This is a genomic window from Salinispirillum marinum (assembly GCF_042650105.1).
Taxonomy (GTDB): Bacteria; Pseudomonadota; Gammaproteobacteria; order Pseudomonadales; family Natronospirillaceae; genus Salinispirillum; species Salinispirillum marinum.
Genome location: NZ_JBHSAL010000001.1, coordinates 111,737 through 166,544, shown reverse-complemented (window position 1 = coordinate 166,544; position 54,808 = coordinate 111,737). Strand labels below are relative to the sequence as shown.

The 54,808-nt window shown below is 54.0% G+C and carries 62 protein-coding genes (2 of these 62 cut by a window edge); 26 read left to right on the top strand and 36 right to left on the bottom strand.

Features of this window, described 5'->3' with window-relative positions:
• On the bottom strand, window positions 1-32 hold the 5' portion of the coding sequence (locus ACFOSD_RS00880; protein WP_380694585.1) for a LysR family transcriptional regulator. The gene continues 856 nt to the left of window position 1, outside the view; only the first 32 of its 888 coding nucleotides appear in the window; its start codon is at window positions 30-32; the stop codon falls past the left edge of the window.
• 139 nt (window positions 33-171) lie between these two features.
• On the opposite strand from ACFOSD_RS00880, the gene ACFOSD_RS00875 reads away from it, so the two are divergent.
• The 3 genes from ACFOSD_RS00875 to ACFOSD_RS00865 all read left to right on the top strand — a co-directional run bounded on the left by ACFOSD_RS00875 (window position 172) and on the right by ACFOSD_RS00865 (window position 1,591).
• Window positions 172-909, top strand: coding sequence for an NAD(P)-dependent oxidoreductase (locus ACFOSD_RS00875; protein ID WP_380694587.1), 738 nt, complete (start codon window positions 172-174; stop codon window positions 907-909).
• A gap of 138 nt (window positions 910-1,047) precedes the next feature.
• Window positions 1,048-1,317 (top strand): type II toxin-antitoxin system ParD family antitoxin, encoded by a 270-nt coding sequence (locus ACFOSD_RS00870; RefSeq protein WP_380694589.1) that lies wholly within the window; start codon window positions 1,048-1,050, stop codon window positions 1,315-1,317.
• The gene (locus ACFOSD_RS00865) at window positions 1,304-1,591 is read left to right on the top strand and encodes a type II toxin-antitoxin system RelE/ParE family toxin (RefSeq protein WP_380694591.1); all 288 of its coding nucleotides are present in this window, start codon (window positions 1,304-1,306) and stop codon (window positions 1,589-1,591) included. The genes ACFOSD_RS00870 and ACFOSD_RS00865 overlap by 14 nt, the downstream gene beginning before the upstream one ends.
• Window positions 1,592-1,703: 112 nt before the next feature.
• Here the strand turns inward: ACFOSD_RS00865 and ACFOSD_RS00860 are convergent, their stop codons facing one another.
• From ACFOSD_RS00860 to ectA, 7 genes are all read right to left on the bottom strand, one after another.
• Window positions 1,704-2,591 carry an FRG domain-containing protein gene (locus ACFOSD_RS00860; RefSeq protein ID WP_380694593.1) on the bottom strand — a complete coding sequence of 296 codons (888 nt, stop codon included), beginning with the start codon at window positions 2,589-2,591 and terminating at the stop codon, window positions 1,704-1,706.
• A gap of 316 nt (window positions 2,592-2,907) precedes the next feature.
• The gene (locus ACFOSD_RS00855) at window positions 2,908-3,648 is read right to left on the bottom strand and encodes a peptide arginase family protein (RefSeq protein ID WP_380694595.1); all 741 of its coding nucleotides are present in this window, start codon (window positions 3,646-3,648) and stop codon (window positions 2,908-2,910) included.
• A 327-nt stretch (window positions 3,649-3,975) separates the two neighbouring features.
• Complete coding sequence (locus ACFOSD_RS00850) at window positions 3,976-4,839, bottom strand: TPR end-of-group domain-containing protein (protein WP_380694597.1); 864 nt, start codon at window positions 4,837-4,839, stop codon at window positions 3,976-3,978.
• Window positions 4,827-6,278, bottom strand: coding sequence for an aspartate kinase (locus tag ACFOSD_RS00845; protein ID WP_380694599.1), 1,452 nt, complete (start codon window positions 6,276-6,278; stop codon window positions 4,827-4,829). Before ACFOSD_RS00845 ends, ACFOSD_RS00850 begins: the two co-directional genes overlap by 13 nt.
• A gap of 65 nt (window positions 6,279-6,343) precedes the next feature.
• On the bottom strand, window positions 6,344-6,739 hold the full coding sequence (locus ACFOSD_RS00840) for an ectoine synthase (protein ID WP_380694601.1): 396 nt from the start codon (window positions 6,737-6,739) through the stop codon (window positions 6,344-6,346).
• Between the two features lie 18 nt (window positions 6,740-6,757).
• A complete protein-coding gene (ectB, locus tag ACFOSD_RS00835) occupies window positions 6,758-8,014 on the bottom strand; it encodes a diaminobutyrate--2-oxoglutarate transaminase (protein WP_380694603.1) in 1,257 nt (418 codons plus the stop codon).
• A gap of 3 nt (window positions 8,015-8,017) precedes the next feature.
• Window positions 8,018-8,518 (bottom strand): diaminobutyrate acetyltransferase, encoded by a 501-nt coding sequence (gene ectA / locus ACFOSD_RS00830; RefSeq protein ID WP_380694605.1) that lies wholly within the window; start codon window positions 8,516-8,518, stop codon window positions 8,018-8,020.
• 307 nt (window positions 8,519-8,825) lie between these two features.
• On the opposite strand from ectA, the gene ACFOSD_RS00825 reads away from it, so the two are divergent.
• Window positions 8,826-9,377, top strand: coding sequence for a MarR family winged helix-turn-helix transcriptional regulator (locus ACFOSD_RS00825; protein WP_380694607.1), 552 nt, complete (start codon window positions 8,826-8,828; stop codon window positions 9,375-9,377).
• Between the two features lie 3 nt (window positions 9,378-9,380).
• On the opposite strand, the gene moeA is transcribed toward ACFOSD_RS00825, so the two are convergent.
• Complete coding sequence (moeA, locus tag ACFOSD_RS00820; RefSeq protein ID WP_380694609.1) at window positions 9,381-10,619, bottom strand: molybdopterin molybdotransferase MoeA; 1,239 nt, start codon at window positions 10,617-10,619, stop codon at window positions 9,381-9,383.
• A gap of 10 nt (window positions 10,620-10,629) precedes the next feature.
• Window positions 10,630-11,001: a hypothetical protein gene (locus ACFOSD_RS00815; RefSeq protein ID WP_380694611.1), complete on the bottom strand. Its 372-nt coding sequence runs from the start codon at window positions 10,999-11,001 to the stop codon at window positions 10,630-10,632.
• Between ACFOSD_RS00815 and ACFOSD_RS00810 the strand changes: the two genes are divergently transcribed.
• Window positions 11,001-11,579 carry an alpha-ketoglutarate-dependent dioxygenase AlkB family protein gene (locus tag ACFOSD_RS00810; RefSeq protein WP_380694613.1) on the top strand — a complete coding sequence of 193 codons (579 nt, stop codon included), beginning with the start codon at window positions 11,001-11,003 and terminating at the stop codon, window positions 11,577-11,579. The two genes, ACFOSD_RS00815 and ACFOSD_RS00810, sit on opposite strands and share 1 nt — an antisense overlap.
• Here the strand turns inward: ACFOSD_RS00810 and ACFOSD_RS00805 are convergent.
• Window positions 11,576-12,181 (bottom strand): hypothetical protein, encoded by a 606-nt coding sequence (locus ACFOSD_RS00805; RefSeq protein WP_380694615.1) that lies wholly within the window; start codon window positions 12,179-12,181, stop codon window positions 11,576-11,578. The two genes, ACFOSD_RS00810 and ACFOSD_RS00805, sit on opposite strands and share 4 nt — an antisense overlap.
• A gap of 157 nt (window positions 12,182-12,338) precedes the next feature.
• Here ACFOSD_RS00805 and ACFOSD_RS00800 point away from each other — a divergent pair, with 157 nt between their 5' ends.
• Both ACFOSD_RS00800 and ACFOSD_RS00795 read left to right on the top strand, forming a co-directional pair.
• Complete coding sequence (locus ACFOSD_RS00800) at window positions 12,339-13,202, top strand: acyl-CoA thioesterase domain-containing protein (protein ID WP_380694617.1); 864 nt, start codon at window positions 12,339-12,341, stop codon at window positions 13,200-13,202.
• Window positions 13,202-13,822 carry a flavin prenyltransferase UbiX gene (locus tag ACFOSD_RS00795; protein ID WP_380694619.1) on the top strand — a complete coding sequence of 207 codons (621 nt, stop codon included), beginning with the start codon at window positions 13,202-13,204 and terminating at the stop codon, window positions 13,820-13,822. The genes ACFOSD_RS00800 and ACFOSD_RS00795 overlap by 1 nt, the downstream gene beginning before the upstream one ends.
• Here the strand turns inward: ACFOSD_RS00795 and ACFOSD_RS00790 are convergent.
• Window positions 13,766-15,013, bottom strand: a complete 1,248-nt coding sequence (locus tag ACFOSD_RS00790) for a multifunctional CCA addition/repair protein (protein WP_380694621.1) — start codon at window positions 15,011-15,013, stop codon at window positions 13,766-13,768. The genes ACFOSD_RS00795 and ACFOSD_RS00790 overlap by 57 nt on opposite strands.
• A 183-nt stretch (window positions 15,014-15,196) precedes the next feature.
• On the opposite strand from ACFOSD_RS00790, the gene ACFOSD_RS00785 reads away from it, so the two are divergent.
• Window positions 15,197-15,811, top strand: coding sequence for an LPP20 family lipoprotein (locus tag ACFOSD_RS00785; protein ID WP_380694623.1), 615 nt, complete (start codon window positions 15,197-15,199; stop codon window positions 15,809-15,811).
• 30 nt (window positions 15,812-15,841) lie between these two features.
• Window positions 15,842-17,062 (top strand): flagellar assembly protein T N-terminal domain-containing protein, encoded by a 1,221-nt coding sequence (locus tag ACFOSD_RS00780; protein ID WP_380694625.1) that lies wholly within the window; start codon window positions 15,842-15,844, stop codon window positions 17,060-17,062.
• A 17-nt stretch (window positions 17,063-17,079) separates the two neighbouring features.
• On the opposite strand, the gene ACFOSD_RS00775 is transcribed toward ACFOSD_RS00780, so the two are convergent.
• Genes ACFOSD_RS00775 through ACFOSD_RS00750 form a run of 6 tightly spaced genes read right to left on the bottom strand, consistent with a single transcriptional unit; the run spans window position 17,080 to window position 23,669 of the window.
• Window positions 17,080-17,880: a symmetrical bis(5'-nucleosyl)-tetraphosphatase gene (locus ACFOSD_RS00775; RefSeq protein WP_380694627.1), complete on the bottom strand. Its 801-nt coding sequence runs from the start codon at window positions 17,878-17,880 to the stop codon at window positions 17,080-17,082.
• Window positions 17,881-17,884: 4 nt separating this feature from the next.
• Window positions 17,885-18,268 carry a Co2+/Mg2+ efflux protein ApaG gene (gene apaG / locus ACFOSD_RS00770; protein WP_380694629.1) on the bottom strand — a complete coding sequence of 128 codons (384 nt, stop codon included), beginning with the start codon at window positions 18,266-18,268 and terminating at the stop codon, window positions 17,885-17,887.
• Window positions 18,265-19,050, bottom strand: coding sequence for a 16S rRNA (adenine(1518)-N(6)/adenine(1519)-N(6))-dimethyltransferase RsmA (rsmA, locus tag ACFOSD_RS00765; protein WP_380694631.1), 786 nt, complete (start codon window positions 19,048-19,050; stop codon window positions 18,265-18,267). Before rsmA ends, apaG begins: the two co-directional genes overlap by 4 nt.
• A complete protein-coding gene (gene pdxA, locus ACFOSD_RS00760; protein ID WP_380694633.1) occupies window positions 19,034-20,023 on the bottom strand; it encodes a 4-hydroxythreonine-4-phosphate dehydrogenase PdxA in 990 nt (329 codons plus the stop codon). Before pdxA ends, rsmA begins: the two co-directional genes overlap by 17 nt.
• A complete protein-coding gene (locus ACFOSD_RS00755) occupies window positions 20,020-21,270 on the bottom strand; it encodes a peptidylprolyl isomerase (protein ID WP_380694635.1) in 1,251 nt (416 codons plus the stop codon). Before ACFOSD_RS00755 ends, pdxA begins: the two co-directional genes overlap by 4 nt.
• Before the next feature lie 5 nt (window positions 21,271-21,275).
• Window positions 21,276-23,669 (bottom strand): LPS-assembly protein LptD, encoded by a 2,394-nt coding sequence (locus ACFOSD_RS00750; RefSeq protein WP_380694637.1) that lies wholly within the window; start codon window positions 23,667-23,669, stop codon window positions 21,276-21,278.
• Between the two features lie 125 nt (window positions 23,670-23,794).
• Here ACFOSD_RS00750 and djlA point away from each other — a divergent pair, with 125 nt between their 5' ends.
• Entirely contained in the window at window positions 23,795-24,604 is an 810-nt protein-coding gene (gene djlA, locus ACFOSD_RS00745) for a co-chaperone DjlA (RefSeq protein WP_380694639.1), read from the top strand.
• Here the strand turns inward: djlA and ACFOSD_RS00740 are convergent.
• The gene (locus ACFOSD_RS00740) at window positions 24,594-25,562 is read right to left on the bottom strand and encodes a DUF3530 family protein (RefSeq protein ID WP_380694641.1); all 969 of its coding nucleotides are present in this window, start codon (window positions 25,560-25,562) and stop codon (window positions 24,594-24,596) included. The genes djlA and ACFOSD_RS00740 overlap by 11 nt on opposite strands.
• Before the next feature lie 59 nt (window positions 25,563-25,621).
• Between ACFOSD_RS00740 and rpe the strand changes: the two genes are divergently transcribed.
• The 7 genes from rpe (at window position 25,622) to ACFOSD_RS00705 (ending at window position 31,316) form a co-directional block, all read left to right on the top strand.
• Window positions 25,622-26,296, top strand: a complete 675-nt coding sequence (rpe, locus tag ACFOSD_RS00735; RefSeq protein WP_380694644.1) for a ribulose-phosphate 3-epimerase — start codon at window positions 25,622-25,624, stop codon at window positions 26,294-26,296.
• Window positions 26,297-26,310: 14 nt separating this feature from the next.
• A complete protein-coding gene (gph, locus tag ACFOSD_RS00730) occupies window positions 26,311-26,979 on the top strand; it encodes a phosphoglycolate phosphatase (RefSeq protein WP_380694646.1) in 669 nt (222 codons plus the stop codon).
• 160 nt (window positions 26,980-27,139) lie between these two features.
• Window positions 27,140-28,624 carry an anthranilate synthase component I gene (gene trpE, locus ACFOSD_RS00725; RefSeq protein ID WP_380694648.1) on the top strand — a complete coding sequence of 495 codons (1,485 nt, stop codon included), beginning with the start codon at window positions 27,140-27,142 and terminating at the stop codon, window positions 28,622-28,624.
• A gap of 9 nt (window positions 28,625-28,633) precedes the next feature.
• The gene (locus ACFOSD_RS00720; RefSeq protein ID WP_380694650.1) at window positions 28,634-29,224 is read left to right on the top strand and encodes an anthranilate synthase component II; all 591 of its coding nucleotides are present in this window, start codon (window positions 28,634-28,636) and stop codon (window positions 29,222-29,224) included.
• Between the two features lie 31 nt (window positions 29,225-29,255).
• Complete coding sequence (gene trpD / locus ACFOSD_RS00715; protein ID WP_380694652.1) at window positions 29,256-30,302, top strand: anthranilate phosphoribosyltransferase; 1,047 nt, start codon at window positions 29,256-29,258, stop codon at window positions 30,300-30,302.
• Window positions 30,299-31,102, top strand: coding sequence for an indole-3-glycerol phosphate synthase TrpC (trpC, locus tag ACFOSD_RS00710; protein ID WP_380694654.1), 804 nt, complete (start codon window positions 30,299-30,301; stop codon window positions 31,100-31,102). Before trpD ends, trpC begins: the two co-directional genes overlap by 4 nt.
• Window positions 31,103-31,133: 31 nt before the next feature.
• Window positions 31,134-31,316, top strand: coding sequence for a hypothetical protein (locus ACFOSD_RS00705; protein WP_380694656.1), 183 nt, complete (start codon window positions 31,134-31,136; stop codon window positions 31,314-31,316).
• A gap of 68 nt (window positions 31,317-31,384) precedes the next feature.
• Here ACFOSD_RS00705 and crp read toward each other — a convergent pair whose 3' ends face one another.
• Window positions 31,385-32,050, bottom strand: coding sequence for a cAMP-activated global transcriptional regulator CRP (gene crp / locus ACFOSD_RS00700; RefSeq protein WP_380694658.1), 666 nt, complete (start codon window positions 32,048-32,050; stop codon window positions 31,385-31,387).
• 232 nt (window positions 32,051-32,282) lie between these two features.
• On the bottom strand, window positions 32,283-33,068 hold the full coding sequence (locus ACFOSD_RS00695; protein WP_380694660.1) for an NF038132 family protein: 786 nt from the start codon (window positions 33,066-33,068) through the stop codon (window positions 32,283-32,285).
• A gap of 234 nt (window positions 33,069-33,302) precedes the next feature.
• Between ACFOSD_RS00695 and ACFOSD_RS00690 the strand changes: the two genes are divergently transcribed.
• Together ACFOSD_RS00690 and ACFOSD_RS00685 are read left to right on the top strand one after the other, a co-directional pair.
• Entirely contained in the window at window positions 33,303-33,728 is a 426-nt protein-coding gene (locus ACFOSD_RS00690; protein WP_380694662.1) for an OsmC family protein, read from the top strand.
• On the top strand, window positions 33,725-34,636 hold the full coding sequence (locus ACFOSD_RS00685; protein ID WP_380694665.1) for a DMT family transporter: 912 nt from the start codon (window positions 33,725-33,727) through the stop codon (window positions 34,634-34,636). Before ACFOSD_RS00690 ends, ACFOSD_RS00685 begins: the two co-directional genes overlap by 4 nt.
• A gap of 11 nt (window positions 34,637-34,647) precedes the next feature.
• Here ACFOSD_RS00685 and ACFOSD_RS00680 read toward each other — a convergent pair whose 3' ends face one another.
• The 15 genes from ACFOSD_RS00680 to ACFOSD_RS00610 all read right to left on the bottom strand — a co-directional run bounded on the left by ACFOSD_RS00680 (window position 34,648) and on the right by ACFOSD_RS00610 (window position 48,580).
• Complete coding sequence (locus ACFOSD_RS00680) at window positions 34,648-36,465, bottom strand: SLC13 family permease (protein ID WP_380694667.1); 1,818 nt, start codon at window positions 36,463-36,465, stop codon at window positions 34,648-34,650.
• A gap of 66 nt (window positions 36,466-36,531) precedes the next feature.
• Window positions 36,532-36,648: a cytochrome c oxidase subunit CcoM gene (ccoM, locus tag ACFOSD_RS00675; RefSeq protein WP_380694669.1), complete on the bottom strand. Its 117-nt coding sequence runs from the start codon at window positions 36,646-36,648 to the stop codon at window positions 36,532-36,534.
• A gap of 66 nt (window positions 36,649-36,714) precedes the next feature.
• Window positions 36,715-37,470 carry a fumarate/nitrate reduction transcriptional regulator Fnr gene (gene fnr / locus ACFOSD_RS00670; protein ID WP_380694671.1) on the bottom strand — a complete coding sequence of 252 codons (756 nt, stop codon included), beginning with the start codon at window positions 37,468-37,470 and terminating at the stop codon, window positions 36,715-36,717.
• A 36-nt stretch (window positions 37,471-37,506) separates the two neighbouring features.
• On the bottom strand, window positions 37,507-38,466 hold the full coding sequence (ttcA, locus tag ACFOSD_RS00665; RefSeq protein ID WP_380694673.1) for a tRNA 2-thiocytidine(32) synthetase TtcA: 960 nt from the start codon (window positions 38,464-38,466) through the stop codon (window positions 37,507-37,509).
• A gap of 68 nt (window positions 38,467-38,534) precedes the next feature.
• On the bottom strand, window positions 38,535-39,110 hold the full coding sequence (locus ACFOSD_RS00660; RefSeq protein ID WP_380694675.1) for a gamma-glutamylcyclotransferase family protein: 576 nt from the start codon (window positions 39,108-39,110) through the stop codon (window positions 38,535-38,537).
• 8 nt (window positions 39,111-39,118) lie between these two features.
• On the bottom strand, window positions 39,119-39,844 hold the full coding sequence (locus ACFOSD_RS00655) for a sulfite exporter TauE/SafE family protein (RefSeq protein WP_380694677.1): 726 nt from the start codon (window positions 39,842-39,844) through the stop codon (window positions 39,119-39,121).
• Entirely contained in the window at window positions 39,837-40,121 is a 285-nt protein-coding gene (ccoS, locus tag ACFOSD_RS00650) for a cbb3-type cytochrome oxidase assembly protein CcoS (RefSeq protein WP_380694679.1), read from the bottom strand. Before ccoS ends, ACFOSD_RS00655 begins: the two co-directional genes overlap by 8 nt.
• A gap of 8 nt (window positions 40,122-40,129) precedes the next feature.
• Window positions 40,130-42,544, bottom strand: coding sequence for a heavy metal translocating P-type ATPase (locus ACFOSD_RS00645; RefSeq protein WP_380694681.1), 2,415 nt, complete (start codon window positions 42,542-42,544; stop codon window positions 40,130-40,132).
• Window positions 42,545-43,066, bottom strand: coding sequence for a FixH family protein (locus ACFOSD_RS00640; RefSeq protein ID WP_380694683.1), 522 nt, complete (start codon window positions 43,064-43,066; stop codon window positions 42,545-42,547).
• Window positions 43,063-44,481 (bottom strand): cytochrome c oxidase accessory protein CcoG, encoded by a 1,419-nt coding sequence (ccoG, locus tag ACFOSD_RS00635; protein WP_380694685.1) that lies wholly within the window; start codon window positions 44,479-44,481, stop codon window positions 43,063-43,065. Before ccoG ends, ACFOSD_RS00640 begins: the two co-directional genes overlap by 4 nt.
• Before the next feature lie 39 nt (window positions 44,482-44,520).
• A complete protein-coding gene (gene ccoP, locus ACFOSD_RS00630; RefSeq protein ID WP_380694687.1) occupies window positions 44,521-45,411 on the bottom strand; it encodes a cytochrome-c oxidase, cbb3-type subunit III in 891 nt (296 codons plus the stop codon).
• Window positions 45,408-45,614: a cbb3-type cytochrome oxidase subunit 3 gene (locus ACFOSD_RS00625; RefSeq protein ID WP_380694690.1), complete on the bottom strand. Its 207-nt coding sequence runs from the start codon at window positions 45,612-45,614 to the stop codon at window positions 45,408-45,410. Before ACFOSD_RS00625 ends, ccoP begins: the two co-directional genes overlap by 4 nt.
• 13 nt (window positions 45,615-45,627) lie before the next feature.
• Window positions 45,628-46,236, bottom strand: a complete 609-nt coding sequence (ccoO, locus tag ACFOSD_RS00620) for a cytochrome-c oxidase, cbb3-type subunit II (RefSeq protein ID WP_380694692.1) — start codon at window positions 46,234-46,236, stop codon at window positions 45,628-45,630.
• 22 nt (window positions 46,237-46,258) lie between these two features.
• Entirely contained in the window at window positions 46,259-47,707 is a 1,449-nt protein-coding gene (gene ccoN / locus ACFOSD_RS00615) for a cytochrome-c oxidase, cbb3-type subunit I (RefSeq protein ID WP_380694695.1), read from the bottom strand.
• Between the two features lie 282 nt (window positions 47,708-47,989).
• Window positions 47,990-48,580, bottom strand: coding sequence for a transglycosylase SLT domain-containing protein (locus ACFOSD_RS00610; protein ID WP_380694697.1), 591 nt, complete (start codon window positions 48,578-48,580; stop codon window positions 47,990-47,992).
• 151 nt (window positions 48,581-48,731) lie between these two features.
• On the opposite strand from ACFOSD_RS00610, the gene aspS reads away from it, so the two are divergent.
• The 7 genes from aspS to tolR all read left to right on the top strand — a co-directional run.
• On the top strand, window positions 48,732-50,504 hold the full coding sequence (aspS, locus tag ACFOSD_RS00605; protein WP_380694699.1) for an aspartate--tRNA ligase: 1,773 nt from the start codon (window positions 48,732-48,734) through the stop codon (window positions 50,502-50,504).
• Between the two features lie 19 nt (window positions 50,505-50,523).
• Entirely contained in the window at window positions 50,524-51,252 is a 729-nt protein-coding gene (locus ACFOSD_RS00600) for a YebC/PmpR family DNA-binding transcriptional regulator (protein ID WP_380694701.1), read from the top strand.
• Window positions 51,253-51,267: 15 nt separating this feature from the next.
• Window positions 51,268-51,789, top strand: coding sequence for a crossover junction endodeoxyribonuclease RuvC (gene ruvC / locus ACFOSD_RS00595; protein WP_380694703.1), 522 nt, complete (start codon window positions 51,268-51,270; stop codon window positions 51,787-51,789).
• A 387-nt stretch (window positions 51,790-52,176) separates the two neighbouring features.
• A complete protein-coding gene (gene ruvA / locus ACFOSD_RS00590; RefSeq protein ID WP_380694705.1) occupies window positions 52,177-52,773 on the top strand; it encodes a Holliday junction branch migration protein RuvA in 597 nt (198 codons plus the stop codon).
• Between the two features lie 13 nt (window positions 52,774-52,786).
• Window positions 52,787-53,800 carry a Holliday junction branch migration DNA helicase RuvB gene (ruvB, locus tag ACFOSD_RS00585; protein ID WP_380694707.1) on the top strand — a complete coding sequence of 338 codons (1,014 nt, stop codon included), beginning with the start codon at window positions 52,787-52,789 and terminating at the stop codon, window positions 53,798-53,800.
• A gap of 178 nt (window positions 53,801-53,978) precedes the next feature.
• Window positions 53,979-54,734, top strand: a complete 756-nt coding sequence (gene tolQ, locus ACFOSD_RS00580; protein ID WP_380694980.1) for a protein TolQ — start codon at window positions 53,979-53,981, stop codon at window positions 54,732-54,734.
• On the top strand, window positions 54,731-54,808 hold the 5' end (the start) of the coding sequence (gene tolR, locus ACFOSD_RS00575; protein ID WP_380694709.1) for a protein TolR. 342 nt of this gene lie beyond the right edge of the window; the window shows 78 of its 420 coding nt (coding positions 1-78); it begins with the start codon at window positions 54,731-54,733; its stop codon lies off the right edge, out of view. Before tolQ ends, tolR begins: the two co-directional genes overlap by 4 nt.

The following is a 54,808-nucleotide window of genomic DNA, read 5'->3' as shown; positions in this document are numbered from 1 at the left end:
TTCCAGTCGAATTGTATCGAACGCCATTCCATACGAAAACGCATACCAAGTAGTATTTATTGGGCAATTATACTTTTTATTTGCATGGGTATACTGGCGTTCAACAGGTTTCAGGTCAACCATTTACCGGAGGCCTACCCAATCGAGCCACAGAAATAAGAGGACGACAGGATGAGATATTTTATTGCCGGTTCAACCGGCGCAACCGGACGGCACGTTACGCAACAGCTACTCGAACTCGGCCACGAAGTCATTACCGTGGCACGCAACCCAGCAGCGTTGCAGAGAGAAATCCAACACTATCCTAATCTCACTGTGAAGGAAGGCAGTTTGTTGGCGCTGACCGACAGCGAGCTGGATCAATGGGTAGCGGGCTGTGATGGCGTGATTTCCTGCCTGGGCCACAACCTGACCTTCAAAGGCATGTTTGGCGCACCCCGGATGTTGTGTCGTGATGCCGTTACACGGCTGACGCAGTCCATCCTTCGCACCCGACGCCCACTGGCCGGTATGCGACCACCCACTAAGTTCATCTTGATGAACACCAATGGCAACCGCAACCGTGACCTGAACGAAACATACAGCTTTGGCGACCGTCTGGTAATTGGCTTGGTTCGTTGCCTCTTGCCCCCGCAGCGCGACAATGAGCACGCGGCGGAATTTCTAAGAACAGCAATCGGTCAGAACCATCCCGACATTCGTTGGGTCGCTGTCCGGCCCGATGGGCTGGTGAACCGAGATGAGGTAAGCCCCTATGCATGTTACCCCTCGCCGGTTCGGGGCGTGGTGTTTAATGCAGGCCAGGTCAGCCGCATCAACGTCGCGCATTTCATGACCAAACTGGCGAGTAAAGCCAGCGAGTGGCAGGCTTGGGAGGGTAAAATGCCGGTTATCTATAACGCGGAGTAGCGGGGTTGGTTTGTTTCGGGTGAAGCGACGGCCAGGCTTATGTGTCGTAAGCTCGGGCCTTCGTTGAAGCTCGTTTTATCGGGCGGAGTATATTATCCTACCTAGGCGTATTATTTCCTGATAAGCGAGGTGGTCGGTATGGCCATGGTGAAGAAAAGTATTACCGTGACAGACCAGCAAGACAGTTGGATCAAGGCACAGATTGAAATGGGGCATTACGGCAACGAGAGTGAAGTGCTGCGTGAGCTAATTCGAGAACGTCAATTGCGCGAACAAGAGGCATCCCGAGACATTGAAACGATCCGAGCCAAACTGATCAACGCTGAACAAAACGGCTTCACCGAGCAAAGTCCGGAAGATATCCTGAAGGAAATCAAAAACGGATTGGGTCGTAATGCGGCACTATAAGCTCAGCAATGAAGCGAAATTGGATTTAGCACGCATCTACTGGCGTGGTGTCGAGGCGTTCGGTGAGCATCAGGCCGAACGTTATTATGAAGCCTTGTTCAAACGTTTTGACGACATAGCCAAAACGCCTTACAAATATCCTTCCGTTGATCACATCCGAGACGGTTATCGGCGAAGTGTTTGTGGTGTTGACCATATTTATTATCGAGTGATTGGTGAGCGTACTGACATTATGAGAATACTGGGCCGACAGGACGTTGCCCAGCGTCTTTAGTCATTTTCAATCGCCAAACGCTCGATAGCCGTTCCTCATATAAAGAATGCTGACTCCCTGGAATCAATGGCTCTGACCCTTATTGATTGTCAATGTGAGATACCCATTTGATTTAGCGTCTCCTTGTCGTTCCTGAGAACGTCAACGTGCCTTGTTTCCTAGGGTGTTCTAATGCAAAGCAGGTTTGTGCAACCGAGCCCTGTATATCGGGAAATAACGTTCTGCTGTTAACATTCATTTTGTCCAGATTAACCAAAATACTTGACCGTTGCTTTTCATCCGGAGCGAAGGTGATTTTGCGAAGAAATGGGTAATTCCAGCATTCATGGCTCACAACCGCTGCTATTCGAGTTGCCCAAGCCTCAAGGGACTCGTAAAAGACGTGCTTCGTGAAGAATCCCTGTTGATAGCCAATGCGCCGGTTGTAGCCATCGATTTCGCCAACCACTTCCAATATAGGAACCTGCTGCATTAGATATTCCTCTGGTTTGATCATCCCTTTCATTCTCGGCCAGACGTCCTCTTGAATTTGGCTATTGATAAGAGCCAATAACTCAAGATCCATGACCCACAGACAGCGTGGCTGAACCTGTCCATTTTCATTGACGGCGGCATCTTCCGCCAAAGCAAAGAACAATCCCACATATGCAGAGTGAGTCCAGTCTAGTAAAGGAGTTGGGAGTCCAAAGTGCTGTCCGTACTGCCACAAATCTACGCTATTAAGTTGTTCTGGAGTCAAATCTCGGTTCAAGAGGAGGTTCTTCCTGAACTCATTTTTTACTCGATGCTCAACTGTTTCAAAAGTAGCAGACTGATCAATTTGACCTTTTTCCTTGAGTCGCGATAAAAAACGCGCCAAGGAGGGTCGTAAATTCCAAGCTGCATTTTGTTGCCCTCTAAAGCCAAGCCGATGATGTGTGCCGACTAATTCACTCTCGATGTAGCCCAGTATCTCTGCTGCAGGTATTTGTATTTCTAGAGGTTCGTTGAAGTCATACATTTTATGCACTCGATATGTTAATTGCTGAGCAAGGTTTTAGGGTAGAGCCTGAATATGAATGGCCGCCAACATAGCAGAATCGATTCGAATTTAGTCTGGGTAAGGTTAGTCCGTACATGCCTATTACTGCGAGACTGCCAATTTGAACTAGCCGGCGTAATAACGTTGAAAACCATAATAAGTGAACCTCAATATGTGTGCGCTTTAGCCAATTGGTGCGATAGCCCATGTAGACGAAAGAAGTAGGAATGTTTGCTCATGCTTTTAATGTTAGTCACTGATGCTAAAAAACTATTATTTAATGCCCCTAGAGGTCTCATATGTGTTGGGAACTCTCTGGCAAGCGGAAGTCAATACCAATTTCCCCACACAACTGGTAGCAGATTTCTTCGGCTGGCTCCCATCCGCCACAACACTCTGGGCTCAGACAGATGGTGAGACAGCTAACCAATCCAGAATCAAGCGCCTTACGTGTCGCTGAGAATATCTCTGATATATAGTGCTCGCTTTGAAGGCGCGCTAAGTCTTTCGGCTGCCGAGAGAAAAAATAATCCAAATCTATGTTAAGAATCCATCCATCAGCACCATATCGATGCAGGAACTCACCATACATCGCAGGGAGGCTACTCATATTTATCTCCTCCCAATTTGTCGCACCGGTTGGCTCGTCGCCCTTGCCGTGTGTTGCGAAAAAGTACTCGGCAATTTGGCTGCGATACAGCCTCTCGAACAGAAATAAGTAATTGTCCCAACGGATGAGGGGGACCTTCTTTCCATCTGGACCGATTTCGCTAATGTCCAAGTAATCCTGAAATGTAATGGAGCCCAGATCTGGCAATTTCGTGATTTCATCGTCACGGATTGTCCCTGCGCAGTCATAGTGCGCATCAATATGAAAGACGCCGTATTGCGATTTTGAAGACATATGCTGAAGCCAGCACCAGAGCGCAGCTCGGTGATTGTCCATGATGTAAATATTTTCGGTTCGCCAAAGAAAGTTCTGCGAAACGGCCAGGGAGCCGTTCCTACCTTGGAATGGGAGAATCCAGTCTGCCATTTAGTCTCCTAACAATTTTAATTCTGTGCATACGCGTTAATCTGGTTGAGTGATTTTTTCATCGCGCGCATAAACATGGCGAGCGTAAACATAGCTCTTTGTTTTTTTATGGGCTTTTAAAAATCCGCCCATAAAAACGCGCATTTCATTAGGTTCAGCTTAGCAGAGAAACGCGCATGTGCCCGCGAAAGGAAAGTTTCGGTACTAGTATGATGCCTAACTATGGCAATGGACGTAGGGCTATGCCTCAAGGCGCGACTCCCGGCCTGCCGTGGAGCGCCGGAGGCATAGCCCGAAAGTCCATTGCCGGGGATTAGGCTGGTCTACCTAGGCAGTTTCGGTATTGGCAAGTCGTGGCAACAAGTGGCTGAGCACGGGCTCGGACTGCGCTTCCTCGGCGTAGCTCTCATTCAAGGAGATAGCTCTCCGCAGCGCTTGCAAGGCTTCTTCTTCACGCTCCATCATGGCGAAGGCACACGCCAATTGGAAATGCGCATGCGCGTATTCCTCGTCTTTACTCAGTGCCAAATGGCACAGGTTAATGGCCCATTGCGGCTCATCCAGTTCCAGTACAGCGTCGGCTTTGTAGGTGAGCGCTTCCGCGTCCCATGGGCGTAGGTGAAGTATCTGGTCGTAAATACCAATGCGGTTGGCCACATTTTTCTCTTGGCTAGCCCGTAACCACAACGCATGGATCTCGTTGGTCAGCTCAATTTCATCGGCGTTGTGTTCGATCATTTCGCCGGTTTTCTTGAGGTCTTTTTCCAGTTCTTCCAAACGTTTTTCATACGCAATAATGACCTTGCTCATTTCTGACTGCGCTTGCTTACGTACCGAGGCACGAATGTCGCGCAGGGAATTCCAGCCGGCAAAAATCAGCACCGAGGAGACGGCGGCGATCAGGTAGAAAAAGTAGGTCACCGTGTTGGTGGTGTACGACATGGCCCGGTCCATGGTGTCCAGTTGCCGGTCGGTCAGTGCTTCGGTGATGCGCACTTGGGTTTGCGCCATTTCCATGCGCAGGGTGCGCACTTCATCCAGCAGGTAGCGCTCTACGAAGGGGTTGTAGAGCGGTTCGTTCAGCTCGTTGATCTCTTCTCGTGCCGTTTGGTCCTGCTGGGTGGGGGCCTGTTGCGCGATGGCAACGGACCCCAACAAGCACACGCAGAGCAGACAGATTAGGCGGCGCATATGGCGTATTCGTGATTGTGCGGTTCAATCAAAGCGGCGTGCAGGGCTTGTACGGCACCTTCATACGCGTCTTCGTGCACAATGATCTGAATATCCACTTGGCGCATGCCTTGGTGAATGGCCAGGATATTGATCTTCCGGTCGGCCAGTGACTGTACAGTGCGCGCCAGTAATCCGGCCACTTCCATGTCGCTGCCCACGGCGGCCACCACCGAGACTTTTTTCGACGTCACCTGGGCAGAGGGTATGCGTTCTTCAAACGCATCGGCCAACCGCTTAGCCGCTTTGAGGCTGCAATCGGCATAAATGGTGAGGGTGTTGGCGTTTGAGTCGCGGCCCAGGATGCGCAATTTGAAGCGTTTGATCAGCTCCTGCAGGCGTTCTTCATAGCGTGTACGCTCGCCCACCATGTCCTGATCGAAGATCTCAATCGCCAACAGGTGCGGTTTACCCGCAATGATTTCTACGCAGGGCTCTTCGCTCACATAGTCGCGCGTAATCAGGGTGCCGGTGTGCTCGGGCTCGAAGGTGTTTTTCACCCGCAGCGGTATGCCTTTCTGGCGCATGCCTTTGGCGGCTCTCGGGTGAATCGCTTCCATCCCCAAGTTACTGAGCTGGTCGGCCACGTCATAGTTGGTGCGGCCAATCGGTACCACTTTGTCGGCCCCGACCACTTTCGGGTCGGCGCTGCTGAGATGGTACTCTTTGTGGATCACGGCCTCATCGACGTTCAATTGGCACGCAATGGCCGAGAAGGTGATTTCACTGTAGCCCCGGTCAAAGGTACGCATTAGACCTTCGGTACAATAGGTGTACCCGGTCACGATGGGCATTTCTTTGCTCAGGTCTATGCTTTGGAAGGCGTCGGTGATGCGCTCGTTCAACGTCAGTTCGCGGTCGTCACGCCAGCCTGTAAGGTCAACAAAACGGGCGTTCACACCTTCGGTGCGCAGCAGTTGCGTCATGTTGTAGGCGCTGTGTGCCTCGCCGAGTGACGACAGCAATTCGCGCACGGTCAATAGGTGTTCGTCCAGCCGGAAATGGCCGTAGCTGCACAGGCGTTGGAGGTCGAGCAGGCAACTGCGTACGCCTTCAACCCGTTCGCGCACAAACTGGTCGGCCTGATGCAGCAAGTGGGTATCGCTGAACAGGCTGGCATTGATGTCGCACATGGCTTGCGCGACTTGGGTGAGGGCGTCGCCCCAGCCCCAGTCGGAGTCGTCATTCGCAAACAGGGCGTATACGCCGGGTTCGCCGGTTTTTTTGTGCTCCAACAGTTGGTTGGTCATACCGCCATAGGCGGACACCACAAAGATTCGGCCATAGATATGGTCGGGGTCAAACAGTACAACGTTGTCACGGATGGCGGCATAGTCACTCATTGAGGTGCCGCCGATCTTTTCAACGCTGATCGGCAATGGGTTCTTTTTATCACTCATGGGCTTGTTTTCCCTTCCCGCTCGGGTTGGTTAATGCATTGTCCAATGGGGGTGTAAAAAGCCAATCATTCGATTGGCTCGGCCTCCAGAGGATACACGCCATTCTCGTCATGGATTTCTTTACCATGCAGTGGCGGGTTAAACACGCAGGCCAGTTGCAGTTTTTCACTGGCGCGCAGCAGGTGCTTATCGTGTTTGTCCAGGATGTACACCGTGCCGGGGACAATGGGGTAAACCTTGCCGTCGGCCACGGTTTCTACTTCACCTTTTCCGCTGATGCAGTACACGGTTTCCAGATGGTTCTGGTAGTGAATGGGCGTTTCGGTTCCGGCATAGATGGTGGTGATGTGGAACGAAAAACCCATGTTGTCGTCTTTCAGCGACAAGCGAATGCTGTTCCAGGTTTCGCTCTTAATTTGGCGCCCGGTTTTAATCGCTTCATCTACGGTACGTACAATCATGAATTCTGTGCTCCTTAGTTAAGCCGATTCAGAGGCTTTCAGGTTTTGCTTGGTAATGGCAGCGGCCAAAATATCCAAGCCTTTGTTCAGTTGCTCCATGGTGGTGGTCAGCGGTGCTAAACACTTCACCACTTCGTCGTTCGGGCCACTGGTTTCGATGATCATGCCTTGCGCAAAGCACTCTTTGGTGATGGCGCTGGCGATTTCACCGTTCGGGCAAGACAGGCCAGACATCAAGCCACGACCCTTCAGGAACAGTGGGGTGTCTTCCGCCATTTCCGTCAGGCGCGCCCGCAGATGCTTCGCTTTGGCCTGCACTTCATGGGCGAAGTCCATATCGGCCCAATAGGTTTCCAGCGCCACTTTGGCGGTGACAAAGGCCAAGTTATTACCACGGAACGTACCGTTGTGCTCGCCGGGCTCGAACTGGTCGAGTTCACGACGAATCAGCGTCAGTGCGAACGGCAAACCGTAGCCGCTCAACGACTTCGACAGAGTAATAATGTCAGGCTCGATGCCGCTTGGCTCGAAGCTGAAAAAGGTGCCTGTACGGCCACAACCGGCTTGGATGTCGTCGGCAATCAACAGAATGTCGTGCTTACGGCAGATGGATTCCAAACGCACCAACCATTGGTCGGTCGCGGCGTTCAAGCCACCTTCACCTTGCACAATTTCGACGATTACAGCGGCCGGATGGTCCAGGCCTGAGCTTGGGTCGCCCAGTAATTTTTCAAAATAGGTAAGGCTGTCCATTCCTTCCATATAGCCTTCATAGGGTAAGCGGAATACGCCGCCCAGTTGCACGCCAGCACCACCGCGATGGTGTTGGTTGCCCGTGGTCGCTAAGGCGCCCAGCGACATACCATGGAAACCGTTCGTGAACGAAACAATGGTATGACGACCAGTCACCTTACGCGCAATCTTCAAGGCGGCTTCCACCGCGTTGGTGCCTGTCGGCCCAGGGAACATCACGGCATGGTCCATGCCACGCGGTTGCAGAATGATGTCGTTAAAGGCGTGCAGGAATGCGGCTTTGGCTTCGGTGTGGAAGTCGAGGCCGTGGGTTACACCGTCGTTTTCGATGTATTCCACTAACGCTTTCTTCAAAATCGGGTTGTTATGCCCGTAGTTTAAGGTACCTGCGCCGGCCAGAAAGTCCAGATAGACCGTGCCGTTTTCATCCGTCATTTCACTGCCTTTGGCCGACGTGAAGATGGCGGGAATACCGCGGCAATATGAACGTACATTCGACTCAACGTCTTTAAAAATACCCATGGTTTAGCTCCTGGCCTGGTTTACAGGTCCGATGGTGTAAAGGAATTCGGTGTCGTGATGCCCAGCAAAGTGGTCGTCACGGGTGAAAAACGGTTCGTTATGAATGGCGGCGTTGTGACGCTCGGCCAATTTCTCAAACACCCGCTGCGATGCCGCATTGTCGGGTGTGATGGTGGTCTTCACTTGGCGCACGGCATGGCAGGCGGGCAGTTTCAATACCTCGTCCAGCATCCGTTGCGTTAAGTTCTGGCCGCGTGCTGATTCATGCACGGCGATCTGCCAGAGGAAGTAGGTGTTCGATTCCTGCGGCGGTATATAGCCGGAGATAAAGCCCACCAGCTTCTTGTTCTGCCACGCCGCCAAGCAGGTGTCGGCGAAGTGGCTGCACTGCAACAAATTGCAGTAGCGTGAGTTGGTGTCCAGCGGCGGGCAGGCCTCGACCAAGTCGAATACCTGAGCGCCGTCCGTGGGTGCCGGGTTGGAAAATGTAATGTCGTTGCTCATGTGTATGGGTTTAGATTCATAGTGTTGAAAGTAATTATATTGACTAATACTTAGATGTCAAATTAGTCTGTAAGATCTGGCGTTGCACAAAAGTGTCATAAACGCCGTTTAAGTGGTTATTATTTAATCAATGTGCTATTGTTTGATAAGAAAAACCAGTAGTGGTGTAAGTAAATAATGCTTTCTATCGCATTAATATTGATCGGGTGTGTGTAGCTTCAGAGTTTATTTGGAGCAGGTTTTACAAGAAATGCCCTGCCGCTAGATGGCAGAAATAGCACGCACTGGCGCAGAAAATGAGTAACATATGCGTTCGTCGTTGGCGCTTAATGCAACGGTGATGGAATCTGGCAGATATGAAGGTGAACAGCAGATGAATGAAGACAAGCACTATGAAGTAATTGAAGCCATCCGTCGGATCATTCGCGCCACTGATGTTCACTCGCGTCGTTTGGTCAAAGAGTCGGGTTTGACGTCAGCGCAAATCCTAATCATGCACGCCATAGGTTCGGAGCGTTTTCACAATACGTCGAAAATTGCTGAGGAGGTGTCGCTCAGCCAGGCCACGGTGACGAACATCGTTGAGCGGTTGGAATTGCGCGGCTTGATCATGCGTCAACGTGATCAAAGGGATAAACGGAAAGTAAACCTTTGGTTGAGTGATAAGGGCCGTGAGGTCATCAACAACGCCCCACGGTTATTGCAACAGCATTTTGTGGAGCGCTTTGACCGCTTGGATACGTGGGAGCAACACATGATTGTGGCGTCTTTGCAGCGCGTGGCGCTGCTGATGGATGCGCACGATTTGGACGCTTCGCCGATCCTGGATGTGGGCTTGTTAACCAGCCACCCGGAGTGATGGCTAACCGGTCAGTTCTGCACCAAAGGGAATCACCGTAACCATACTGCCAATGGGGATGTCCCCTGAGGCCGCCGGTAAAACAGCGTAGGCATTGGCTTTGGAAAAACTCAACAACATGTGCGAGCCTTGCCCGTCGGTAGGTTCTACTTCCCAATCCCCCTGATGATTGCGCGTTAATAAGGCACGTTGGAAGTCTTGCCGTCCCGGCCTTTTATAGAAATTTTTCGTGCTGACGGCTTTTATTTGGAACGGTTCTTTCCACGGCTGACCGGACATGTAACGCAAGGCGGGCAAGATGATGTGATGGGCCGTAACCAGCGCCGAGACGGGGTTGCCGGGTAGACCAAAAAACCACGCTTCGTTCAGGCGGCCAAAGGCGACCGGTTTGCCGGGTTTGATGGCCAGTTTCCAGAACGCTATTTCGCCGATTTCCTGCAAAATTTCATGGGTGTAATCGGCATCGCCCACGGAAACGCCGCCGGTTGAAATAACGATGTCGTGCGAGTCTGCTGCGGCTAAAAAGGTTTCTCTGAGCAGTGCCGGGTCATCCGCTAAAATGCCCAAGTCGGTTAATTCAATCGGTAGACTCTTCAGCAAATGCGTCAGCATGATGCGGTTCGATTCGTAGATTTGCCCCGGTTTCAACGTTGAACCGGGTTCTTTCAATTCATCGCCGGTGGAGAATAGGGCGATCCGCAACGGGCGAATGACTTCCACTTCAGCAATCCCGAGAGCGGCCAACATGCCAATATCCGCAACGCCTAAGGTTTTTCCCGCCGCCAGTACAATGGCACCTTGTTGAATGTCATCGCCCGCCGGGCGCATGTGTTCCCCTTGCACCAAGGTTTCATTGAGGATGATGCGGTCCTGCTCTAAGGTCACATCTTCCTGAATGGCTACGGTGTTGGCACCATCCGGCAACATGGCACCGGTGGTGATGCGAATGCATTCATTGGGTTGTAAGCGGCCTTGCCAGGGCGTACCAGCGAGTGCTTTACCCACGAGAGTCCAGGTGCTGCCGGGTGCGGCGGCGATGTCGACATGCACGGCATACCCGTCCATGGCTGAATTATCAGACGGTGGCACGTTGATGGGAGCGACTATGGGCGTGGCCAATGTGCGGCCTAAGACATATTCCAGCGGCAGCCAGTCGGATTCGGTGATGGGCAAAAGCGCTTCACGCAGTCGATCCAGTGCCAAGTCCAGTGAGATTAGGCTGTTGTTCGACGACGTCTCCATCGGTTCATCCTCATGTTGAGCGATTGAGTTGTGCTTTTAATTGTTCAAACAGGGCCCGTTTTTCTTCAGGCGGGCGTTCAGGTGCACTATGATCGTGGCTCACCAATGGCGTGCTGTCCAGTGGGATGTCTTCAATCGACGCATTTTTTGTGCTTTCGGCCGGTTTTGTGGGGCCGGTGGCGCTGTATGTGGTTTCTGAGCCGACGTTTAGCAGCGCGGTTTCTAGCACGTCGAGCGCTTCTATGGAGCCCTGCACGGTATCTTCTGGTATATCGTCACGTTCAATGCGGGCTTGCAGTTTGGTGATCATCTCGCGGATGGTCTGCGTAGAGGGTTGTTGTTCATTAAGCCATTGCATGGCGCTTTCGGCAGAGGTTGACATTGGTCGCTCAAGATCCTGACGTTTTATATTGGCCGCAGTATCTCACACCCGAGGATGCAGATCAGCTCTACGAGCATTGTTCGGGTGCACTGGCGTGGCGGCAGGAAACCATTCGGATGTTTGGTCGCGTGGTGTTGCAACCGCGCTTGCAAGTGTGGATGGGCGATATGGCTTATCGCTACTCCGGCAGGACGTTTGAACCTACGCCATGGGATGAACAATTGACGGCGCTGGCCCGCCGTTTTCAGGATGAATTGCAGGTGCCCTTTAACTCGGTGTTGTGCAATTGGTATCAATCGGGTGCGCACAGCATGGGCTGGCATTCGGACAATGAGCCGGAACTGGGCAATGAGCCGGTGATCGTGTCGGTATCAATCGGCGCGGCGCGCCGATTTGTCTTACGACAGCGTTCGAACCACCAACAGCGGTTGGAATATCTGTTGGGTCACGGCGATGTGTTGGTCATGCGCGGACGCACCCAACAACGCTGGGAGCATGCCTTGCCGAAAACACAAAAGCCGGTCGGCGCGCGTATCAACCTGACCTATCGCTATCTGTTGCGCTCACCCCAACCTTAAAAATTCTGAGGCAAGCGAATTTGATTCGCCTGTTTGTAGAGCAAATACAGCTTTTGATTGATGGCGCGTTTGATCGACTGTTGCTCGAACACCGATAACTTGCCGAGCTCGCCCAGTTTTATGCGGTGTAAATGCAAACAAGGGGTGCGCGAGTTGAATTCGCGCAGATCACCTTTTACCAATACGGGAAGAAACGGGTCCTCATTGGCTTGCGTCGACAAGATTTTTTTCAACGCATGCCGAAACGGAATGGGGGCTGAGTTGGCTGATTTTTGCTTCTGCCGCGAGACCAAATGTAACCCCTGTTTGCCGATGGTTTCGCCCGGAATGATGAACAAGCCGGTATCCCGGATAGCCTGTGCCGAGATACGGCTGTACGTGTCGTGAAAGGCGTAGGGGTTCGGTAGAATGACCAAGGGCGCATCGGCCCGGCTGGAAAAGTTGATGGTGTAATTGGTGTAGAGCTGTTCGACCGAGGCGCTGTACACGCACAGCTGACTTTCAAAGTGCATGACGAAGTCAATCGCGCCTTGGCGCGAGTTAAGCGCCAGATCCCATTCAAGGTCGGCGTTCTGTTGTTTAAAAGCGATGTTGGATAACATTGTGTCCTCTCCCGCATAATTTCTGCTTGATACTTACTATAGTCAGCAGGTGAAAGATAAGTAGGGTGCTTTTGCTGGAAATGTGACGGAGAGCCATTTAGGGTGAGAACTGGTTCAAGTTTTTTAGTAAAACATCATTTACAAAAGGTAAGGCATTATGGATTCCGTGGTTGCTGACCTGATCAGTTTACTCAGTCTGGAACAACAGTCAGCGTCGGTGTGGTTGGGCCGTAGTAAGGATTTGGGTTATCCCAAAGTGTATGGCGGTCAGGTTATTGGGCAGGGGTTGTCCGCCGCGTCATACAGCGTGGAAGGCCGCATTCCGCACTCGTTACACGCGTATTTTGTGCGCGCCGGTGATGTGGACTCGCCCATTCAATACGACGTAGAAAATGTACGCGACGGCGGTAGTTTCAGTGTCCGCCGAGTGGTGGCGTCGCAGCATGGTAAGCCTATTCTGGTCATGACGGTGTCGTTTCAAGCGGAGGAAGCCGGTTTGGTGCACAGCGCTACCATGCCGAGTGTGCCGGGGCCGGAAAAACTCGAGAGCGAGTTAACGCTGTATCGCAACCATGCCGACGAAATTCCAGAGCGTGTGCGCCAGCAATTTACCGCCGAAAGGCCGGTTGAATTTCGTATTGTGGAAAATCAGAACCCGTTCCGGCCACGCGTTGGCGTAGCGAAACGCCACATGTGGATTCGGTCGACGGCACCACTGCCGGATGATTTGAGTGTGCACCGTTCCATGTTGGCGTACACCTCCGACTACGGTTTTTTGGAAACCGCTTTAATGCCGCACGGTGTTTCCATCATGCAGTCGAACTTGCAGATCGCCAGCCTGGACCACAGCATTTGGTTCCATCGCCCGTTCCGGTTGGATGATTGGCTGTTGTATGTGGCGGACAGTCCGGTGGCCGATCATGGGCGCGGGTTTGTACGCGGGCAGATTTTTAATCGCGATGGTGTGCTGGTAGCTTCGACGGCACAAGAGGGCTTGATGCGTTTACGGGATATGAATTGATGAAGGCGGCGCCGATAGCTTTGGGTATTACGGGTGCTTCTGGGGCACAGTACGGCTTTCGGCTGTTGGAAGTCTTGCTAAAAGCTGATCAGCCGGTGCATTTAATGATTTCCAAGGCAGCCTTAATGGTGATTGCGTTGGAAACGGATATTCAATTGCCCGCTAAACCGTCGGCCATTCATGCGGCGTTGCAAGCACGCTGGGGGTTTGCGCCGGAATTGTTGCACGTGTGGGATCGGGAAGATTGGACGGCGCCGGTCGCAAGTGGTTCGGCGCTGTGGCGGGCCTTGGTAGTGTGCCCGTGCAGCACCGGAACGCTGTCAGCCGTGGCGACGGGTGCGAGCAATAACTTGATTGAACGCTGCGCCGATGTGGCTTTGAAGGAGCGCCGCCAGGTCATTCTGGTGTTGCGTGAATCGCCCTATTCGCGGGTGCATTTGCAAAACATGCTGGCGGTGACCGATGCCGGGGCCATTGTATTGCCCGCCAGCCCGGGGTTTTACCACAAGCCGCAAACGATTGATGATTTGGTCGACTTTATTGTGGCGCGGATTCTCAACAGCTTAGGTTTGCCGCAAACGCTGCTCGCGGAATGGGGCGAGCGCCACACGGATGGCTGAAGCCCGGGCTTTTTTCAGGGCTTCGCCTAACGCTGGTCCGCTTAAACCTTGTTCAATTAAGGGTGCGGTGCTTACCTGTGCTGCCGCGCTGCGGGCGACCAACAGCCAGTCGGCCTGTTCATAAGGAGTGCGTTGGAAGCCGCTACGACCCTGGGCGTCGGCCCGGCAGGCCAACGCAAAGCCTTCCAGTTGCTGCGGGTCTTGCCAGGCTCTGAAGGCGTCCAGTACCGAAAGCACCGTCAAAGGTTTCAGTTCTTGCAGGCGATGACAATGGCTGTGCCATTCGGAGGTTAAACGCGCCAGTTGATGCAAGCGCTTACTGACTTTTAAGCGCTTACAGGCAGCGTCGACCAGTGGCACGCCCTGACGTTCATGTCCGTGATGGCGGGGCAGTAGGTCTTCCGGCGTTTTTCCCTTGCCGAAGTCGTGGCACAACACAGCAAAACGGACATCCAAACGCTCCGTCAGTTCGGTCACTGCATCCAGGGCTTGCAAGGTGTGCATGCCGGTATCTACTTCGGGATGGAAGCGCATGGTTTGTGGTACACCAAAGAGGGCATCCAGTTCGGGCAGTAAAACCTTTAAAGCACCGACTTGGCGTAACACCTGAAAAAACACCGATGGTTTGGGCGAACATAGGGCTTTCTCTATTTCTTGCCACGCGCGCTCAGGTGTCAGATCAGCCAATTCACCTGAGTCGGTCATTTCACGCATCAAGCTAAGCGTTTCCGGTGCTATCTCAAACCCGAGAGGGGCAAAACGTGCGGCAAAGCGCGCCACTCGAAGGACACGCAGTGGGTCTTCCCGAAAGGCGGGCGAGACATGGCATAAGCGTTTTTCCTGCAGATCGTGCAGACCACCGAAGGGGTCGATGATCTGGCCTGCGTCATCCATCGCCATCGCGTTGATGGTGAGATCGCGCCGTTGCAGGTCTTCTTCCAGGGTAATGTCGGGCGAAAAATCACACACAAAACCTTGATAGCCTGTGCCGCTTTTACGTTCGGTACGCGCCAACGCATATTCTTCGTGGGTATCCGGGTGCAAAAACACCGGAAAATCGGCGCCCACCTGCCGATACCCGGCGCTGAGCAAATCCTGCGGGGTGGCACCGACGACGACCCAGTCACGGTCTTTGATCTCGCCGTGTAGAAATTGATCGCGGACCGCACCGCCCACCAAATAACATTGCATCGTCGTTTTTTCGCTCCGTCGTTTTGGTTAATGAGGTCATGGGTTGCTCCTGCTATTATGCACAAATAGCCCATGACGAGCTTGCGAAAAATCCTGCGGATATTTTGCTAAGGATTTTTGGGCTCAGGCCGACAACCTCCGTGATAGCAATGGGCAGTGAATCGCCTTTATGGAGCCCCAATTATGAAAACGACAATGAAACAAACCGTAACTCTGCTCAGCCTTGCGCTGTTCACCGCGACCGGTTGCAGTATGTTTGGCGGTCGCGCTGAAGCTGAACGTGAACAACAAATCGATGCCATCATTGAAGAAGTTCGCTTCATCAATGAGAAGCTGCCGCCTGCGGAGCCCATGGTGCTGCGGGTCAGTGGCTATGGTGCCATCAATGAAGCTTCAACGGGCGTAACCAATACGCAGAAGCGTCTAATGGCGATGCGGGCGTCAAAGTTAGATGCTTACCGGACCCTTGCGGAGCGGGTCTATGGTACAGCCATCAGCGGTAATACTACGGTAGAGAACCTCGTCGTGCAGAACGATCGGTTCCGGACCTATGTGGACACCTATATTTTTGGTGCCCGTGTCGTATCCACCGATGTGATGCCGGATGGCAGCTATGAAACTGTTTTGGAGATGGTCATTGATGAAGGCTTCCGTAACTGTTTGGTGAACGATTCCCAAACCCGCCGCAACGGGGAATGTGCGACACAAGTGGTGCACGATCTGGACTCGTTTAATCGAAACAGCCTAACCCGTCAGGGCTTAGCGCCCGGCGAAACGGGCCTGTATTTCATTCAATAATCTACTGACGACAGCATAGGTATTGGCCTCATGAAAGCGCTCACCACATTCCTACTACTGATCTTAAGTGCTTGGGCATGGGCGGATAACCATGCTTCGGTCACGGTGGGCCGGTTTGTGCAGGCGCAGGGGGAAGCGGACATCCTCTATGGCGATGAGTATGGTGCGCGTATGCGTGCCGTACGCGACGCCATTCAGAATGCGTCGATGCAGGCCAGTGCAAATGTTCGGTCGTCACAAGTCATGGAAAACGGACGTTTAACCGTTGACTATGTGCGCATCAATTCAGCGGCTCAAGTAACCGATGTTGAGGTGGTTACCGAGTCGGTGGACGGCGATACCTTCCGTGTCAGCATTGACGCACGGGTGTCGGAAAGTCAGATGTGTGCCAATCATGTGGTGAACGACTTTGCTAAAAGCGTTGCTGTTACGTCGTTCGCGCTCGAAAAGCCAACCGATACAACCTTAGGGCATTTGGGTGCCGTTGATCGGAGTTTGCCGTCGCATTTGGTGAATGAACTGAATGGCCGAGGTGGTGTGCGGGCGTTAAACGCCAGCTACCTGATGATGTATCCGTCCATACCGACGGCACCCACTCGGGTATCGACCCGTAATACGCTGACTCGTGCGGTGGATACGGCGCGTGATCTGGGGGTGCAATTTGTGGTGTCCGGTGTCGTGCGTGACCTCGGTATGCAAACGGTTGATCGCCAACGTGACAACAACGCGGGCTTATTGGCCGTATTAACGCAACCGGGTCGGGTACAACAGCGTCATCTGGTGTTGGATTTATACGTACACGACGGCTACAGCGGTGCTTTGGTAGCGCAAAGTCGGTACAGCGCCCAAGGCGTATGGGATTTTCGTTCAAACGAGCGGGTGGGCTTTGCCACGCCTAAATTCTTCGCCTCCGATTTCGGGCGTTCGGTCGACCTGTTGTTTGACCAAGTGGTGCAGGATATTTATGCCACCGTTGAATGCCAGCCGTTCATGGCGAACATTGCGCAGGTCAATGGCCAAACCATTATGATCAAAATGGGTGCGGAATCAGGCTTGCGCCCCGGAGATCATTTGAGTGTATATCGCACCAGCACATTCTTTGACCGTGAACAGCAGGACTACACACAACTCACCGATACTCAGTTGGTGGCCCGTGTGACGCAAGTACAGCCGCATTTCGCGGTGGCTGAGCTACCGATTCAGGTTGAACGCTTGAATGTTCAGCCAGATGACGTCGTCATTGCTTGGTAATTATTGTGGGTGTTGTTTTACGCGGGGTGAGTCCAGCGCTCGCCCCGATCAATGTCCATTAGCGTAAGCCAGTTCCCCCAGCCGTACCCGGTATCCAGTCCGACAATATCGCTTCTTCCTGTATTCCCCATCAGCGCCGCCCAGTGGCCAAAATAATGTTGCCAGCCATCGTTTGTACGCAGTTCGTACCAAGGTTTCCAACCGGTCGGAGGGTGGTCCGGGGTTTCTTTGTGGTCGAATTCAATGTGCCCTTCTGGGTCTAAAAAACGCATGCGGGTAAAGTAGTTGGTGATGGTGCGCCAGCGTTCTGGGCCGGTAAGGTTGTCGTGCCATCGGTCCGGGGTATTACCGTACATGGCAGGAAAAAATTCGCCAACGCTGTGGTTGTTGGTGAGCACTTGATGCAGTTCATCGGACAGCGCTTGCGCTTGCGCTACGGTCCAGAAGAACGGGATGCCCGCATGGGTCATCACTTTCTTAGTGCGTTCACAGCAATGTAATAGAGGTTGCTGGTGCAACCAATGCAACAGTTCTTCGCGGTCCGGAGCTTGTAAGACATCGTCGAAGGTGTCGCTGCGCCGGGGCGGGCGCACACCATGGGCAATGGCTAACAAATGCAAGTCATGGTTGCCGAGTACCACCCGGTGGTGCGGCAGGTTACGTACAAACCGCAGAATGGCGGCGTTATCCGGCCCACGATTCACCAGATCCCCTACCAGCCAGAGTTCATCGCTGCGTTCGTTAAATCCGGCGCGTTCGAGCACGGCCATTAGCGGCGGTAGATAACCTTGTAAATCACCCACTGCATAACGTGCCATAAGGTCAGTTCAACCGGTTCGGCACGGCTAGGGTAAATACCGGAATAGTGGCTTTGAAGGGCTCGCCATCGGCGGTGACCATTTCATAGTAGCCTTCCATAGTGGACACCTCGGTTTGGCACAGTGCACCACTGGTGTATACATAGGTGCCGCCGGGTTCTATCGTCGGTTGTTCGCCCACGACCCCTGCACCGTACACTTCTTGCGTGGCCCCGTTGCCGTCGGTAATTAACCAATAGCGATGCAGGAGTTGTACCGGCTGCGTACTCTCATTGCTGATCAGAATGGTGTAAGAGAATACATAGCGCTGCTGGTCGGCATCCGACTGTTCAGGCAAATACTGCGGACGGGCACGAACGGCGATCGCGGGCTGATGTTGTGTTGTCATGAGGTTGGCTCTGTTAGGGCGTTACTGAGGTGAACGAAGTCGTCGACGCTCAGGACTTCAGGGCGAATACCGGGGTCGATTCCGACAACCTCCAGCATGCCTAAGTCATAATCGTTCTTGAGGTTATTGCGCAGTGTTTTACGGCGTTGCGAAAATGCGGTGCGCACCAAACGCGACAGCGCGGCGGTATCGTTAGCGCGGAGTTCAGCGGCCGGGCGTGGCACCAGGCGTACAATGGCCGAATCGACTTTGGGCTGCGGCGAGAAGGCACCGGGCGGAACATTGAACAACCACGTGGGTCGGCAGTAATACTGCGTCATCACCGTCAGTTTGCTGTAGGCCTTGGTGCCAGGCTCGGCACACAGCCGGTCCACCACTTCTTTTTGCAGCATAAAATGCATATCAATGATGTGTTGGCGTTGTTCCAGCAGATGGAAGATGAGAGGTGTTGAGATGTTGTACGGTAGGTTACCCACCAGCTTTATCGGCGTTTCGGGCGTTGCCAGGGTACTAAAGTCGAACTTTAGGGCGTCGCCTTCCAACACAGTGAAATTGGGTTGATTGAAAAATTGGGTGCGCAGGATGGGCAGCAGGTCGCGGTCCAGTTCTATCGCGGTGACGCGCGCGCCGGTGGCTAACAGCACGTCGGTCAATGCGCCCCGGCCTGGGCCGATTTCAACCACATGGTCTTTCGCGGTGACGCCGGTGGACTGGCCGATTTTTTGAATGATATGCGCGTCATGCAGAAAATTCTGCCCGAAGCGTTTACGTGCGACGTGCAAGGCGAGCCTCCACCATGTTAAGGGCGTAATGTAGAGCGATGCGTAAACTGCCCGCGTCCGCGCCGCCGGTACCCGCGAGATCGAGCGCGGTGCCATGATCAACCGAGGTGCGGACATAGGGCAAACCTAAGGTGATATTGGCCGCCTGACCAAACCCCCGATGCTTCAGCACCGGTAGACCTTGGTCATGATACATGGCGAGCACCGCATCGCCTTGGGCGAGCACCTTTGGCGTGAACAATGTGTCGGCGGGCAGTGGCCCAACGACTTGAATGCCTTCGCTGCGCAGTTGCTCCAAGGCAGGTATGATGGTGTCAATTTCTTCACGACCCAGATGACCCCCTTCCCCGGCGTGCGGATTCAAACCGCAGACCAGAATGCGCGGCTGCGCTAACCCGAAGCTGTTCTGCAAGTCCTGATGCATGATGCGCACGATGCGCAGGACTTTTTCACGCGTAATGGCGGCAGCAACGTCTTTCAGCGGTAAGTGGGTGGTGACCAGGGCGACCTTTAAGTCGGTGGTGGCCAGTAACATCACCACATCGTCGACCCCGGCCCGTTGTTGCAGAAATTCGGTATGGCCGGTAAAGGCTATGCCCGCTTCGTTGATAATGCTTTTTTGCACCGGCGCGGTGACCATGGCGCTGAATTCATTGCGGGCTATACCCTGCAGTGCCTCATCCAGCAGGGTGAGCACATAGGGCGCATTCGCGGCGTTCAATTCGCCAGGTACCACAACGGCCGGGGCCTGAATCGGTAAAATCGACATCTCGTGGCCGCCGAGCTGGCCTTCGTCGCCGGGTTGCCAAGCATGGAAGTTGACGACCAGACCGAGCGTATCGGCCCGTTCGGACAGAGCAATGGGGTCACCCAATACCACCGCGGGCCATTGGTCTGGCGCGGCGGCCAGTTGCAAACAGATGTCGAAACCAATTCCGGCCGGTTCACCCGAAGTAATGACTAAGGGTTTCACGGTTCAACTCGCACGTTTACATAAGCGCTATTGCGCACTTCCTGCTGCCAGCGCGGCAGTGCCTCGGAGTATTTTTGTTCAAACAGAATATCGCGTGCTTTTTCTCGCAGGGCAGTGAGCGTTTGATCGGTTTCACGCGTGTCTTGCACTTGCAGTATGTGCCAGCCGAATGCCGTGCGGAACGGGCGGCTGTAGGCATTTATCGGGGTGTCGCGTAAGGTTTGCGCAAACTCGGCAACATACACATTCGCCGCGTTCCAGCCCAAATCACCGCCTTGTTCGGCGCTGCCGTCCACCGAATACAGGCGTGCCAGTTCGGCAAAATCGGCATTTTCTTCGGTCAATTGGGTATACAGATCGCTTGCCAGTGCTTGCGCTGCCGCGTCGGTCAGACCACGGGATTCGTTCAGGAGTATATGGCGGGCACGGTATTCAACGACCGTTTGGGTCGCGTTGCCGCGTTGGTCTTGCAGGTAAACCACATGCCAACCATTAGGGCTGCTGAATACGCGCGCTGCACCGACCGTCAGGCCGCGTACGGGTTCACTGAGTAAGCTCGGCAAAGCTTCAGGCCGACGCCAGCCGAGATTCTGCAAGGTACGGCCTGCGGCGGCAACATCCAGTGTCCGACCATCATTATTGATGGCGGCGGCAATACGGCGCGCAGTGGCCTCGGCATCGGCTTCACTGGCGGGAATCAACAGGTGTTGCAGTTGGTATTCGATGTCTTGCAGCGCGGCGCTGATTTGCGTTTGCAAATACTGATTGATCTCTGCGGTTGATACGTCGATCTGCCGTGCGACATACCGTTGTTGGGCCTGTCGAATCATTAAATCCTGCCGGACTTGGGCGCGCACGGCGTCGTAACTCATGCCCTGTTGTGTGAGCGCTTGGCGAAACGCCAATAAGTCCAAGCCCTGGCGGCTGGCTATGTCGGTCAAGGCGCTGTTCAAGGCGGCATCTGTGATGGTAATACCCGCCTCTTGCGCTTTTTGCACCTGAACTTTTTCCAGAATCAGCGCATCCAGTATTTGGGCGCGCAAGTCTGCCTCGGGGGGCAATACGTTGGGGTTCGCACGGTAGCGCGCTTGCACTTCCGCGTAACGGCTTTCCACTTCACTGTGCAGAACAACATCTTGATTCACCACCGCGATAATGCGGTCGACCAAAACGTTTTGCGCCACGGCGCTGGGCGCGATAACACATACCATTAACATCGCGAGACAAAGAACGCTGATTCGTTTCATAAACCTTACTTAGTGTTGTACAGCGGTGAACCGTAACTGGGAATCTTTTCTTCAATGACTTCTTGCAGCATGCCTGTATTCAAGCTGCCCAAGCCTTTAAAGGTTAAGTTGAGCTGTATGGTATCGAACAACGATGACCGTTGCGACTGCTCCGCCTCATCTTTGACGGTCCGTTGACCTGCCAATTGCAAATGCCAACAGCAACCATCGTATTCGAGGCCAATCAAGGTGTCGGACAATACAAGCGGATCATCGACGGTTTCCTGTATCCATTGCCCGTAGCCAACCACGCCAAAGACTCGTGTGATGGGCAAGGTTGCCGATGCCACGACGGTGTAATAATTCTGGTCGGTTTCGAGCTCGCCCAAGCGCCATGTGGTGGATACGTCCGCGCCTCGACGGTCGGCGCGATAACGATAGGCTGTGGTCAGCAGTGTTAACGGGTATTCTCGGTCATACAGTGCTCGCTCGGGCGCGGCTTCTGGTGTCCACGTTGTGGAAGCTGAAAAACGATGTCGGGTTTGATATTGGGTGCCCACACTGACCGTCACCGGGCCGGGTTGTGGACCTGCATCCAAAGGGTCGTTGATAACCACACTGGCTCCCAGTTTTTCCAGCCGGGTGTTGGTGAGGTCTATTCGTTGTTGCACGTTGGCGCTATGGGTCCAATCCCCGACATTGATGCGGTAGTCACTACCAACAGTTAGGTGGTTCAAGTCGACCAGCAAATCCGCGTCACTCATTTGTGGCAACAGAGTCTGATCTACAAGGGGGCGGAACTCGTGCATGGCAAAGGGAGTAAGTCGTTGACCTGCACTGAGATCCCACGCATAAGACAGCCTTAGGCGGGTGTCATAGAGCCAACGCTGCTCGCCATGCGCCGGATGATCGTCAAACGCGGGTAGCTGGTAGAGTGTATGGTCGCCGGTATAGGTTTGCTGAAGCGTCCACTGCCGCCAAGTATCGCTGCGGCTTACCTGCCCGCGTTGACGTAAACGGACACCCTCATAAGGATTGAATTCGGTGGGGTTGATAAGCCCTTGGTCGGCCAGATAATCGGGCTGTGTTTTGACCCGACGTTCCCAGTCGTAGAGCCCGGTAACGGACCACTGTCGCCAGTTAGCGATCGGGTGGCGAATGTGTACGCCGGGTTGTTGGACGTAGACCAAGTCACCGACAGCCGCCGCTTCGTCAAAGATGTTTTGTTGTTCCACCATAGCATCAAGGCGTATGTTATTGGCCGTGCTGTAGCCTAGCGTTGCTCGGTTGGTGACGCTGGATACATAGTCGGCATACTGGAACTCGGGAAAGTAGTCGGCCGAGTTGGCGTCGGTGACGTCAAGCGTCCATTCCAAGCCCGAATCGTAACTTTGCGCCTGCAAGCGATAACCCCATGCCGCGGGGTCTGCCCGATCATCCTGCCAGCCGGGGTAATAGCCGCCGGTTGCCTCAGCGTAGAAGTTGCGATGCAGGTAGCGCCATTCCTGGCCGATGTGCAGGGTTTGCGGGGCACCTTCGGCGGTTTCACCGCCAATCAGCCAGTCGACCGTTGTCGTGTGGTCGGCATTGGGCGCAATGGCCCAGTAGTAGGGGGTTGATAGCCGATGCTGCTGATACGCGGGCACATAGCGATAACTGGGGGTAAGCAGCCCGGAGGTGCGTTGTTGATTCAAATTGAAGCGGAAGTAGGGCGTGTAGGCGACGGGCACCGGGCCAATGTTGAGCCAGGCATGGTAGCCTGAAGCTATATCCGTTTCGTTGTTTATGGTCATTTCACGGGCGTGCAGTGACCAACCCAAGCGCCCCGGCGCACAGCGGGTAATCCACGTTCTTTCGAGCCGGTAGAGTTGATCGTCGCGGTCTATTTGGGCGGCTTGACCGTGCATTTGTGTGCTGTGCAGCACGTACTCCGTGTCCAATAGCCGAAATTCCGGTTGTTCGGTAGAGGCTTCTGCTTGGCTGGCCAGAATGGCCAAATCTTGCTGGCGAATTAAACCCCCTTGGGGCAATTCGAGCCGTCGGGTAGAGGCATCGTAATTGGCGGCCGGACCGTACAAGCGGATGACGGCTTGAGTGATCTCAACACCCTCGCGTAAACGTAAGGCTCCGTTGAGGTTACCGCTTTGACGATCGGCCTGCACGGCGAGTTCATCAGCGGACAGGTTGGGGTCTGTCCACGGGTCAACGAAGCCACCGGGGCATTGTGCCGAAATGGCTTGACGCGTAGTGCTTGGCAGTTCAGGGTAAAACACCCAGTCTAGGTGGCCTCCCGTGGGGGTGACCGCCCACAAGGTCGGCGCCAACACCAAGGGCATTAACCCTTGGGCTATCGAGCGCAGCGACAACAGAGTTTGGGTCGTCCTTGGTTTTGTATACTGGGGTGACGCGAATGCGAACAAGGTGGCCTCTTGCTGCAGGTGGAAACATTGGCCGACATGATATAGAAAGGGGTGCGGTGGCGCTATGATTTTGTCCGGCGCCCGATAAACCTGGCGGTGACCTGTGGACTCTAGGAGGTCTGTAGATGTGGTGGGGAAAAGTATTAGGGGCCATGGTGGGCCTGTATCGCGGCGGGCCATTTGGCTTGTTGCTGGGTTTGGTGGTCGGGCACGGTATCGATCAATTGTTGCAGCGCCGCTTTAGGACATCCTCTTCGGCTGCGCCGCCGGCACAGGTGCATTCGCGTTATTTTGAAGCCACGTTTCAATTCATGGGGCACATGGCGAAGGCGAAAGGCCGGGTGGATGAAGCGGACATCGAATTTGCACGCGGGGTCATGGCACGCATCGGGTTGTCGACGGCGCAGCGTGAACGGGCCATTGCCCTGTTTAATGTCGGTAAGTCGACCGATTTTGATCGTCAAGGCGAGCTGGAGGCGTTGTCTCGTTGGTTAGCACCGCATCCGTCGTTGGTGATGTTGTTCATGGAAACCCTGGTACAGGCGGCCTACGCCAGTGGCCCTTTAGCGGCCACGGAGCGTCTGTTACTGCAACGGGTGTGTGATGCGCTGTCGGTCAATCGTATTCAATTCGAGTACATTCATCGGCGTGTGCTGGCCCAGCGTGCTTGGCAGGCCCAACAACGTCAGCAAGGGAAGACCGGCGGCATGACGGGTCTCTCCTTGAAGGAAGCTTATGATGTGTTGGGGGTTAACGCCGATGCCGATGACAAAACCGTCAAAACCGCCTACCGACGCTTAATGAGTCAACATCACCCGGATAAGATGATGGCGCAAGGTCTACCGGACAGCATGCTGAAACTGGCGAAAGAAAAGGTACAAACCATTCAGGCAGCCTACAGCACCATCAACAAGCATCGCAAAGCTACTCGTTGATAATGACGTCTGTTTCGCGACCTGCCATGTTGGTGCGCAGCCAGCCCCACACCCGCCGGGTGACCACCTGTGGCGAAGAGCGGTAGGTCGTGCTGCTGCTGATGTCCCGCACCTGTACAAAGGTTGCCTGGTTGGCGCGCTGAACCGCTGCGCGGCGCTGCCTGGCGGCTTGTTCAAACGGGGTGTCCCGATGTGTGTAGAGATCTAAGGTCGGTGTTGTAAGTTCTCCGAACAGGGGCATCAACAAGCTGGTATCTTGCGGACGCGCATCAATCATGACCAAGCCAAAACCCAGGCCTTCGGCGTTGGGCGCGATGTTGACCATATAGCGCGCCGCCGGATGAACACCGCTGCCCAAGCCCAACACCACAACGTTTAAATAACCGCGCCGCATCAGCTCTCGAACGCCTTGTTCGGTGCGGGCATCCAGGGTTGGCAAATGGGCCGCATCGGGTTCAGAGCCGACCGCCGAGCCGGGTATGGGTTCTTCGGTATTCAGCGTCCGTGGGGGTATGCGCGGTCTGGGTTCCGGTGGTAGGGCGATGGACAGTGTAGCCCAGCCAACGGCAGGCAAATACTGCCGCAGGTCTTGCACGAGATGGGGCCAGTCTTGATGGTGTCCGTCATCGTGCAGTATAAGTACGGCGCCTTGCGGGTTGCTGGTTTCTTGCTCTAACCACAATGCGGCGAAGGGCTCACCATTGGCTTCCAGTTGCACAAATTGCTCGGCGGGCAACAGGTCGCGGTAGCGTTGTTCCAGATCAAAGCTGGACGCTTCTCGTGGCGGATTAACGCGCTCTATGGGCGGTTGGATGAGCTCGGTCGTGGCGGCTTCGTCGGTGGGTGTTGCGGTGTCTTCTATGGCCTCTTCCGGCGCGGTGTCTTGACCGAAAACCATCAGTGGTGTCATCAAACTGCCAAGCAGCAGGTATAAAGTCCATGCGCGCGTCCACTTCATTGGGTAGAATGCTCCCGCCTAGCGACTGACTCAGTGAAACCGATAAATAAGGCCATAAAATGTCTGACTACCTCATTGCTCCATCCATATTGTCCGCTGACTTTGCCCGCTTGGGCGCCGATGTTGAAGCCGTCTTGGCTGCCGGTGCCGATGTGGTGCACTTCGATGTCATGGACAATCATTATGTGCCCAATCTGACCATGGGACCGATGTTCTGTAAAGCCTTGCGCGATTATGGCATCACGGCACCCATTGATGTGCACTTGATGGTGCAGCCGGTAGACCGGATCATTGGTGACTTTATCGACGCGGGTGCGGACATCATTACCTTTCACCCGGAAGCCAGTGCGCATATTGATCGCAGCCTGCAACTGATCAAGAGCGGCGGCTGTAAAGCCGGGTTGGTGTTTAATCCTGCCACGCCCTTGCATCACTTGGATTATGTCATGGATCGCATTGATCAAATACTCATCATGTCGGTCAACCCCGGCTTTGGCGGCCAAAGTTTTATTCCGACCGCGCTGGATAAGTTACGTCAGGCGCGGCAACGCATAGCTGCATCCGGTCGTGATATTCGCTTGGAAATCGATGGCGGAGTAAAAGTCGACAACATTCGTGCTATTGCGGAAGCTGGCGCTGATATGTTTGTGGCTGGCTCGGCCATTTTTAACGCACCGGATTACGCCACGCGCATCGCTGAAATGCGTGCAGAGTTGGCGTTAGCGAAACCATAGGATTTGTAGATCAGATGAAGGCCGTATTGTTTGATTTAGACGGGACGCTGGTCGATAGCCTGCCGACCATTGCACGGGGTATGCAAGATGCCTTGGCGATTTTAGGGTTGCCATCGGTCACCGAAGAACAGGTTGGCCATTGGATTGGTGAAGGCACGCCGGTACTGGCGCGCAAAGCCGCTACGGCCGTTGGCGCGCAGGAGCATTCTGATGCTCTGTTTTCTCAGTTCTTTCCGAGCTATCTGCCGCACATTCCTGAGACGCCCGAAATCGCCGGGGCGACGGAATTGTTGCAACGTTTGCACATGGCAGGGCTGCACTGTGCCTTGGTCACTAACAAGCCGCGCGCCCTCACCGAACCGCTGTTGGCGGCCTTGGATTGGGATCGGTACTTGCCGGTGGTGATCTGTGGCGATGATTTGGCGGAACGCAAGCCGCACCCTTTGCCCCTGCAGGAAGCCTGTCGGCGGTTGAATGTCGATGTTGCTGATGCCGTTATGGTGGGTGATAGCCGACATGATATTGCGGCCGCACGCGCCGCTGGCATGCCGGTGGCTGCCTTGGCTGGTGGCTACAACCACGGTGAAATCATCCAGGGGGCTGATTTCCACGGTGATACGCTGCAAGAATGCGGCGATTGGGTGTTGCGCAATGCTAAACAGTTCAGTAAAGTTTCTGGCTAATTGATACAGGGTAAGTGGTTCATCATGCAACCGAGCACCGTTTCACATCTCCTCAGGACCGCCAGCGTCCTACGATGGCGTGCCTAAACGCCACTCTTCGTTTGTGTTGCTCCTGCAGGCCGTGGCCTGTGCTCTCTGATTTTCTGACGGAATGAATAACATGCTGGAACAGGATTTTTATGCCCTGGCAAACCAGGGCTATAACCGCGCACCCTTAAGCCGCGAAATTCTTGCCGATCTTGATACGCCTTTGTCCACCTACCTTAAATTGGCGCGTGGCCGACTAAGCTATTTGCTGGAGTCGGTGCAGGGCGGTGAAAAATGGGGTCGTTACTCGTTTATCGGGTTGCCATGCCGCGAATACCTTGAAGTGCGCGGGCAGCACATCCGTGTACTGCGTGACGATCAGGTGGTGGAAGAACACCTCGATCACGAAGACCCACTCGCCTTTATCGAAGCCTACAAAGCGCCATTTAAGGTGGCTGACTTACCCGGTTTGGCCCGCTTTAACGGTGGCTTGGTGGGTTATTTTGGTTATGACACCGTGCGCTACATCGAACCCAAATTGCGCGCGTCACAGCCGCTTGATGACATCGGCAACCCAGATATTTTGCTGATGGTGTCGGATGAAGTCATCGTATTTGACAACCTCGCCGGAAAACTGCACATCGTGGTGCATGGCAACCCGGCAAAAGCGGGCAGTTTTGCCGAAGCGCAAGCGCGACTGGATGCTTTAACTAAAGCACTGCATGATGCCCCGGTTCCGGACTTGCCTACACCGACTGGCGCGACCTTAAATGAAACCGACTTCCACAGCCATTTTGGTGAAGCTGCCTTTCACGCGGCTGTTGAGCGCATCAAGGAATACACCTTGGCGGGTGATATTATGCAGGCCGTGCCATCACAGCGCTTGAGTGCGGACTTCCCCTATGAGCCGCTGAATTTGTATCGGGCTCTGCGCAGCCTGAACCCCTCGCCCTATATGTTCTTTCTGGATTTGGGTGATCATCAGGTGGTGGGCAGTTCGCCCGAGATTCTGGCTCGGGTTGAAGGCGATGAAGTCACCGTTCGCCCCATCGCCGGAACACGCCATCGCGGAAAAACACCAGAAGACGATCAGGCGATGGAACGCGAGCTGTTGGCCGATCCCAAAGAAATTGCCGAACACCTGATGCTGATTGATCTCGGACGCAACGACGCGGGACGGGTAGCGCAAACGGGTACAGTGAAAGTCACCGACCAAATGGTGGTGGAGCGTTATTCCCATGTGATGCACATCGTGTCCAATGTCACGGCCAAACGCCGTGAGGACATAAGCGCTATCGATGTGCTGCGGGCCACCCATCCGGCCGGTACGCTCAGCGGTGCACCAAAAATTCGGGCGATGGAAATCATCGACGAGCTGGAACCGGTGAAACGCGGTATCTACGGCGGCGCGGTCGGCTACTTGGGTTGGAACGATAATATGGACATGGCCATTGCCATTCGCACAGCGGTCATCAAAAACGGCACACTCTATGTGCAAGCTGGAGCAGGGGTGGTGGCGGATTCCGTGCCGCGTCTGGAGTGGAAAGAAACCATGAATAAAGCGCGGGCGATCTTCCGCGCCGCAGAACTGGTCAGCCGTGGTTTACGAGTGGAGTAGGGGAACAACATGATATTAATGATCGATAATTACGATTCGTTCACCTACAACATCGTGCAGTATTTGGGTGAACTGGGTGCCGATGTGCGCGTGGTCCGTAACGACGAAATGACGCTGGACCAGTTGGTCGCGTTAAAACCAGAAAAAGTGGTGATCTCCCCCGGGCCCTGTACACCGAATGAAGCGGGCGTATCGGTTGCGGTGATTGAGCACTTTGCGGGCAAGGTACCCATTTTAGGCATTTGCTTGGGTCATCAAAGCATCGGGCAAGCGTTTGGCGGCGATATCGTGCGCGCCAAGTCGGTGATGCACGGGAAAACCAGCCCGATTTTTCACCATAATGTCGGCGTGTTTAACGGGCTAAAGCAAGGTTATACAGCGACGCGCTATCATTCTCTGGTGATTGCGCAAGACAGCCTGCCCGAGTGCTTGGAAGTTACCGCATGGACGCAAAACGATGATGGCTCGGTTGATGAAATCATGGGTGTACGGCACAAAACACTGGACATCGAAGGTGTACAGTTTCATCCCGAGTCCATTCTGACCGAGCATGGGCATGACTTATTGCAGAACTTTTTGCGCAAGGGTGCAATCAGTTGATCCTGACGCAACGGATAGGAGAGTTGAGATTATGAACATTCAACAAGCACTGGCGCGTGTTGCTGAACACGGTCACTTGGATCAAGACGAGATGCAAACGGTGATGCGGCAGATCATGACTGGGGAGTGTACTCCCGCTCAAATTGGTGCCTTTTTGATGGGTTTGCGCTTGAACGGTGAAAGTTTGGAAGAAATTACTGGTGCTGCCACGGTGATGCGCGAACTGTCGACCAAAATTGCCGTCGACACGAATGGCTTGGTGGATACCTGTGGCACCGGCGGCGATGGGCAAAACCTGTTCAATATCTCGACCGGCGCGGCGTTTGTGGTGGCGGCCGCAGGTGGCCGAGTCGCCAAGCACGGCAATCGTGGTGTGTCGTCCAGTTCCGGCAGTGCCGATGTGCTGGAGGCCGCCGGGGTCAATCTGAATTTAACGCCCGATCAAGTGGCACGAGCGATCGACAGCATTGGTGTTGGGTTCTTGTTTGCACCGGCGCACCACAGTGCGATGAAGCATGCCATTGGACCCCGTAAGGAAATGGGCATGCGTACCATCTTTAATATGCTGGGGCCGATCACCAACCCTGCCGGTGTGAAGCGGCAGGTCTTGGGTGTGTTTTCGGCCGCCCTGTGCGAACCCTTGGCCAATGTACTGAAGCGGTTGGGCAGCGAGCACGTCATGGTGGTGCATGCCAAAGACGGTTTGGATGAAATCAGCTTGGCGGCACCAACCACGGTGGCCGAGTTGAAAGACGGTCAGGTCATGACCTATCAGATTACCCCCGAAGACGTCGGTATTGAAACGCAAACCCTGACGGGATTGGTGGTTAAGGACGCGGCCGAAAGTCTGGCGTTGATTCAGTCCGCGCTTGCGGGTGGCAAAGATGCTGTTGGCCGTAAAGCGATGGATATCTTGGCGTTGAATGCTGGTGCGGCCATCTATGTGGCGGGTGTTGCCAGCAACTTGCGCGAAGGCGTCAGCATGGCACAAGATGCTATGGGCAGCGGCCTTGCACTGGAGAAAATGAAAGAATACGCGGCTTTTAGTCGGGTATTTGCCGAGGAGCAAGGCGCATGAGCTTGCCAACGGTATTGGAAAAAATCATTGCCCGTAAACATGAAGAAGTCGCTGCTCGGCAGCAACAGGCCAGTGTGGCTGACCTGCAAGCGCGTTTTGATGACGTTGAGCCACCACGCGGTTTTGTGGCGGCATTGGAAGCCCGGCAGCACGCAGGGCAAGCAGCGGTCATTGCCGAAATCAAGAAAGCATCACCCAGTAAAGGGGTTATTCGTCCGGACTTTGATCCGCCACAAATAGCACGGTCTTACGCGCAGCATGGTGCAGCCTGCTTGTCGGTCTTGACCGATGTCGATTTTTTTCAAGGTGCGGATGCGTATTTACAACAGGTGAGGGCCGCCTGTTCTTTGCCGGTGATTCGGAAGGATTTTTTGGTGGATCCGTACCAGATCATTGAAGCGCGTGCCTTGGGTGCAGACTGCGTGTTGTTGATTGTCGCGGCGTTGAACGATACCCAACTGTCAGAACTGAATGCTTTGGCCCAGGATTTAGGCATGGACGTTTTGGTGGAAGTGCATGATCGGGCAGAGCTGGAGCGTGCTTTGCCGTTAGGCAATCGCTTGCTGGGTATCAATAACCGTAATCTGCATACATTCGACGTAACCTTGGACACCACCTTTGCATTGCTGGATGCCTGTGCTGACCGCTTTGTGATTACCGAGAGTGGCATCTTGTCACAGGCCGATGTGGCGGCTATGCGGGCGCAAAACGTGAACGGGTTTTTGGTGGGTGAAGCCTTTATGCGCGCACCGGAGCCGGGTGAAAAGCTGGCGGAGCTTTTTGCCGGAACGCTTTCTTAGTACGTATCTTTAAATGTGAGGAGAGGGCGATATGCCAGCGTTATTTCAGGTATTGATCTTGTTGTTTCTCGGGTTGTTTGTGTTGGTAACCGTCACCAAAAAATATCCCGTTAATTTGTCCGAAAAGCAGGGCCGCACGTTAATGTATGTGGCCATGGGCGCTATGGCGTTGGCGGCGGTTGTGAGCTTGTTTCGCCTAGCGACGGGAGGCTGAAGAGGGCGCCTCTGAGGTTTTTGATTGTTTCCTAGCCCGTAACCTCAGTGAGTAAGTACTGTATGCGCTTAATGGCCATAGTTTTCCAAGGGTGAGGTGGTCGGCCCGCGAGTACCAAAGACCACGGTTGTTTTACCTTTCACGCTGATGAGTCCTTGGTCTTCCAGTGTTTTCAAGACCCGGCCGACCATCTCGCGGGAGCAGCCAACGATTTGCCCGATTTCTTGCCGCGTGATTCGAAGCTGGGTGCCATCGGGGTGTGACATCGCACCCGGTTGCTTACATAAATCCAGTAGCGTACGGGCCACCCGCCCCGTAACATCGAGAAACGCCAAGTCGCCGACTTTCCGTGTGGTATTGCGTAGGCGGCTCGCCATTTGCTCACCGATGAAATAGAGAATGCGAGGGTCTTTATTCGCAATGTCACGAAAACGCGAATAAGAGATTTCGGCAACTTCACAGTCGGTACGAGTTTTCACCCAAGCTGATCGTTTTTCTACCCGATCGAACAAACCCATTTCACCAAAGAAATCGCCATTATTTAAATACGCCATGATCATTTCTCGCCCGTCTTCATCTTCAAGGCTGACCGCGACGGTACCTTTGATCAAATAAAATAATGAGTCGCTATGATCACCCGCATAAATCAGTGTGGTTTTCGGCGGGTGCCGCCGACGCTGACACTGTGATAGGAAAAAGTCTAAATGCTGATGTTCCATGGGTTCCGTCGTCATGACTTTATAATTCTATGATGAGTAGTGGATGAAAGAGTGCCTTAAAACGTTTACGGTCACAAGGTAAGGAGACCTTCCTATAGTACTCAAGAATGCGCACGGGTAAACAGTGTTTGAACCATGAGCCGAAGTAGACATTGTGAAAACAGAAAAGGCAGCCCAAGGCTGCCTAGTGTCTATCGGGAGCTGAACGTCGGTATAACGCCAGCAATCGAATGCTGATCGCTACGCATTACGCAGAGGTGCTAGACCGACGACGTCCTGCCCATACGCCCATCAAGCCAACCCCCAACAAGGTTAAGGCAACGGGTTCAGGGACCGGCAGGCTGATGTCTACACCCGCAATGGTGGCGCCATCAAACGCCATGCCGGTGTCATAGCCAGTATCCGACCAGTTAACCACACCAATTTCCAAGTAGTAGTTCGCCGCGGTGGGGATATCATAGGACGCTAAAATCCAGCCAGTATAGCCACAACCTGTGCTGTAACATTGGCCGGAAGAACCGCCCAGTGGAGACCATGCGGGTCCACCACCAATAATGGGCGTGCTGTCTGGCAGCAGTGTGGCAGCGGGCGTTGGCATGCCAAAACCGGGTACTGTATCGCCACCTGGCGTAGTGCGTGCAGTAAATAATAGGGCTGCTTCGGTCATGTCTTCGTTCAACAGACGCGCCCAGCCATAGTCGGCATAGCCTGAGCCGTCAGAGGTCACGTAGTTGAAGTAAAAGCGGAATTCGTCACCGGCGTCGGCCGTAAAAAGATTCGACACAATTTTGGACCCGTTGGTAGCGCCGCTACCTACAGCGGGCAAGCCCAAACCGGTTACACCTGAACCGGCCGTCGACACCCAGCCGTATTGCGTGGAATCAGCAACGGGCGACAAACCCACCACGCCATTCGCGCCGGATACACCGTAGCTGCCAGTGCCGGTCCAATCATCAATAACGATAGCCTGGGCCGGAGCAATCAGAGCTGCACCCAGTAGCGCGGCTAATAGGGTTTTTTGGTTGTTACGCATAGTCAAGATCCGTCGTGAGTCTTAATAATAAGGTTTGGCAGGTTGCCTGATGATGTTTAAGCTAGTTTCGTGCCAACAAAAATAATTCAATAAAAACAATGAGATACGTTGTTTCCGTGCAGTGTTCAAAATGGGTGTGTAATATTTTTCGACAGTGGATCTTGATGCTACAGAGCACGGGCACCCTATGATAAGCTAGGCGCCTCTTTTTTCATGACAGTGTAGGTGATGAGCATGCAAGCAACGGTCCGGTGGGATGGTGCAGTTCAATTTTCGGCAACCCCAAGCAGTGGGCACACCGTGATCATGGATGGTTCGCCGGACTTGGGTGGCACGAACGCAGGTCCGCGACCCATGGAAATGATGTTAATGGGTTTGGGCGGCTGTACCTCGATTGATGTCATGCTCATGCTGCAGAAGTCCCGCCAAGACGTCACCGACTGTGTGGCGGAGTTGACCGCAGAGCGGGCCGATGCCGTGCCAGCCGTGTTCACCAAAATACATGTGCACTTTGTGGTTACTGGGCGTGATTTGAAAGAATCCCATGTTAAGCGCGCCATAGAGTTATCGGCGGAAAAATACTGCTCGGCGTCCATCATGTTGGCAGCCGGTGGGGTAGAGATCACACACAGCTATGCCTTGATCGAGGCAGACCGTTGATAGCGCGTTTTCAGCATTTGGAGCGTGAACAACAAGGTATGGCGCTCGGCCTAGCGGCGGTGTTGTTGTGGTCGACGGTGGCTACTGCCTTTAAGTTGGCGTTGAACGTTTGGCCCTTAATTGGCGTGCTCTGGTTGTCGTCCACCGTTAGCCTCGTGCTATTCAGCGGTGTGCTTTGGCACTTAGGGCTTTTGGGTCGTGCCATACGCTGGCTGCGGCGCTATTGGCGACGCGCCATACTGATGGGCCTGCTGAACCCGGTGGTGTATTACTTCACTTTGTTTGCCGCCTACGATCAATTGTCGGCACAGATCGCCCAGCCGATCAATTATACGTGGGCCTTCGTGCTGTCTTTAATGGCTGCCATCTGGCTTAAAGCGCCCATACGCGCGCGCGATTGGCAGGGTATGGCCTTGGGGTATTTGGGTGTATTGGTGTTGGTCTTGGGTGCACAAGGACGGCTGGAAGTTACGTTGCCCGGCGTATTTCTGGCGATCCTCAGTACCTTTTTCTGGGCGTTATATTGGGTGGTCGGAATGCGCGACAAGCGCCCGCCCTTGGTCGCGATGTTCCATCACTTTTTGATCGCCTGGCCGGTGTTAACGGTGATCATGCTGTGGCAGGGTACGGACTTCTTCCGTGAATCCGCTGGCTGGCTGCCCACGCTCTATATTGGCTTGTTTGAAATGGGGCTGGCGTTTTTGTTTTGGATGACCGCCTTGCAGCGGGTTAAAAATACGGCCCGCGTGGCTAACCTGATCTTCATCGCGCCCTTTTTAAGTTTGATCTGGGTGAGCCTGATTTTGCACGAACCTATTTTGGCCAGTAGCCCGATCGGCCTGGGCTTTATCTTGCTTGGTCAGTGGTGGCAACGGCGTAAGGAAAAGCTGCCCAGTCCGACTTCCTAGCGCTTTTCCTTTTAAAAGGGGAACAGGCGGGGCAGCATCATGAGAGTGACGCTCATGGCCAACAGTTGCAGTGGGACACCGACCTTAACGAAGTCGATGAAACGATAGTTGCCGGGTGTGACGATCAAGGTGTTGACCGGTGACGCGATCGGTGTTGCAAAAGCTGTTGATGCCGCAATGGCGATGGCCATCATAAAGGGCATAGGGTTTAGCCCCAAACCCTGTGCAATGGCCAGCGTGATCGGCGCCATTAACACCGTGGTGGCGGTGTTGGAAATAAACTGACTCAACAGTGATGTCACCACAAAGACACCGGCGCATATCCACACCGGAGGGAGATCGCCAAAGCGCGTCAGCGTTTCTTGTACGATCAGCTCAGCGGCCCCAGTGGTTTGCATGGCGAGCGCTAACGGAATCATACCGGCGATCAGGACCAAGCTCCGCCCGTTCAGGGAGCGGTAGGCCTCGGTAATGTTGAGACAACCGGACGCAATCATCAGGATTGCAGCCACCAGTATGGTGGTTAAATTGTCCAACCACCCGGTGGTCATGACCAGAATCATACTAAGAATAATAATGGTGGCATGGCGTGCTTTCTCAGCATGCAAGGGCGCTTCTTGCATTTCCAGCGGACGGGTCAGCGCGACGAAACTGTGTCCGCCATCGAGACTGCGCAAGCGGTCCCAACTGGCGGAGATCAACAGCGTATCACCGACCGCTAACGGTGTGGTTTGATAGGCGGTTTGCAGGGTTTCATTCTGCCGTCGAACCCCTACCACACTGGCTTGAAAGCGTTCACGAAAACGCAGCTCTTTGAGTGTGCGGCCTTCGAGCGGTGACTGTGGCGTAACCAATACCTCCATGGCACCAAAAAACTTTTGTACCCGGCGGTGTTCTTCATGGCTGAGTGCGGACAGTGCGATACTTTGCTCACTGCCCAGTCTTTCCACATCAGCTCGTCGTCCGTAAACGTACAGGGTATCGCCGCCGCGTACGCGTGTGTTGGCCAACACGGCATCCAACGTCGACAAAGAACCACCGCGATGGCGGCTGGCGAACACCGTGGTCTCGTATTCGCTGCGCAGACCGGCCTCAATCACCGTTTTACCGACCAAGGGTGAGTCGTCGGGAACCAGTAAGCGAAATAATTGATCTTCCACTGCATAGCGCTCAAACAATGAGTGCAGCGAGAATCCGGCTTGAACATCGTGGGTTTCTTTTTTCGGCAGAAGGTGGCGGGCAACCAGGATCAAATACAGACTGCCCACCACCAGAACGGCCACCCCAAGGGGAGTGAAGGCAAAGAAGCCAAAGGAATCCAACCCTGCGCTGTGTAAGGCATCGGTCACAATGATGTTGGGAGGGGTGCCAATCAGCGTCAGCATGCCGCCAATCAAAGCCGCAAAGGCCAGCGGCATGAGGATTCGAGAAGCATTAAAGCCGGAAGCGCGCGCCATACTAAGCACCACGGGAATCAGCAGGGCCACCGCACCGGTAGAGCTCATAAAAGCAGAAAGAATGGCCACCACAGGAAGAATGACCAACAGCAGTTGGGTTTCCGAGCGGCCACCTACACGTAGGATCCATCGCCCTACGCTGGCTGCCACGCCGGTACTGGCTAAGCCCTCGCCGACGATAAACAAGCCAGCGATCATCACAACAACCGGTTCGCCGAATCCGGCAACCGCCTGCGCCGGTGTGATAACGCCCGACAACGCCAGAACAATCATGACGCCGATCGCCACCAAGTCCATACGGACGAGGTCAGTAATGAAAACAACAATGGTGATGGCCAGTAACGCTAGAACGAAAATAATTTCCCCGGTCATGCCGGATTCGAACCCCCACTGTAGGTTAAAAATGACAGCAGAGGTGCATACAACAGCCGCTGTGCGTTATTTTCTATCGTCTTTGTGCGCGTCTTTGTAAATAAACCAGAAGAACCCACCGGCAAACGCAATGGTCAATAAGACCGCAGCCACCCCAGCGACAACAATGGTATCAATGTACATAACGCATCCCCCCTTTTCGTGATAACCCTAGTGTACGTAGGGACAAAGGAGAATTGTTGATCTGCGTCAGCTGTTCGTGAGATCGAGTAACCCCAATTCGAGACGTTCCGCGTCGCTGAGTGAAGCGATGTTGCACAGTTCACCATGCTGTAGCACATGAATCTCTTTCGCGTTCCCACCAAAACTGATCAGTTCTTGATGTTGAAAACGGGTAAAGACCCGGCTCACGGTTTCAACCGCTAAACCCAGGAAATTGGCCATGTCAGAGCGTGACATGGTCAGACGAAACATGCGCTCGGAGTAACCCCGTCGTTTAAAACGATGGGCCAAGCTGAGCAAAAAGGAGGCGACACGTTCTTCAGCACTCTTTTTCGACAGCAGCATCATCATTTGTTGATCTTCACGGATTTCACGCCCCATGATACGCATGATTTGGCGCCGCAAGTCAGGCAATTGGTTGCTCAATTCATCCAAGAGGGCGACGGGGATTTCACACACGTTGGTGGTTTCCAATGCCTTGGCCGAGGCTTGGTAGGTGGCAACGTCATAACTGGACAGACCGATCATCTCACTGGCCAAATGAAAGCCGGTGATTTGTTCTTCACCGTCTTTGGTCAGGGTATAGGTCTTTAAGGTGCCGGTGCGTACAGCGTAGACGGAGGTAAATGCATCACCTTGATGAAAGAGGTGTTCACCCTTTTGAATCGGTCGGCCACGCTTGATGATCTCGTCCAGTTTTTCAATGTCGGCAAAGGATAGCGATACCGGCAAGCACAGCGGGTTAAGTGAGCAGGTCTTGCAGGCCGTCGATTGTAAAGCCATAGCGGTTCTTCCATTTTTTGTTCAGTACGGACGCCTCTACTGGGCCAGGATGTCCGTGCCATCGCTGACATGAGTGTCGTCAGTTGGCACAAAACTGCGCACGCGCGTTTGTGCCAACGGGCCATCGTGTTCAGAAAATCCGACCGATTGCATGGGTATACTGTTGCTGGTCAACCCGGAAAAGTCAAACAGCTTACCGTCCGCCAGTTGGGAAGGTGCGACATTTTGCAGGGCGGCGAACATGATGTCCGAACGGCCGGGGTGCTGCTTGTCCCAATCCACAATCATCTGCTTGATGTTCTGGCGTTGTAAATTCTCCTGTGAGCCACAGAGGTTACAGGGGATGATGGGGAATTTCAGGTAGTCGGAAAACACCTGTATGTCCTTTTCTTTGCAGTAGGCAAGAGGACGAATCAGGATGTTCCGCTGGCTGTCCGAGCGCAGTTTCGGTGGCATGGCTTTCAGCTTACCACCGTAAAACAGGTTCAGAAAAAAGGTCTCTAGAATGTCGTCTCGGTGATGACCCAAGGCAATTTTGGTGGCGCCGATTTCGTCGGCAAACGCATACAGTGTACCGCGCCGTAACCGCGAGCAAATACCACAGGTGGTTTTTCCTTCCGGCACGACCTCTTGCACGATGCTATAGGTATCGCGTTCGAGAATGTGATAAGCAATACCTTGCTGTTCAAGATACTCCGGCAGGATATGCTCCGGAAAGCCGGGTTGCTTTTGGTCCAGGTTCACCGCCACCAGTTCAAACCGAATGGGCGCACTTTTCTGCAAGTTGCGCAAAATTTCCAGCATGGTGTAGGAGTCTTTACCACCGCTCAGGCACACCATGATCTTGTCGCCATCTTCAATCATATTAAAGTCGGCAATCGCACGTCCTGTCTCACGGCGCAGACGCTTTTGCAGTTTGTTGAATTCGGTACGACGCTTTTTGTCTGCCGCCGTGCTTGGCGTCACAGTGTCTTCGGTATAGCTGATGGTGGTCATGGCGATCACAGTGCAGAGAGTTTTCAAAGGCGCGTTTTAACACCAACCTTATTGAGAGTAAAGCCTCTTCATTGAGGAGGTGTGATGTGTTCGGTCGCTTCGTTGAGCAAATGTTCAATTAAAGGAATGACCACCTGTTGCTTGGGATTTAATGGCCGCGGGTACAGTGGTTCATCCCGGTCGTTGAGGCGCGTTTTCCACGCGCTGGTGTGGCGTAGAAAGTGACGGGCAAAGTCCATACTTTCCTGCAGGCAGCCGTGCAAAATAACATCGAGATAACTTTGTGCAATCGGGTGGTGGCTCTCGGAAGGCTGCGGCATATACACCCAGTATTCGCCTTCGGGCAATTGATGGCCGCGCACCAGCTCCAGTTGTTCGCGGGCCAAAGGGACACGCTCGTATTCCACTTCACGCGCATCAAAGTGACGTAATTCACTGTCGTTTAACGGAAACAAAACACCGCCTGTTTTCTTGTCCGCTTGGCGGTGAATGCCGACTACACTGAGTTGCGCACCCGCAATCGGGACATTCCAGCCGCGCTCTACCCCATGCAAAATAACCGGAAAGGCTTCACCCGTGACACCGGTACGGGCCCGGCTATCGGCACACATCAGGCTCCCGTAGCCAAAGATCCAATGCGTCATAAATGGCTCTACGTTAAAACAGATGCGCTATTGTGCCATAACAGAGCCATAAGCGCATGCGGGTCGAACGCATGCAGATGGCCCGGCATTGGCGCAATGAAGGGCCACAGCATCCAGAGTCCTAACGCCAACAGCAGCAGTCCGGCCAATGTTTTACCCCCAGGATGTTGCATAATCCTTTGCAACCTTTGCGCAAACATCATCGCGCCCAACATGCTGGGCAAGGTGCCCACGCCGAACAGCAGCATCACACCGGCGCCCAAGGTGATGGATTGGCTCGACGACGCTAAGCCCAAGACGCTGTATACCAGCCCGCAGGGCAACCAACCCCACAGGGCGCCAGCGGCAATGGCGCGAGGCCACGAGTTGATGGGTAGCACTTTACGGGTATGCGGCTGAATGTGGCGCCACACCTGTTTACCCAAGGTTTCAAGGCGCACCAGCACGCGCCACCAACCGGTGATGTACAGGCCGAGTGCAATTACCCAGAGCGCTGCGAACACTCGCAAGGCCGGAGAAAACATAGTGGGTAAAAAGCTGGTCAGGCCGCCCACGAAAGCGCCGATGACCATGTAAGTGCCGATGCGACCGACATGGTAGCCGATGGCCAAAGGACGCCGCGCGGTACTGAGCCCCAAGGCAGACACAATGCCGCCACACATCGCCAAGCAGTGACCACTGCCCAACAGGCCGCTCAATAAAGCAGGCAGCAGAAATGTGAGACTATCATTCATCAGATTCTGTTCGTGTGTGTGCTTCCGTCGGAAGCGCTGCATTCGGCTTTGTCGTTTTTTCTCGTTGTGCCGCTTCTTTGTGTTGTGCCGCTTTTTTGTGTTGCTCGGGCGTGCGTGCGTCGGGCGGGATCAAGGACTCATCTTCATCAAATAGTATGCGATGGGCTGGACTGTCCAAGTCGTCATATTGACCTGATTTTATGCCCCACACCAAAAAGCTGATGGCGACCGTCAGCAACAACAGGCTAATGGGAATGAGTAAGAGCAATATCGACATGGAATTTCCTAAGCAATACGCCGCACCCGCAAGGCGTTCAGTACCACAATGAGTGAGCTGGCCGACATGCCTATGGCGGCCATCCAAGGGGTTACCCAACCCATACCGGCCAAAGGAATGGCGACCACATTATACACAGTGGCCCATTGAACATTTTGTCGGGTGATTTGTGCGGCGCGCCGTGCTACCCGCACGGCCAATGGAAGGGTTTCCAGTCGCCCGTTCAATATCAATGCATCGGCCTGTTGTTTCGACCAGTCAGTGCCGTTCGCCATGGCGACGCTCACATCTGCCCCACCCAGCGCTGCGGCATCATTCAGGCCATCGCCCACCATGGCCACGACATGGTTGTCGGCTTGCATCGACTGCAATAAGGCCAGCTTGGTATCGGCTGTCGCTCCGTTCAGCACCGTCATCTCGGGTACGGCGCTACCGACCTGCCGGGCTACCCATGCCACATGCGGCGACGGGTCGCCAGAAAGAACACCCGGCCGGACACCCAGTTGTTCGAGTTCGGTCAGGGCGACGGCCGCGTCGGCTCGTACGGCGTCAACCAATTGCATATCCAACCAGGGTATTCGGTCGACGTGCAAACGTATCCATTGTTGCGGGATGGCAGGTTCAGCCGCATGTTCATTGGCCAGAGAGTCGTCGGCCGGTAAGTAGGTGCTCAGTTGGTAATGGTGTCCGGACCGTTCACCCGTCACACCTTCATTGGGTAACCAAGCCCAGTTTTGCCAGTCGAACCAGGCCGGTGCAATGTCGGTAAAAGCCGAGGCGATGGGGTGTTCACTGGGACGTTCTAACGCTGCGGCGACCGCCAATGCAGTGGAAAGCGCCGGAGCCGCAGGGTGGACTTGTTGTTCGCCCAAACTGTATTTGCCTTCTGTCAATGTGCCGGTCTTGTCGAACCATATTTGGTCGACCCGGCTCAAGGTGGTGAGGACATGACCACGGGTGATCAGAAAGCCCGCGCGGCGCAGCCGATCATTGGCCACGGTCAAGACGGTAGGGGCCGCCAACGACAGTGCGCAGGGGCAGGTAACCACCAAAACACTGATGGCAATCCAAAACGCGCGGTCGGCGTCGATGAACAACCAGGCGGTATAGCTGACGGCGGCCAACAAGAGAATTAACGCCACAAATTGCTGGGCCAATCGGTCGGTGATCTGGATCAGTCGAGGTTTTTCGGCTTGGGCACGCGCCAGTAGTCGTTGCAATGTCGATAAGGCAGAGTCACCGACCCGGTGCGTGACCTCCAACACCATGGGCTGGCCCAGATTGATGCTGCCCGCCAGAAGCTTGTCCCCCTTGATCAAAGCCCGCGGGCGGTGCTCACCCGTGGTACTGGATTCATCCACTTCGGCTTGCCGGGAGCACAAGCGTCCATCAACCGGCAGGCATTCTCCGGGCAACAAGTGCACGCGCTGACCAGGTTTTAGTTCGTTGACGGCGGTGGGTTGTACGCTGCCGTCAGCCTGCTCAACGTGCACAAAAGCCGGTATCAAATCATCCAGTGCATTGCCGCTGTCGGCCAGCGCACGACGTGACCGGAACTCTAAAAACCTGCCCAGCAACAAGAAAAAGGTGAACATGCATAAGGATTCAAAATACACCTCACCACTATGGGTCAGTGTAGCGATCACACTGGCGGCGAAGGTCAGCAAGATGGCGATGGCCACCGGCACATCCATGCCTAAACGGCCGTGGCGCACGTCATTCCACGCATGGACATAAAAGGGCCAAGCCGCATAACTGATCACGGGTAGCGTTAAAATCAAACTTGCCCAGCGCACAATCAACTCGGTCGTGGGGTCAATGTTGCCCGTATACAGCACGATGGCGTTCATCATGACCTGCATGGAGCCGACGCCCGCAGCGATCAGACGCAACATAAACTGACGTTGTTCCCTGTCTTGTTCTTGTTGCGCCAGACTAGCGACATAGGGTTTCAACAGGTACCCCAATTCCGCCATGCGTTGCGCCAGCGCAGACAAGGATGCACCGGCGCGCCACGCCAGGCGCAGACGCTGGGTGCTTTGATTCACTTGGGCGGATATGACGCCCTCTTGTTGCAGGAGATGGCGTTCGATCAGCGACACGCAGGCGGCACAGGTGATGCCCTCAACCTGCAAAGTCGCGCTGCATTCGTCTGCCGACTCGACAATAAATCGGGCTTGCACCTGAGCATTGTCCAACTGCTCGATTTGCTGACGTTCTTGTGTGGTTAACGTCCGGATCGGGCGCGGATTGGCGCGCCATTGGTAAAAATCGTCCAGCCCGGCGGCATAGATAGATTCCGCCGCCGCTTGACATCCCGTACAGCAGAAAGCGACGGCATCGCCGTTGGGAAGAACACCAGGCACCTGTTGCTGCCCGAGTGGTAACTGACAGTGATAGCACTGGCCGCGTTGATCGGTCACTCAATACACTCGTGGAAAGAGTTCAATGGCCGCTTCTATGGGAAGTTGGATTTCACCGCGCAAGCGCCACATAAGCTCTGTACCCACCGGCTTGAGATGTGCGTACCGTCGGCCACTCATGTCCGGTAATGGGCCGGATTGATAGAGCCCCTCACCACGGTGGGTCAAAACGACCAAGCTGTCCAGCGCTTCGCGAGTTGGAAATATTAATTCCAAGTGCAGTTGCTGCGGCCAGTCGCTGGTTAAGCCTTGCACATTTATTTGCCAGGACTCGTTGCGGACATTCAATTGCGCACTCATGCCCATGTCGCGTGCGCGAATATCATCGTCTTGCCGCACATCATAACCTCGATAACTGCGGTACACGTCTTCGGCGACGTTGCCGTCACGGTCATTCAGGGCCAGTGGAATTAAGAAGACGAGCGTGCCAAAAATGGCGGCAAAAAGAGGCGCCATCGCGACCCAAAAAAAGCCAACGCGATACCACGGAACAAAGGTGTCTGAGTTTTGCTGTGTATTCATCGGAAACTGCTCGGTCCAAAAAATCGGGATTCTTTCGAGACATACAATTCGGGGTTATCCACGGCGGTGGCCGCAAAAAAGATGTCAATGGATGGGCGCGTAAGGTTGTCCGGGTCTGTTTCAACCCGCACCGGTACGTTTACGCTCTCTCCGGCCGCCACATGGATGCGCTCCGGGCTGATGAGCTGTAACGCAATGTCACCGTTCACGTTTAGGGTAAACACCTGATCTTGCTGGCCTTTGTTCATCAAACGCAGCGTATAGCTGTTCTCTACGGTGCCATAGGGCGTGATGCGGTGCAGTGCTCCCCGATCACGGATAACGTCCAGCTCGGCGGGCACTCGAGCGGTGATAAACACGGCCATTAAGACAAACATGGTGACCAGCACGAGGCCGTAGCCAATCAAGCGGGGACGCAGAATGCGGGTTTTCTGTCCGGCCAGGTTATGTTCGGTGGTATAGCGCACCAACCCTTTCGGGTAGTTCATTTGTTCCATCACCGAATCACAGGCGTCGATACAGGCGGCACAAGATATACATTCATACTGCAAGCCGTCTCGAATATCGATACCCGTTGGACACACCTGCACACAGAGTTCGCAGTCGATGCAGTCACCCAATCCAGCAGCTTGGTAATCGGCATCTTTCTTGCGGGCGCCACGCGGTTCGCCGCGTGCCGCATCATAGGACACAATGAGCGTGTCCTGATCAAACATAGCGGCTTGAAAACGCGCATAAGGGCACATGTAGATGCACACCTGTTCCCGCATCCAACCTGCGTTGCCGTACGTGGCCAAGGTGAAGAAGCCGACCCAGAACAACGCCCAGCCGCCGACATTGAAGGTCAGTAGACTGGGTATCAGTTCACGTATCGGTACAAAATACCCGACGAAGGTGACCGCGGTTACCAGAGCTACCAACAACCACCCCAGATGTTTGATCGCCTTGCGTAAGGCTTTATTGGCGGTGATTGGCTGTTTATCCAATTTTTTGCGGGCGTTGCGTTTGCCTTCCGTTTTCTCTTCGATAAACACGAAAATCCATGTCCATACCGATTGCGGACAGGTATAGCCACACCACACCCGACCCGCAAACACGGTGATGAAAAACAGGCCAAACGCACAAATGATCAAGGCAAAACTGAGTAGGAAGAAATCCTGCGGCCAAAAGGTCACATTGAAAATGTGGAACTGACGACGCCCTAAATCGAACAACACCGCTTGGCGTTCGCCGACTTGCAGCCAGACGATGCCAAAATACAGGGTGAACAGGTAGAGCACACCGGCAAAACGTAAGTTTCGAAACCATCCTTTAATGCGCCGGATATAAATTTTATCCGGCGCAACGTACATGCTGTATTCCTGTACGCCTGTACCTTCAGGGGTGACATCTTTGACTTCAATTTTGTCGGTCATGACAGCTCTTAATGGTTAACGTATTGCCAATCTAATGAATTATTCGCCGCCCAAACTGTACACATACGCGGCGACCAAATGGATCTGGTCATTACCGAGGATTGACTGCCAGGCTGGCATCAAACCTTGGCGACCACTGCGCAGCGTCAGCTTGATGTCTTCTTCCAGCGCCAGGTTCGGGTTGTCATACAACCAGATGTTGTTGGTCAGGTTCGGTGCACCGAGCATTTGATTGCCGGTGCCTTCCGGGCCATGACAAGCAGCACAGGCATTGGCGAAGATGTTTGCTCCACGCGTCGCCGCATTGGTGTTATGCGGTTGTCCGGCCAGCTGCATAACGTATTGCGTCACCTGATCCAGTTCGTTTGAACTGAGGGCGTTGCGGAAACTGGGCATTAACGCTTGGCGACCTTGCAACAGCGTTTGAGTAATGGCTTCCGGTGTGCCGCCCCATTGCCAGTCTCCGTTGGTTAAGCTGGGGAACCCATACGCGCCTGCGGCAGACACGCCATGACAAACCGAGCAGTTGTTTTCATAAATCCGCTGCCCCATGCGCAAGGCTTGCTCGTTATCTTGCAGGTCACGGATGGGTACGCGGGAAAATTCCGAGAACACCGCACCATAACGCTGGGCGTGGGCGATTTGTTCATCCCGCAATTGTTGTTCGGAAGACCAGCCGCTGATGCCGTTCCAGCCGGTGGGGTAGTAGATCAGGTAGCCGATGGCAAATACGATGGTGATGGCAAATAACTGCAACCACCATTTCGGCATGGGCTTGTTGTATTCTTCGATACCATCAAATTCGTGACCCATGGTTTCATCGGGCTTTTGCGGTAATTTCATGGTACTGGTGAAATAAATCAGCGCCGCGATCCCGGCAATAAAGGCAAAGGGAATAATGATGATGTAGGCAGACCAGAAGCTACTCATTGTTGGTGTTCTCCATGAGGCGCAGATCGTTCGGCGCGCACGTTGTCTGTATGGGTGGTTGGCTCGTCGTCGTCAGCAAAGGGCAAGTTGGCGGCTTCTTCAAAGCGCTTTTTTTGCTTGCCACTGTAGGCCCATAACGCGATACCGATAAAGGCCGCCATAACAAAGACGGTAGCCAGACCACGCAGGTCATTAATATCCATTGAATCGACCTCGTTACTGTTTCCAGGTACCCAGATTTTGTACATAGGCAATGAGTGCATCGACTTCACGCACACCGCGCACTTCATCCGCTGCCGCCGCAATTTGTTCGTCGGTATAGGGCACACCCAGACGACGTAAGGCGGTCATTTTTTGCGCCGTTTGGCTACCATCCAATTCGCGTTCAAACAACCATTCATACGATGGCATGTTGGACTCGGGAACCACGTCGCGCGGGTTATAGAAGTGCGCCCGGTGCCACTCGTCACTGTAGCGACCACCGACCATTGCCAAATCTGGTCCGGTGCGTTTGGAACCCCACAAGAAGGGGTGATCGTAGACAAAGTCTTCCGTGGTCGAGAAATGACGGCCGCTGCCATAGCGTTCTACTTCCGCACGCAGGGGGCGTACCATTTGCGTATGGCATACGTGACAGCCTTCACGGATGTATATATCCCGACCTTCCAGTTGCAGGGCGGTGAACGGCTCTAAACCTTCTGCGGGTTGACGCTCGCGGTCGGCGGCGATCAAGGGCACGATTTCAACCAAGCCGCCAAAGCTTATGGCAAACACCACCAGCACAATCATTAAGCCCAGATTTTTTTCAACCTTTTCGTGTTGCATGTTTCTTCTCCAAAAGGGCAATTCAGTTGGCAGTGGCTAGAGCAGCCTCGGGGGCGGCATCGGGTGCATTGTTTTTGGCGGCTTGAATGGTTTTGTACACATTCCAGGCCATCAACAACATACCGGCTAAGAAAATGGCACCACCAATAACGCGCAACAAATAGCCGGGGTAGCTGCGTTCAACCGACTGCACAAAGCTGTACATCAAGGTGCCGTCCTGGTGCACCGCACGCCACATCAGACCTTGCATGATGCCGTTGACCCACATCGCCACCACATACAGAACGGTGCCAATGGTGGCGAGCCAGAAGTGGATGTTGATCCAGTTCACACTGTACATTTCAGTGCGGCCGTACAGGCGAGGAATCATGTGGTACAGCGCGCCCACCGAGATCATGGCGACCCAGCCCAATGCACCGGAATGCACGTGGCCGATGGTCCAGTCGGTGTTGTGCGATAACGCATTGACCGTTTTGATGGACATCATGGGGCCTTCGAAGGTGGCCATGCCATAGAACGACAAGGACACCACTAAGAAGCGCAGAATCGGGTCGGTACGCAGTTTGTGCCACGCACCACTGAGCGTCATCATGCCGTTAATCATGCCGCCCCAAGACGGTGCCAGCAGAATTAACGACATGGCCATGCCGAGATTTTGTGCCCAATCGGGCAGTGCGGAATAGTGCAGGTGGTGACCACCGGCCCACATGTACACACTGATCAACGCCCAGAAGTGCACGATGGATAAACGGTAGGAATAAATAGGTCTTTCGGCTTGCTTCGGCACGTAATAGTACATCATGCCGAGGAAACCGGCGGTCAGGAAGAAGCCGACGGCGTTGTGCCCGTACCACCATTGGATCATGGCATCAGTAGTGCCTGCATAGGCGGAATAGGATTTAAACAAGGACACCGGCATGGCGGCACTGTTCACGATGTGCAGTACGGCCACCGTGATAATAAAGGCTAAATAGAACCAAAGGCCGACATAAATGTGCGGCATTTTCCGACGTCGGATGGTTTCAACAAACACCACGAGATAGGCAACCCAAACCAAGGCAATGAGAATATCAATCGGCCATTCCAGTTCGGCGTATTCTTTGGCGGAAGTCAGACCCAATGGCAAGGTAACCACGGCGGCCACAATCACCGCCTGCCAGCCCCAAAATACGAATTTGACCAGGCCGTCAAATGCCAAGCGGACTTGGCAAACTCGTTGCACCACATAAAACGATGTCCCCATCAGTGCCGAGCCGCCGAACGCAAAAATCACCGCGTTGGTATGCAGAGGGCGGAGGCGACCGAAATGGAAAATGCCCAAGTTGAGTTCTGGCCACATCATCTGCGCGGCAATGATGACACCAACGGCCATGCCGATGATGCCCCACAACACCGTGACGATCGAAAACTGACGAACCACTTGGTAGTTATAGGTAGGGTGCTCATATTGAGCCGAAAGTGTGTTACTCATTATTGTATCCAGAGCCTTTCCAGTGTTTATAAAACTGTCGCAGCTGTCCTTTAGACGTGCGTCAGCTTTCTTTAACGGCCATTGCCATGCAAGCGACTACAGTATGGTAGTCACCCTCCCATGCTGCAAATGACTTGGGTCAAGTTAATCTCTAAAAACTTCAGTAGAGAACGAAAAGGGTGCGTTAGAGATCATTGGCAATGAGTGTAGAACATTCATCCGCTGGATGAGTGCGACAATTTGACGCACTGAAAAGTAAAGGAAGGGAAAGCCCTGAAGAACTCAGCGCCAGGCACGCTCCCACGCATTGAAAACACGTTCAGGGTACCAGGTTTGCCCGTAGCTGCCGTTGTACCGCGCCAAGGCCGGTGTCAGGTCTCCACGCTCGCGCTGTAAATAGTGCGCAAGAATCGTGGTGCCATAGCGAATATTGGTTTCCAAGTCGAACAGATTGTCGTCCGGACGGCCAATCTCGCGGGTCCAGAACGGCATCACCTGCATATAGCCACGGGCACCCGCGTGAGAGAGGGCAAAACGGTCGAAGTTGCTTTCCACTTGAATCAGCGCCAATACGAGCTGCGGGTCAAGGTCCAGTCGTTTGGATTCTCTATGCACGGCGCGCAACAAATCCAAGCGTTCTTGCTCGTTCGGAATGCGGCGGGTTAATCGGCCAGACATCTGTACCAGCCAAACTTGCGCTTCGAAACGATCTTCAAACCCATCGTCCGCCGCCATGGCGTGGGTGAGTGACGCCAGTAACATCGGGTCAACCGGCGTTGCTGGTTGCGCCGTCACGCGCGCGCCCGTCAGCAGTAAAATGAAGGTCAACAACCAGAGGTAAGGGTGTTGACGACGCAACCGTGAAAGCGTCATGCTCGTCCTTTGGTAACATTTTTTCATCGGATTCGAATCAACGGCTTAATATAGCGCCAAAACTCGTTATAATCGCGCTCTTTAATTTCTCTCAGGCCAAGCTCCGGCTTCGCGGCCTGCCAAAAACACAGCGAGCATTCTGGATAATACTATGCGAACTCATTACTGCGGGGAACTGCGAAGTTCTCACAACGAAGAAACGGTCACACTTTGCGGCTGGGTACATCGTCGGCGTGACCATGGCGGCGTCATTTTCCTGGACCTGCGCGACCGTGACGGACTCGTTCAGGTGGTGTTCGATCCTGATGACGACGTGAATTTCAACACCGCAGATAGAGTGCGCAGTGAATATGTGGTTAAGGTCACCGGGCGTGTACGTGCTCGTCCTGAAGGTACAGTGAACAAAGACCTGCCGACCGGCGAAATAGAAGTATTGGGCAAACAGATCACCGTACTGAACGCGGCCGCTACGCCTCCATTCCCGCTTGACAGTCATTCCGGGGTGGGTGAAGACGTACGATTGAAATATCGCTATATGGATCTGCGCCGTCCAGAAATGCAAAGCAAACTGATTCTGCGCAGCCGTATTTCAACGGCGCTGCGCCGTTATTTGGATGACAAAGGGTTCCTGGAAATCGAAACGCCCATTCTGACCCGCGCCACGCCGGAAGGTGCGCGGGACTATTTGGTGCCCAGTCGTACGCATGATGGCAAATTCTTTGCCTTGCCGCAGTCGCCCCAGTTGTTCAAGCAATTGTTAATGGTGGCCGGGTTTGATCGTTATTATCAAATCGCTAAGTGTTTCCGCGATGAAGACCTGCGCGCTGACCGGCAGCCCGAATTTACCCAAATCGACATGGAAGCCTCGTTCGTTGAAGAGAGCGACATCATGGGCGTGGCCGAAGGGATGATTCGTCATATCTTTAAAGAGAGCCTGGGCATTGAGTTCGGCGAATTGCCGCACATGCCTTTTTCTGAAGCTATGGAACGTTACGGCAGTGATAAGCCCGACCTGCGCATTCCGCTAGAATTAGTGACCGTTAGCGACTTGATGGCTGAGGTAGAGTTCAAAGTATTCTCTGGTCCCGCGACCGACCCCAAAGGCCGTGTTGCCGCACTGCGCGTACCCAAAGGCAGTGAGCTAACTCGTAAGCAAATTGATGACTACACCAAGTATGTGGGCATCTTCGGGGCGAAAGGTCTGGCCTATATTAAAGTCAACGATCTGTCTGACTTGGAAGAAGGCCTGCAGTCGCCCATTGTGAAGTTCTTGCCTGTGGCTGTACGCAAAGCCTTGTTGGAGCGCTTGGGTGCTGAAAACGGCGATTTGATTTTCTTTGGTGCCGATAAAGCCCGTATCGTTAACGATGCATTGGGCGCGTTGCGCATCAAGCTGGGAGAAGATTTGAATCTGTATACGGCTGAGTGGGCGCCGCTGTGGGTCGTTGATTTCCCCATGTTCGAGCAAGATGACGACGGCAGCTTGCACGCCTTACACCACCCGTTTACCGCCCCGCAGTGCACGCCGGAAGAGTTGCGTGCAGCACCGGAAAAAGCGCTGAGCCGTGCTTATGACTTGGTACTTAACGGTACTGAGTTGGGTGGTGGTTCTATTCGTATTCACGACCAAGCGATGCAAGCGGTGGTGTTTGATCTGTTGGCTATTACGCCTGAAGAACAGCGGGAGAAGTTTGGCTTCCTGCTGGATGCCTTGCAATACGGCGCACCACCGCACGGCGGTTTGGCCTTTGGCTTTGATCGGTTGATCATGTTGATGACCGGCGCGGACAGTATCCGTGACGTGATTGCCTTCCCGAAGACTCAATCGGCCGCCTGTGTTATGACGCAAGCGCCTGGTGAGGTCAGTAACGAGCAGTTGCGCGAATTGAACATTCGGGTTCGTAAGTCCGTCACCGAAGGTTGAAGGTAGGGGAGAAACACTGATGGCCGGTCATTCCAAGTGGGCCAACATCAAACACCGAAAAGCCGCTCAAGATGCCAAGCGCGGAAAGATCTTTACCAAGATCATCCGCGAGTTGGTGGTCGCGGCGAAAACCGGTGGCCCCAACCCGGAAGATAATCCCACCCTGCGCTCGGTGGTGGATAAAGCGCTGACCAATAATATGAAGCGCGACACCATCGACAAAGCCATTGCACGCGGTGCCGGGGCGCAAGATGGTGATCACTACGAAGAACTGAGTTACGAAGGCTACGCGCCGGGCGGTATCGCTGTATTGGTGAAGTGTCTGTCGGACAATCGCAATCGTACGGTCAGTGAAGTGCGGCATGCGTTCAGCAAATGCGGTGGTAATTTAGGTACCGACGGCTCGGTCGCGTATTTGTTTCAGCATGTTGGGCAGTTGTTTGTTGAGTCTGCCGATGAAGATGCCATCCTGGACGTGGCGTTAGAGGCCGGTGCCGACGATGTAATTATGTCGGAAGACGGTTCATGTGAGGTGCGCACGTCCATCAGTGCTTTTCTTGATGTGAAGCAAGCGCTGGTGGCAGCGGGCTATGCGCCGGAAGGCGAAGTGTCTTATGTGCCGGATTTATACGTAGACGTTGACCCGGTATTGGCCGATAAAGTGTATCGGTTGATCGATATGCTGGAAGAGTCCGATGATGTGCAGAGTGTCTACACCAATGCCGCCTTTCCAAATCCTCCCGCTTAAGCGGGTGGCGTTTTAGTGAGCATTATCCTGGGAATTGACCCTGGTTCGCGGCGGACGGGATTTGGGGTGATCGATACCTCGGCGTCAAAGCCGCGCTATGTGACCAGTGGTTGCATTAATGTGGCAAAATTGGCCGACATTCCGGCGCGGTTGGATGCTATTTTTTCGCATATTCAAGATATTTGTGTGCAAGTTCAGCCGACAGAATGTGCCATTGAGCAAGTTTTTTTGGGCCGCAATGTGGATTCGGCGTTAAAGCTGGGCCATGCCCGTGGGGCAGCGATGGTGGCGGTGTTGCAAGCCGGTGTGCCGGTGCACGAATATGCGGCACGGCAGGTGAAGCAGGCGATTGTGGGTAAGGGCAGTGCAACAAAGGAGCAGGTGCAGCATATGGTGCGTATTCTGTTGTCTTTGCCGGGTACGCCACAGGAAGATGCGGCAGATGCCTTGGCCATTGCGCTTTGTCATGCGAACTTCAGCGCTTCTATGGGGCGTATCGCGGGGGCTGTTGGGAGTCGCCGGGGGCGGACGGTTTAGTCTGCTCAGTCAATTTTTGTGGTTTCAGTTCGACGTGTCGGCTACCGGAGTAGAGTTCTAAGGGACGCCGTGAATCCGTCCTTGGAGGCTCGCTGCGGCCATCCATGGCCGCATACGCCCTGTCGAACCCTCTCCGGTAACCACCACGTCTTGATTGTCATCGTCACAAAGACAGATCAGACCGCCGTAATGGTGATCTAAGCCATTGTTGATCAGTTGGTGGGAGATGAAAGCGCATTGGCGGGGGTAGGGTGCCTCTGCGGGGTGTGTGCGCACAGGACGTGCGCATCAAGCCTCCATGGACGGATTCACGGCGTCCCCAAAGAGGCATCCTACCCCCGCCAGTGCGCGTTGCGATGTTATTCTGTGATTAATAATGGGGCAAACATGATCGGACATATACGCGGTGAATTGGTGGTGAAACAGCCACCGGAGATTGTGGTGGATGTGCAAGGCGTGGGGTATGAGATCTTGGTGCCCATGACCACCTATTATGTGTTGCCGGGTTTGGGCGAAGTTGTGCGTTTATGGACGCACCTCAGTGTACGTGAAGACGCTCATGTGCTGTTTGGGTTTGCGCATGAATCCGAACGTGTACTGTTTCGCACGCTCATAAAGGTTAATGGTATAGGGCCCAAGCTGGCTTTATCCATCTTGTCGGCGATAGAGCCCGACGATTTCGCCACGTGTATTGAAACGGACGATATTAACCAATTGATAAAAATTCCTGGTGTCGGCAAGAAAATGGCCGAACGGTTAGCGTTGGAGCTTAAAGGTAAGGTGCATACCGCTACAGGTGCAGGCCCGCTGTTCAGTTCTCCGGTAGCCCAAACCGTGGTTGCGGACCCCGTGGAAGACGCGGAAAGCGCCCTGATTTCGTTAGGTTATAAACCTGCTGTGGCCAGCAAAATGATCAAACAAGTCGCCGCGCCGGGCATGGCCAGCGATGAAATCATCCGTCTGGCTCTGAAGTCCGCCTTGTGAGACTATTTTTAGCATGATTGAAACGGATCGCTTTATCGCCCCCGAACCGAAAACGCCGAAAGAAGAGCAGCTTGACCGCGCCATTCGGCCAACCCGCCTCAGTGATTATGTAGGGCAGCCGGTGGTGCGCGAACAGTTAGAGATCTTCATCGCTGCCGCACGCAACCGTGCCGAAGCACTGGATCATATGCTGGTGTTTGGGCCACCAGGGCTAGGGAAGACGACCCTCGCCAACATCATTGCCAATGAAATGCGCGCCCAAATCAAAACCACGTCTGGCCCGGTGCTGGAAAAAGCGGGTGATTTGGCGGCTATGTTGACAAATCTGGAGGCGGGCGATGTGTTGTTTATTGACGAGATTCATCGTCTGAGTCCGCATATTGAAGAAATTCTTTACCCGGCCATGGAAGACTATCAGCTCGATATTATGATAGGCGAAGGTCCGGCTGCCCGTTCCATCAAACTCGAATTACCCCCTTTTACCTTGGTTGGCGCCACGACGCGTGCGGGGTTATTGACTTCACCGCTGCGGGATCGCTTTGGCATTGTACAGCGTCTGGAATTCTATAATGTCACGGATTTAACCCATATCGTGCATCGTTCTTCGGGGCTGATGGGTATGCAAATGACCGATGAAGGTGCCCTGGAAATCGCCACGCGTTCACGCGGCACGCCGCGAATTGCCAATCGTTTATTGCGCCGGGTGCGGGACTACGCCGAAGTTAAAGCGGATGGCGTGGTGACTTATGAGGTTGCGCATGCTGCCTTGACCATGCTGGATATTGATCCGGCAGGCTTTGATTTATTGGACCGCCGAATGCTGCTCGCCATGATCGAGCGCTTTGATGGTGGGCCGGTCGGCATTGAAAGCTTAGCGGCCACATTAAGTGAAGAGCGCGATACCTTGGAAGATGTAGTAGAACCTTACCTTATCCAAAAAGGCTATATTGTGCGCACCGCCCGTGGGCGATTGGTGACCGACCTTGCCTATCAACATTTCGGATTAAACCGCATCAGCACGCGTTAACATGTGGTGTTTTAGGCGTTTTTTGTGCTGTGTATAGGTTGCGAATGGGCTTTGTCTTTTCAACGATAACCGCTGGTTAGGGCATATCTTTTTCGGTACATTGTCGTCAATATCGGTCGGCAATATTCAGTTTGCTTGCTTCTGAGGTTAAAAGGAGAACATCGGCGTGCATGATGACATGTCTTATTGGTCGTTAATTACCAGTGCAGGTTTACTGGTGCAGTTCGTTATGCTTACGCTGGTGTTGGCGTCGGTGTTTTCGTGGTATTTCATATTTGAGCGTGTGCAGTTCTTATCACGCGCGAAGAAAAGTAATGAAAACTTCGAAGAACGCTTTTGGTCGGGAATGGATCTGACCCAGTTATTTCGTCAGGTCAACGCATCCCCCGATCCGGACAGTGGTTCAGAAGCCATTTTTCGTGCCGGATTTAAAGAGTTTACACGTGCTCGCCAACAAGCCGAAATGGACCCCGAAGCCACCATGACGGCTATTCAGCGGGCCATGCGTGTCGTTACTAACAAAGAAGAAGATAAGTTGGACAATCACTTATCGTTCCTTGCAACAGTAGGATCTATCTCACCTTATATCGGCTTGTTTGGTACGGTGTGGGGTATTATGAATTCTTTTATCGGATTAGGTAATACGGCTGGGCAAGCAACGCTGGCGACCGTCGCGCCCGGTATTGCTGAGGCTCTAATTGCGACGGCGATGGGTTTGTTTGCCGCTATTCCGGCGGTGGTCGCCTACAACCGTTTTTCACATCGTGCGGAAACGCTGGTCGGATCTTATGAGACATTTTCAGAGGAATTTACCAGCATTCTGCACCGTCAAATACATGCTTTGTCGCGTAAATCTACGGTGTCGGCTGCGCCAAGCCGTCCACGTACAGAAACTGGGAATTCACGTCCTGTTGGAGACTCGGGGCTAGCATGAAGATAAGCGGTAAGCGCAAGCCTGTTGCGGAAATCAACGTCGTTCCCTATATCGACGTGATGTTAGTGCTATTG

What these genes read in the sequence shown, in the direction of transcription:
- ACFOSD_RS00875 (WP_380694587.1), top strand. Translation starts at nt 172, where the DNA reads ATGAGATATTTTATTGCCGGTTCAACCGGCGCAACCGGACGGCACGTT.
- ACFOSD_RS00870 (WP_380694589.1), top strand. Translation starts at nt 1,048, where the DNA reads ATGGCCATGGTGAAGAAAAGTATTACCGTGACAGACCAGCAAGACAGT.
- ACFOSD_RS00865 (WP_380694591.1), top strand. Translation starts at nt 1,304, where the DNA reads ATGCGGCACTATAAGCTCAGCAATGAAGCGAAATTGGATTTAGCACGC.
- ACFOSD_RS00860 (WP_380694593.1), bottom strand. Translation starts at nt 2,591, where the DNA reads ATGTATGACTTCAACGAACCTCTAGAAATACAAATACCTGCAGCAGAG.
- ACFOSD_RS00855 (WP_380694595.1), bottom strand. Translation starts at nt 3,648, where the DNA reads ATGGCAGACTGGATTCTCCCATTCCAAGGTAGGAACGGCTCCCTGGCC.
- ACFOSD_RS00850 (WP_380694597.1), bottom strand. Translation starts at nt 4,839, where the DNA reads ATGCGCCGCCTAATCTGTCTGCTCTGCGTGTGCTTGTTGGGGTCCGTT.
- ACFOSD_RS00845 (WP_380694599.1), bottom strand. Translation starts at nt 6,278, where the DNA reads ATGAGTGATAAAAAGAACCCATTGCCGATCAGCGTTGAAAAGATCGGC.
- ACFOSD_RS00840 (WP_380694601.1), bottom strand. Translation starts at nt 6,739, where the DNA reads ATGATTGTACGTACCGTAGATGAAGCGATTAAAACCGGGCGCCAAATT.
- ectB (WP_380694603.1), bottom strand. Translation starts at nt 8,014, where the DNA reads ATGGGTATTTTTAAAGACGTTGAGTCGAATGTACGTTCATATTGCCGC.
- ectA (WP_380694605.1), bottom strand. Translation starts at nt 8,518, where the DNA reads ATGAGCAACGACATTACATTTTCCAACCCGGCACCCACGGACGGCGCT.
- ACFOSD_RS00825 (WP_380694607.1), top strand. Translation starts at nt 8,826, where the DNA reads ATGCGTTCGTCGTTGGCGCTTAATGCAACGGTGATGGAATCTGGCAGA.
- moeA (WP_380694609.1), bottom strand. Translation starts at nt 10,619, where the DNA reads ATGGAGACGTCGTCGAACAACAGCCTAATCTCACTGGACTTGGCACTG.
- ACFOSD_RS00815 (WP_380694611.1), bottom strand. Translation starts at nt 11,001, where the DNA reads ATGTCAACCTCTGCCGAAAGCGCCATGCAATGGCTTAATGAACAACAA.
- ACFOSD_RS00805 (WP_380694615.1), bottom strand. Translation starts at nt 12,181, where the DNA reads ATGTTATCCAACATCGCTTTTAAACAACAGAACGCCGACCTTGAATGG.
- ACFOSD_RS00800 (WP_380694617.1), top strand. Translation starts at nt 12,339, where the DNA reads ATGGATTCCGTGGTTGCTGACCTGATCAGTTTACTCAGTCTGGAACAA.
- ACFOSD_RS00795 (WP_380694619.1), top strand. Translation starts at nt 13,202, where the DNA reads ATGAAGGCGGCGCCGATAGCTTTGGGTATTACGGGTGCTTCTGGGGCA.
- ACFOSD_RS00790 (WP_380694621.1), bottom strand. Translation starts at nt 15,013, where the DNA reads ATGCAATGTTATTTGGTGGGCGGTGCGGTCCGCGATCAATTTCTACAC.
- ACFOSD_RS00785 (WP_380694623.1), top strand. Translation starts at nt 15,197, where the DNA reads ATGAAAACGACAATGAAACAAACCGTAACTCTGCTCAGCCTTGCGCTG.
- ACFOSD_RS00780 (WP_380694625.1), top strand. Translation starts at nt 15,842, where the DNA reads ATGAAAGCGCTCACCACATTCCTACTACTGATCTTAAGTGCTTGGGCA.
- ACFOSD_RS00775 (WP_380694627.1), bottom strand. Translation starts at nt 17,880, where the DNA reads ATGGCACGTTATGCAGTGGGTGATTTACAAGGTTATCTACCGCCGCTA.
- apaG (WP_380694629.1), bottom strand. Translation starts at nt 18,268, where the DNA reads ATGACAACACAACATCAGCCCGCGATCGCCGTTCGTGCCCGTCCGCAG.
- ACFOSD_RS00755 (WP_380694635.1), bottom strand. Translation starts at nt 21,270, where the DNA reads ATGAAACGAATCAGCGTTCTTTGTCTCGCGATGTTAATGGTATGTGTT.
- djlA (WP_380694639.1), top strand. Translation starts at nt 23,795, where the DNA reads ATGTGGTGGGGAAAAGTATTAGGGGCCATGGTGGGCCTGTATCGCGGC.
- ACFOSD_RS00740 (WP_380694641.1), bottom strand. Translation starts at nt 25,562, where the DNA reads ATGAAGTGGACGCGCGCATGGACTTTATACCTGCTGCTTGGCAGTTTG.
- rpe (WP_380694644.1), top strand. Translation starts at nt 25,622, where the DNA reads ATGTCTGACTACCTCATTGCTCCATCCATATTGTCCGCTGACTTTGCC.
- gph (WP_380694646.1), top strand. Translation starts at nt 26,311, where the DNA reads ATGAAGGCCGTATTGTTTGATTTAGACGGGACGCTGGTCGATAGCCTG.
- trpE (WP_380694648.1), top strand. Translation starts at nt 27,140, where the DNA reads ATGCTGGAACAGGATTTTTATGCCCTGGCAAACCAGGGCTATAACCGC.
- ACFOSD_RS00720 (WP_380694650.1), top strand. Translation starts at nt 28,634, where the DNA reads ATGATATTAATGATCGATAATTACGATTCGTTCACCTACAACATCGTG.
- trpD (WP_380694652.1), top strand. Translation starts at nt 29,256, where the DNA reads ATGAACATTCAACAAGCACTGGCGCGTGTTGCTGAACACGGTCACTTG.
- trpC (WP_380694654.1), top strand. Translation starts at nt 30,299, where the DNA reads ATGAGCTTGCCAACGGTATTGGAAAAAATCATTGCCCGTAAACATGAA.
- ACFOSD_RS00705 (WP_380694656.1), top strand. Translation starts at nt 31,134, where the DNA reads ATGCCAGCGTTATTTCAGGTATTGATCTTGTTGTTTCTCGGGTTGTTT.
- crp (WP_380694658.1), bottom strand. Translation starts at nt 32,050, where the DNA reads ATGACGACGGAACCCATGGAACATCAGCATTTAGACTTTTTCCTATCA.
- ACFOSD_RS00695 (WP_380694660.1), bottom strand. Translation starts at nt 33,068, where the DNA reads ATGCGTAACAACCAAAAAACCCTATTAGCCGCGCTACTGGGTGCAGCT.
- ACFOSD_RS00690 (WP_380694662.1), top strand. Translation starts at nt 33,303, where the DNA reads ATGCAAGCAACGGTCCGGTGGGATGGTGCAGTTCAATTTTCGGCAACC.
- ACFOSD_RS00680 (WP_380694667.1), bottom strand. Translation starts at nt 36,465, where the DNA reads ATGACCGGGGAAATTATTTTCGTTCTAGCGTTACTGGCCATCACCATT.
- ccoM (WP_380694669.1), bottom strand. Translation starts at nt 36,648, where the DNA reads ATGTACATTGATACCATTGTTGTCGCTGGGGTGGCTGCGGTCTTATTG.
- fnr (WP_380694671.1), bottom strand. Translation starts at nt 37,470, where the DNA reads ATGGCTTTACAATCGACGGCCTGCAAGACCTGCTCACTTAACCCGCTG.
- ttcA (WP_380694673.1), bottom strand. Translation starts at nt 38,466, where the DNA reads ATGACCACCATCAGCTATACCGAAGACACTGTGACGCCAAGCACGGCG.
- ACFOSD_RS00660 (WP_380694675.1), bottom strand. Translation starts at nt 39,110, where the DNA reads ATGACGCATTGGATCTTTGGCTACGGGAGCCTGATGTGTGCCGATAGC.
- ACFOSD_RS00655 (WP_380694677.1), bottom strand. Translation starts at nt 39,844, where the DNA reads ATGAATGATAGTCTCACATTTCTGCTGCCTGCTTTATTGAGCGGCCTG.
- ccoS (WP_380694679.1), bottom strand. Translation starts at nt 40,121, where the DNA reads ATGTCGATATTGCTCTTACTCATTCCCATTAGCCTGTTGTTGCTGACG.
- ACFOSD_RS00640 (WP_380694683.1), bottom strand. Translation starts at nt 43,066, where the DNA reads ATGAATACACAGCAAAACTCAGACACCTTTGTTCCGTGGTATCGCGTT.
- ccoG (WP_380694685.1), bottom strand. Translation starts at nt 44,481, where the DNA reads ATGACCGACAAAATTGAAGTCAAAGATGTCACCCCTGAAGGTACAGGC.
- ccoP (WP_380694687.1), bottom strand. Translation starts at nt 45,411, where the DNA reads ATGAGTAGCTTCTGGTCTGCCTACATCATCATTATTCCCTTTGCCTTT.
- ACFOSD_RS00625 (WP_380694690.1), bottom strand. Translation starts at nt 45,614, where the DNA reads ATGGATATTAATGACCTGCGTGGTCTGGCTACCGTCTTTGTTATGGCG.
- ccoO (WP_380694692.1), bottom strand. Translation starts at nt 46,236, where the DNA reads ATGCAACACGAAAAGGTTGAAAAAAATCTGGGCTTAATGATTGTGCTG.
- ccoN (WP_380694695.1), bottom strand. Translation starts at nt 47,707, where the DNA reads ATGAGTAACACACTTTCGGCTCAATATGAGCACCCTACCTATAACTAC.
- ACFOSD_RS00610 (WP_380694697.1), bottom strand. Translation starts at nt 48,580, where the DNA reads ATGACGCTTTCACGGTTGCGTCGTCAACACCCTTACCTCTGGTTGTTG.
- aspS (WP_380694699.1), top strand. Translation starts at nt 48,732, where the DNA reads ATGCGAACTCATTACTGCGGGGAACTGCGAAGTTCTCACAACGAAGAA.
- ACFOSD_RS00600 (WP_380694701.1), top strand. Translation starts at nt 50,524, where the DNA reads ATGGCCGGTCATTCCAAGTGGGCCAACATCAAACACCGAAAAGCCGCT.
- ruvA (WP_380694705.1), top strand. Translation starts at nt 52,177, where the DNA reads ATGATCGGACATATACGCGGTGAATTGGTGGTGAAACAGCCACCGGAG.
- ruvB (WP_380694707.1), top strand. Translation starts at nt 52,787, where the DNA reads ATGATTGAAACGGATCGCTTTATCGCCCCCGAACCGAAAACGCCGAAA.
- tolQ (WP_380694980.1), top strand. Translation starts at nt 53,979, where the DNA reads ATGTCTTATTGGTCGTTAATTACCAGTGCAGGTTTACTGGTGCAGTTC.